Raw genomic sequence first — 43,682 nt, 5'->3', positions numbered from 1 at the left:
ACCGCCCCACCCCCCCCGGCCCCCCCCCCCCCCGCCCCGGCCCGGCCCACCCCCAACCCGGCCCCCGCCCCCGGCCCCCACCCCGTCCCCGCCCCCCGAACAAGGCCCCGTCCCCGCCCCACCCACCCCCACCGAAAGCCCCCCGAATACCCTCCCCAGAGCGGCCCCCACCCCCCAGACCCCCCTCCGGAGGAGACATGCCCCCCCTGGTCCGAGGCGCGCGAGCGACCGGCGTCACCACCCTCACCCTCGACTCCCCGGCCAACCGCAACGCGCTCTCCACCGACCTGGTCACAGAGCTCCGCACGGCCCTGGCCGACGCGGCCACGGACGACGCCGCGCGAGCCGTCGTCCTCACCCACACCGGCAACACCTTCTGCGCCGGCGCGGACCTGAAGTCCCCCTGCGACCCGGCCGACTTCCTCGCCCTGCTCCGCGAGATCGCCGAACTCCCCCAGCCCGTCGTCGCCCGCGTCACCGGCCACGTCCGCGCGGGCGGCCTCGGCCTCCTCGGCGCCTGCGACATCGCCGCCGCCGGCCCCGCGTCCACGTACGCCTTCACCGAGACCCACCTCGGGGTCGTCCCGGCCGTCATCTCCGCCCCCCTGCTGCCGCGCCTGGACCCGCGCGCGGCCTCCCGCTACTTCCTGACCGCCGAAGCCTTCGATGCCGCCGAAGCCGCCCGGATCGGTCTGCTCACCCTCCACGGCGAGGACGTCGACGAGATCCTCGCGCCCGTACTCGAAGGCCTGCGCAAGGCCGGACCGCAGGCGCTGGCGGCGACGAAGCAGCTGCTCGCCGCCCCCGTCCGGGCCGCCCTCGCGCAGGACGGGGCCGCGCTCACCGAGCTGTCCGCCCGCCACTTCGCCTCCGCCGAGGCCCGTGAGGGCATCACCGCCCGCTTCGAGCGCCGGGACCCGTCGTGGCGGCGATGACCACGGCGAACGGCCCCAAGCAGGCCCGCAGCCGGGTCACCCGCCGCCACCTGCTGGAGGCGGCCGTCTCCTGCCTGGCCGAACACGGCTGGGCGGGCTCCACCGTCTCCGTCGTCGCGGAACGGGCCGGGGTCTCGCGGGGCGCCGCCCAGCACCACTTCCCGACCCGCGAGGACCTGTTCACCGCGGCCGTCGAGTACGTGGCCGAGGAACGCTCCACGGCCCTGCGCGAGCTCTTCCAGGCCGGGCCCGCGCCGCGCCCCGTCGTCGTCGAAGCGCTCGTGGACCTGTACACCGGCGTGCTCTTCCGCGCCGCCCTCCAGCTGTGGGTCGCCGCCTCCAACGAGGAGCAGCTGCGTCCCCGGGTCACCGAGCTGGAAGCCCGCGTGGGCCGCGAGACGCACCGCATCGCCGTGGAGCTGCTGGGCGCGGACGAGTCCGTACCGGGCGTACGGGAGACCGTGCAGGGCCTCCTCGACATGGCCCGCGGCCTGGGCCTGGCCAACGTCCTCACGGACGACACCGCCCGCCGGGCCCGCGTCGTCGCCCAGTGGGCCCGGATCCTGGACTCGGCCCTCGGGTGAAGGGCGCCGCGCCCCTGTGAACGCGAAAGGCGCCGCACACCCCGTAGGGGATGCGGCGCCCCGGCGTTCGCGGCGGCCCTGTGCGGTGGCGGCCGGCGAACTCCGATCAGGTCACGGGGATCAGCCGGTCCGGATCAGTTGCCCCGCCCCAGGTCCGTGATGTCGGAGTAGCCCTCGATCACGCTCGGCTTGCGCACGCCCGGCCCGATGTAGCGGGCCGAGGGGCGCACCAGGCGGCCCGTGCGCTTCTGCTCCAGGATGTGCGCCGACCAGCCGGCGGTGCGTGCGCACGTGAACATCGAGGTGAACATGTGCGCCGGGACCTCCGCGAAGTCCAGCATGATCGCGGCCCAGAACTCCACGTTGGTCGCGAGCACCCGGTCGGGGCGCCGCGCGTGCAGCTCCTCCAGCGCGGCCTTCTCCAGCGCGGCCGCCACCTCGTAGCGCGGGGCGTCCAGCTCCTTGGCCGTGCGCCGCAGCACGCGGGCGCGCGGGTCCTCGGCGCGGTAGACGCGGTGGCCGAAGCCCATCAGCCGCTCGCCCTTGTCCAGGGCCTTCTTCACGTAGGCCACGGCGTCGCCCGTGCGCTCGATCTCCTCGATCATGCCGAGGACGCGCGACGGCGCCCCGCCGTGCAGCGGCCCGGACATCGCGCCCACCGCGCCGGACAGCGCGGCCGCCACGTCCGCGCCGGTCGACGCGATCACCCGCGCGGTGAAGGTGGAGGCGTTCATCCCGTGCTCGGCGGCCGAGGTCCAGTAGGCGTCGACGGCCTTGACGTGCTTCGGGTCGGGCTCGCCGCGCCAGCGGATCATGAACCGCTCGACCACGGACTCGGCCTTGTCGATCTCGCTCTGCGGGACCATCGGCCGGCCCTGCCCGCGGGCGGACTGGGCGACGTACGACAGGGCCATCACGGCGGCGCGCGCGAGATCGTCGCGGGCGGTCCGCTCGTCGATGTCGAGCAGCGGTTTCAGGCCCCAGACCGGGGCGAGCATGGCGAGCGCCGACTGCACGTCGACCCGGATGTCACCGGAGTGCACCGGGATCGGGAAGGGCTCGGCGGCCGGCAGGCCCGGGTTGAAGGCACCATCGACCAGCAGACCCCAGACGTTCCCGAAGGAGACGTGGCCCACGAGGTCTTCGATGTCGACGCCCCGGTAGCGCAGAGACCCGCCCTCCTTGTCGGGTTCGGCGATCTCCGTTTCGAACGCGACGACTCCCTCGAGCCCGGGTACGAAGTCGGACATCAGGCGGCTCCTCAGATAGTGCGAACACGCGCGGCTCCCGGCGTGATTCGCGGTCCGGCGCGGTCATCCCCGTTGATGCCCGGCACGGCCGATGGTCACCCTTGTGGGACCGTCGGACCGGCCCCAAGATTTTGTCCGTTCCACAAGGCGCGGGGAAGCGTGACATACGGCACACCCCTCGTGCGTCCGTTGGGGGAGTATGGCCGCGTGACCGATCAGCACCATGACCCAGCCGTCATGCGCAAGCAGTACCGCTCCCACCTCGTGGCGGAGGAGAACCTCGCCGAGGACCCCATGGGCCAGTTCGCCCACTGGTTCAAGGACGCGGCCGAAGCGAACATCTTCGAGCCCAACGCCATGATCGTCTCGACGGCGACGCCCGACGGCCGCCCCAGCTCCCGCACGGTGCTGCTGAAGCAGTTCGACGGGCGGGGGTTCGTCTTCTTCACGAACTACGAGTCCCGCAAAGGCCGCGAGATCGCCGCCAACGCCTTCGTCTCCCTGCTCTTCCCCTGGCACCAGGTCGCCCGCCAGGTCATCGTCACCGGCACCGCCTCCCGCATCGGCCGCGACGAGACGGCGGCGTACTTCCGCTCCCGCCCGCACGGCTCCCAGTTGGGCGCCTGGGCGAGCGAACAGTCGACGGTCATCGCCTCGCGCTCCGAGCTCGACCGCCGCTACGCGGAACTGGAGGCCCGCTACCCGGAGGGCGAACAGGTCCCGGTCCCCCCGCGGTGGGGCGGCATCCGGGTGGTCCCGGACGCGGTGGAGTTCTGGCAGGGCCACGAGAACCGCCTGCACGACCGGCTGAAGTACGTCCTGGAGGCCGGCGTGTGGCGAGTGGAACGCCTCTGCCCCTAGGCCGCCTCTTCCGGATCTTGCCGACTCCGAGCGGCGGGCGGGAGACGCAGACGACCCGCGGAAACGAAAACGACCTGCGGAAATGCAGACGACCCGCGGGCTCGGGTTTCTCTCCTGCAGTGAGAGAAGCCGGCCGGACGTACCGGCGAGCCCGCGGGTCGGGTGACTGCTGTGGATTGGCGCCAGGCGATCCGCCGGGCACCGCACTGGGTGCGTGCGACGACGGGCGCTTAGCCCGCAGTCACCTCACGCGTCCGGAATTCGTACATTTCCGGGATCACCTCCTTTCAGTGTGCTGCCACTGTAAGCACCCCCGCGGACAGCGCTCAAGCGAATTTCCGAGGCGAATTCGCGGGCGTGTCCACGGCCTGATCGGCAGGGGTGCCCCGGTCCTCCGGGGCTGGTCGGCGGGTCACACCTTCCTGACGACGACCGAGTCCGGGAGCAGCCGTTCCAGGCCCCGGGCGGCGAGGTCGACCAGTTCCACCAGCCGGTCCCGGTCGCCGGGTGGCAGCCGACCCGCCACACCTGGGCCGGAACAAAACGGGAGGATTGCGGGAAGTGGGTGTGGGGTGCGTCACGTTCCAGTTCAATTGCGTGACGTGCCGCACACGCGAACACCTGCAGGGGGCCCAGGTGACTGCTTCCGGACGTAGTGAGACCGCCGACGATCTGCTCGCAGCGCTGTTGGACGGGATGGACGCCGCCTTGTGCGCGTTCGACGCCGACGGCGTGATCACCCACTGGAACCGCGAGGCCGAGCGGATCCTGGGCTGGTCCGCGGGGGAGGCCGTGGGGCGCAAGGGGTTCGCGGGGTGGGCCGTACGGGCCGCCGACGCGCAGGACGTGCAGGACAGACTCATGTCCGCCCAGGACGCTCCGGGCCGCCACGTGCACGAGTTCGCGCTGCTGACCAAGGGCGGCGGGCGGGTGCTCGTGCGGACCCAGTCCGCCGGGGTGCCGGGCGCCGACGGCAAACCGGCCGGGGTGTACTGCGCCTTCAGCGAGGTGCACGCGCAGATCGACCTGGAACGGTCCATCGCGCTGAGCGAGGCGCTGATGGAGGACGCCTCCTGGGGCGTCGTGCTCGTCGACGTGGACCTGCGCCCGGCCGTCGTCAACGCGCACGCCGCCCGCGCCTTCGGCTCCGGGCGCACCGCTCTGCTCGGCCGCCCGCTGGGGGAGCTGCTGGCGCAGGGCGTGGAGGAGCTGGAAGGCGCCCTGCAGCACGTGTTGGCCGAGGGCGCCCCGCCGGCGCCCGTGGAGCTGTGGGTCTCCGTGCGCAGCCCCGAGGGCCTGCGGCGGCGGTGCTGGCGCTGCGGGTTCCTGCGCCTCGCCTCGCCGCTCGCGGAGGAACCCGTACCGCTCGGCGTCGCCCTGCTGTTCCAGGACGTCACCGAGGCCCGCCAGGCGCAGCTCGACACGGCGCAGCTGCGGTTCCGCTCCCACCAGCTGTACCGCGCCGGGCGGGCCGCCGCCGAGTGCGAGGACCCGGCGGAGGCGGCGGCCGTACGGCTGGAGTTCGCCCTGGCGGGCTTTGCCGAGCACGCGCTGCTCGACGTACTGGAACCGGGGCGCGCGCGGCTGCGGCGCTGGGCCGCGTCCCCGCCCGGTCTGCCGGGGCTGCCGGAGCCCGGGGCGATCCCCGTGCGGTACGGCGCCGGGCACCCGGCGCTGCAGGCGCTGGACCGGACCGGGTCGGTGCGGACGAGCGCCCCGCCCGGCGCGGCCGCCGGGGAGTGGGCGCGCGCCCGGCGCTGGCCGGAGGGCGCGGCGCACGCGCTGTGCACGGTGCTGCGCAGCCGGGGGCGGAGCCTGGGGACGCTGACGTTCCTGCGCGGCCCTTCGCGGGCCGCCTTCGAGCCGGTGGACGCGGCGTACGCGGAGGAGGTCGCGGCCCGGGTCGCGGCGGACCTGGACCTGGACCTGGCCGGGCCCGCGGGCCCGGGGCCCGGCCCGGGCGGGGCATAGGCCCGCAGACGGCTCAGCGGGGCATAGGCCGCCGACGGCTCAGTGGCGGAAGAAGATCCGGTCGCCGTACTCCTGCATGACGCGGCCGTTCCACTCGTGGCCGCCGTCGACGTTGCCCGAGCGCAGCAGCGGCGGCTCGACCCCGCGGGCGGCGAGCTCGCCCGCCGCGGCGGCCATGACCGCCTGCATGATCGCGCTGGTCACCACGGTGGAGGCGGGGGCGAAGGGGGCCTCGATCCCCTCGAGGGTGAGCTCGGCGTCGCCGACCGCGATCTTGCTGTCGAGCACGACGTCGCAGTGGTCCTTGAGGAAGGTGCCCGATACGTGGCGGGACTTGGTCTCGGTGGCGTAGGCGACCGAGGTCACGCCGATGACCTTGAGGCCGATCGCGCGGGCGTTCATGGCCATCTCGACCGGCAGCGCGTTGCGCCCGGAGAGGGAGATGATCACGAGGACGTCGCCGTCGGAGGCCGGGCTGCTGTCCAGGACCGCTCCGGCGAGGCCGTCGACGCGCTCCAGGGCGCTGCCGAGCGTGGCCGGCATGACGTCGATGCCCGCGGTGCCGGGGACGGCGAGGAAGTTCATCAGGGCGAGTCCGCCGGCCCGGTACACGACGTCCTGGGCGGGGAGCGAGGAGTGGCCGGCGCCGAAGGCGAAGAGCTTGTTCCCGGTGGCGACGGCCTGCGCGATGAGGGCGCCCGCCTCTCCGATGCGGGCGGACTCCTCGTCCCGTACCCGCTCCAACAGGCCGATCGCGGCGTCGAAGAACTGACCGGCCAGCTTGCTCTCGCTCATACGCCGATGGCCTTCCGGGGGGAGTGGGGTGGGGTTGTCGTCCGTGTCCGCCGCTCACCGTGCGGTCTGGACCAAGGACGTGTCAATACGAACGTCAATCCACGGCGCGAAAGGGCCGGCGGCATCCGGAATGCGAGACGCCGGGACGTCTCGAGACAGGTTTCCGCGGTCCGGTACGGGCCTTGCCCTCCGGTACGGGACGGTTCACGGTGCGATGCGTCAGAATTGGGGGCAGGGCCAGCGCACGCAATCCGAGGGGCACGAATGTCCGGACTGATCGATACCACGGAGATGTATCTCCGCACCATCCTCGAGCTGGAAGAGGAAGGCGTGGTCCCCATGCGCGCCCGTATCGCCGAGCGGCTCGACCAGAGCGGCCCGACGGTGAGCCAGACGGTGGCGCGGATGGAGCGGGACGGGCTGGTGGCCGTCGCCAGCGACCGGCACCTGGAACTCACCGATGAGGGACGGCGGCTGGCGACGCGCGTGATGCGCAAGCACCGTCTCGCGGAGTGCCTGCTCGTCGACGTCATCGGCCTGGAGTGGGAGCAGGTGCACGCCGAGGCCTGCCGCTGGGAGCACGTGATGAGCGAGGCGGTGGAGCGGCGGGTGCTGGAGCTGCTGCGTCACCCGACCGAGTCGCCGTACGGCAATCCGATCCCGGGCCTGGAGGAGCTGGGGGAGAAGTCCGAGGCGGATCCGTTCCTGGAGGAGGGGATGGTCAGCCTGTCCGAGCTCGACCCGGGCACCGAGGGCAAGACCGTCGTCATCCGGCGGATCGGCGAGCCGATCCAGACGGACGCGCAGCTGATGTACACGCTGCGGCGGGCCGGCGTGCAGCCCGGCTCGGTGGTGAGCGTGACCGAGTCGCCGGGCGGTGTGCTCGTCGGCAGCGGTGGCGAGGCGGCGGAGCTGGGGGCGGAGGTCGCCTCCCACGTGTTCGTCGCGAAGCGCTGACGGTCACCGGGGGGCATGGGGTGGCGTTCTGAGGGGTACTGCCGGACGGAACGGATGCTGACGCACTCGCGTTCGACCGGGTCGCCTCTGCGGGCGAATCCCGCCGGTGTCGGGCGGCGAAGGGCTTCGCGGATCGGTATGGATGTGGGTGGTCCCGGCGCCTCGCGGCGCCGGGACCAGTCCTCCCCTGTCTGACCTGGAGCCCCGAGCTCTCAAGGTCATCCCCTTCGGACCGTCTTCCCCGAGCGGCCCGCCTCCCTGTTGAAAGGATCTCCATCGGCAGCGGCGGCCAATCCTTGAGGAAGGTCACTCGAAAGAGCGGTGTTGGCGGCGAGAACCCTGTTTTCGAATGGGGGTTCGATACTGTGGCCGGGAGCGAAGGGGGTGCATCTGCGGTGGTACAGCGCTTCGATGTGACAGGGGCCGACGGCGTACGCCTGGCCGCCTGGGAGTTCCGCGCGGCGGCCGCGGAGTCGCCGGGAGAGCCCGCGGCCCTCTTACTCCACGGTCTGATGGGCCGGGCGTTCCACTGGGCCGGCACCGCCCGCTGGCTCGGCGCGAGCCGCCGCGTCGTGGCCCTCGACCAGCGCGGCCACGGCCAGAGCGAGCGCCCGTCGGTCGGCGGCGACTCCGCCTCCTATGCGCGCGAGGCCTTCGTGGCCGATGCCGAAGCCGCCATCGAGCAGCTCGGCCTCGCCCCCGTGGCCCTGATCGGCCACTCCATGGGCGCTCTCACCGCCTGGCAGCTCGCGGCCCGCCGCCCCGACCTCGTGGCGGCCCTGGTGATCTGCGACATGAGGGCGTCCGCGCTCGGGGAGGCCTCGCAGCAGGAGTGGGAGGAATGGTTCCGGCACTGGCCCCTGCCGTTCCCCACGCAGGACGCGGCCCGGCGCTGGTTCGGCGAGGACGATCCGCGCGTGGAGCGGCCCGACCCAGGCCGCGGGGCGTTCTTCGCCGAGGTGATGCACGAGGCGGACGACGGCTGGCGGCCCCAGTTCTCGCGCCGCCAGATGCTGACCGCGCGCGAGACGTGGGTCCACGACGCGCACTGGGAGGAGCTCGCCCAGGTCCGCTGCCCGACCCTGGTCGTCCGCGGCCTGGACGGTGAGCTGGGCCGCGCCGAGGCCCAGGAGATGGTCCGCGTCCTCCCGGCCGGTCAGTACGCCGAGATCCCCGACGCCGGCCACTACCTCCACTACGACCAGCCGACCGCCTGGCGCGAGGCGGTCGAGCCCTTCCTGAGCGGCATCAAGACCTCGGCGTGACGACGGCGCGGGGCCGGGCCGGGGCGGGCGCGGCGCAGCGGCCCCCGGCGCCGGAGGTGACGGCGGGATCCGGCGCCCGGGCCGTGACGGCGGTGCGGTGCGGGGCGGGGCGCCCGGGCCGTGACGGCGGTGCGCGGCCCCCGCGCCCGACGGGTCACGGCCGGGCGGCCAGGAGCGCGAGCTGCTCCGCCGGAGCCAGGGCCTCGCCCGCGCTGGAGGAGCTGGGCTGGGACGGGCCGGTGGACCGTCTGCTGCGGGTCGGGATCTCCGAGTACTGCGGCATCGACGGGGCCACCGTCCACTTCGTCCACGACTCCCTGAGCGCGGGCGCGTCAGCCCTCGACGAGGCGGACGCGGCGCTGCGGAACCGGGCGGCGGTCGCCCCTGGTACGGCCGGGGACGCCGTGACCGGGTGAACCCCACCGGTCACGGCGCCGGCCCCCGCGGCGCGTGTGCGCGTCAGCCCTTGCTGACCGCCAGCAGGATCTCCGGGAGCCTGCGCGCCACCGTCGGGGCCGCCAGGCGCAGACCGGCCCAGGCGGTCAGGGTGCCCCAAGCGGCACCCAGAGGGAGCAGGATCCAGCTGAGCGACTGGTGTTCCGCGCCGTTCAGGTAGACGGTCAGGGCGATCACGGGGGCGCAGATCACCGCCGAGGCGAGCAGCCCGCCGAAGAGGCCCATCCACGCCAGGGCGCCCTGGCCCGGAGCGACGTTCTTGAAGGCCCCGTCCGTCGGGATGGAGTACGGGAAGCGGGCCGAGGCCACGGCGCCCGTGCAGAGCATCGAGCCGAGCAGGGCCAGTGCCAGGCCCGTGGCGGCCGGGAAACCGGGCCAGTCGCCGACCAGGGCGGCCGTCACCGCCGTGACGAGGACGGTGTACGGGACGGTGACGAGCGCGATGGCCAAGGCGCGGGCGCGCAGTTCCCCGTACGCGTCGCGCGTGCCGGAGATGGTTTGCGCGACCATCCAGAACGCCGAGGTGTCCTGCCCGAACTGGTTGTAGGTCTGGACGCCGAGCATCCCCGCGCCGAAGCAGGCCAGGTACACCGACCCGCTGCCCTGCAGGGCGTTGGCGACCGGAATGATCAGGCCGATCGCCAGGGCCGACACCCACGCCGACTTGGTCTTCGGGTCACGGACGACGTAGCGCAGCGTGCGCTGCATGGCCGCGCCCGTCCGGTTGTCGGGGAGTAGGGACCAGCGGCTCCCGCTCGCGGTCTTCTCCGGCTTGGCCGCCGCGATCGTGGAGCCGTCGGGGGTGACCATGAGCTTGGTCAGGCCGCGCTCCCAGTAGGCGAGCAGCAGGAGCAGGGCGGCGACCGTGACGGCCAGTTGGGCCGCCGCGACGGCGTACGCACCCTCGCTGGCGGAGTCCACCATGCCGACGGCCGTCGCGGGCGGCAGCCAGCGGATGACGGCCTCGGCCGGCTCCAGCTTCTCCAGGCCGCCGTTCTGGAACAGCCGCTGGCCGGCGAAGCTCGCCACCTGCGCGCCCACCGCGATCAGCAGGCCGCTGAGCAGCGCGAGGTCGCGCCCCTTGCGGCTGGTCAGGAGCCGTACGTTGGCCGTCGCCACCGCCCGGGCGAGCGCGACGCAGCAGAGCAGCAGGAGCGGCACCGCCAGTACGGCGGCGGCCGCGCCCGCGGCGCCCCGGGCGAGGGCGATGGCCGAGCCGATGGCGAGGCACAGCGTGAACAGCGGTCCGACGCCGACGAGGGAGGAGGCCAGCAGGGCCCGCACGAGCGGCCGCGGGCGCAGCGGCAGCATGACCAGCCGGCTCGGATCGAGCGTCTCGTCGCCCGTGGGGAAGAACAGCGGCATGAAGGTCCAGCCGAGGGCGAGGACCGCCGCGAGCAGGACGACGACCGCGCTCGCGTGGGCGTTGCCCCGCAGCAGGGCGAGGCTGAGGGTGACGAAGAAGGCGACGACGAGGGCGAAGGCGAGGGCGCCGAAGTAGGCGGCCTTGCGCTTCGAGGAGCCCTTGAGGCCGTTGCGGAGGAGGGACAGCTTGAGGCGGACGAAGAGGGGGGTGAGGGACACCGAGGCGGCGGCGGAGGACGGGGGGATTCCCGCCCCGGGGCTCATGACCGGCCCGGACACGGAGCCCGATGCCGATTCCGATGCCGACCTCGCCCCCGACGCGGATCCCGATGCCGATCCAGGTGCGGATCCCGGTCCTGACGCCGGACCCACGGGTGCGGAGGTGTTCATCGGACGCCCACCCCGCCGCCCGTGCCGCCCGCGCCGGTGCCGCCCCCGAGCCAGTCCAGGGACTCGCCCGTGGCCCGGCCCTGTGCCCCGACCAGTTCCAGGAACGCGGCCTGGAGCGAGGGCGCGCCGCCCCGTACATCGGCCAGCGGGCCCGCGGCCCGGATGCGGCCGGCGGCCATGACGGCCACCCAGTCGCACAGCGACTCGACGAGCTCCATGACGTGTGAGGAGAAGACGACCGTGGCGCCGGAGGAGGTGTAACGTTCCAGCACCCCGCGGATGGTCTGCGCGGACACCGGGTCGACACCCTCGAACGGCTCGTCCAGGAACAGCACTTCGGGGTTGTGCAGCAGTGCGGCCGCCAGGCCGATCTTCTTCCGCATGCCCGTCGAGTAGTCGACGATCAGTTTGTTCTGCGAACCGGCCAGGTCCAGGACCTCCAGCAGCTGCGTGGCCCGGCTGTCCGTCTCCGGTCCGGGCAGCCCCCGCAGCCGGCCCATGTAGCCGAGCAGTTCGCGCCCCGAGAGCCGCTCGAAGAGCCGCAGCCCCTCGGGCAGCACGCCGATCCGGGACTTCACCGCGACCGGGTCCGCCCATACGTCGTGTCCGGCGACGATCACCCGGCCCATGTCCGGGCGCAGCAGCCCGGTCACCATCGACAGCGTCGTCGTCTTGCCGGCGCCGTTCGGCCCGACCAGCCCGATGAACTGTCCGGCGGGCAGCGCCAGGTCGATCCCCGCGACGGCCACCTGCTCGCCGAACCGCTTCCACAGACCCTCTACCCGCACGGCGGCCTCGGCGGACGGCGCGGATCGCGCACCGCCATCCGTACCGTCGGCCCCACCCGTCGCAACGCCCTGGTCCGGCATGCGCCTGCCTCTCGTTCCGTTCCCCGTGTCCTGCTTTTCTCACCATAGGAGGAGGGATGGAGGGCGGAGCAGTTACGTATGTCATGTGTTTCCCGGCGGGCGGATCGCGCCCGCCCGCCGGGACCACGGGGCTTCTCCCGTACGGACCTACGGGTTGCGCCGGGCCCGCTCCGCCGCCGCCTCGCGGCCGCACGCGTAGGCGAGCGCGTCGATCAGCTCCTCCACGTCGGGCAGCCAGCGGTTCGCGGCCGTCGGGGGCTGCGCCCACTGCACCGAGCCCCGCCCGCCGATGCGGGTCGGGGGAGCGGCGACGTACTCGCCCTCGCCCCGCGCCGCCAGGTCGAGTTGGGCCGGCTGCCAGCCGATCTTGCGCAGCAGGTCCGGCACCTTCGCCCCGGCGCCCGGCAGTACGAAGAACAGCATCCGGCCGGCGGGGGTGGCGATGACCGGACCGAGGGTGCGCTGCATGCGCTGGAGCCGGGCCAGCGCCAGGAAGCCGGCCGCGTCCGGCAGGTCGAGCGCGTCGAAGGTCCGGCCGGTCGGCAGCAGGATCGAGGCCTTCGGGTGCTTGCCCCAGAGCCGGCGGACCTGCACGGCGCTGCCCGAGGCGTGCGAAGCCCAGTCCTTCACCGTCGCGTGCGCACCGGGTGCCGGGCAGTCCGTGGCCCCGCACGAGCACTGCTCCCGCCCGTCCGCGGACTCCAGCCAGGCGCCGGCGAAGACGTCCCAGTGCCGTTCTTCCGTGTACCGCACGGCATGGTCCAGCAGCGGCTCACTGCGCTGGAGGGGGATGGGCGCGGTCTCCGTGACTCCGATGGTCTTTTCCACGTGCAACACAACTCTTGCGGTCACCGGGGGTTACGGGGGTAAACCAGCCGGGGAGCGGAGCATCGATCCTGCATGCGGGGCGCATCGGTGCATCGCGGGGGGCGCGTGGGAGGTCGGGGCGCCGGAGGTGGGTAGCGACACGACGCAATGGGGAAGATTCCCCGCACATCAGGCGGGAAGTGATCATTCCAACGATCACCCGCGGCCTCTGGGGGTTTTCATGGCAGCCAGGCCTCTCCTCGCCCGCCAGCCGAACGAACGGCTGCAGGCGCTCATCCAGGAAGCCGGGTGTTCCAATGCCGGGCTCGCCCGGCGCGTGAACATGTGCGGGGCCGAGCACGGCCTCGATCTCCGCTACGACAAGACCTCCGTGGCCCGCTGGCTGCGCGGCCAGCAGCCGCGCGGCCGGGCCCCCGGGATCATCGCCGAGGCGCTGGGCCGCAAACTCGGCCGGACCGTCACCATCGACGAGATCGGCATGGCCAACGGCAAGAACCTCGCCTCCGGCGTCGGCCTGCAGTTCTCCCCGACCGTCGTCGGAGCCATCGAGCAGGTCTGCGAGCTGTGGCGCAGCGACGTCGGGCGCCGCGACTTCCTCTCCGGGTCGAGCGTGGCCTCCTCCGCGCTCGTGGAGCCGAGCCGGGACTGGCTGATCACCGGGGCCGACGCGCAGGTCGCCCGCACCGGCGGCTCGCGCGTGGGGATGCCGGACGTGGAGGCGGTGCAGGCCACCACCGAGGCGCTCAAGGACCTCGACCACCGCTTCGGCAGCGGGCACGTGCGGCCGGTGGTCGTGCACTACCTCAACTCGGTGGTCTCCGGGCTGATCGGCGGCTCGTACCGGGAGCCGGTGGGCCGCGCGCTGTTCGCGGCGGTCGCCCGGCTCACGGAACTGGCGGGCTACATGGCGGTGGACACCGGCCAGCCGGGGCTCGCGCAGCGCTACTACATCCAGGCCCTGCGCCTGGCCCAGGCGGCGGGCGACCGCGCGTACGGGGGCTACGTACTGGCGGCGTCCATGAGCCACCTCGCCGCCGAGCTGGGCAACCCGCGGGAGATCGCGCAGCTGGCGCGGGCCGCGCAGGAGGGGACGAGGGGCCAGGTCACCCCGCGGGTGGAGGCGATGTTCTACGCGGCGGAGGCGCGGGGGCACGCGCTGATGGGCGACACCCGGGCCACGGCGGTGCTGTCCTCGCGGGCCGTGACGGCACTGGAGCGGGCGGAACCGGAGTCCGGCGACGACCCGGCGTGGATCCGGCACTTCGACCAGGCGTACCTGGCGGACGAACTGGCGCACTGCCACCGCGACCTGGGTCAGGCGGACGCCGCGGTGAAGCGGGCCGAGGAGGCGCTGCGGGAACTCCCCGAGACGAAGGCGCGGCGCCGTGCGATCGGCATGCTGCTGCTGGCGGCGGCGCGGGTACAGCAACGGGAGGTCGAAGCGGCCTGCCAGACGGCCGCGCGGGCGACGGACATCCTGGCGGGGATCCGCTCGAACCGCGGGGCGCTGTACCTGGAGGACTTCCGCTCCCGCCTGGACCCCTACCGGGAGGAACCGTCGGTCCGCGAGTTCACCGCCCGCCTGGAGCCGGTGCTCTGACCCGCGGCCGGTGCCGCGCCGCCCCTGCCGGGGGGCCGGGTCCGGCCGCCCCGCGCGGTCGGTGCCGGCGGGGCGCGGCGGGGCTCCGCGGGGCCGGACGCGGCCCGGTCGCGGCCCGGGGCCGGGGCCGGGTGCGGAGGCCCGCGTAGGGGAGGCCTGACGGGGGAGGGGGATGACCGGGTAGCGTGGGCCGCCGGTTCCGGAGTTCGGACAGGTCGGAGAGGGAGTCCCGGTGACGGAGAGCGGACAGGGCGGCAGCCCCCAGGCAGGCGCGCCGTGGGGCCCGCCGATGCCGGCGCAGCCGCCCGCGCAGTCTGACGCGCAGCCGGAGCAACCGCAGGGCCGGCCTTCCTACGGGTACCCCGAGCCCGGTGGCCCCGCCTACGGCTACCCGCAGGGCCACGTCGTCGGCCCCGGCTACGAGGGTCCCGGTGACCCGCACGGCTACGGTTACCCGCCGCTCCCCGAAGCGGTGACCCAGTACATCCCGCCGGTCCCGGCGGGCCCCGCTCCGGGGCACGACGAGGCCGCGACGCAGTACATCGCGCCGGTCCCGGCCGCGCCCGCGCCCGGGGAGTACGGCGTACCGGGACACCATGAGGCCGCGACCCAGTACATCGCGCCGGTCCCGGCCGCGCCCGCTCCGGGGCACGACGAGGCCGCGACGCAGTACATCGCGCCGGTCCCCGCCGCCGCCCCGCACGGGGAGCCCGGCCCCCAGTACGGCGCTCCCGGGCACGACGAGGCCGCGACGCAGTACATCGCGCCGGTCCCGGCCGCCCCGGCGGATCCGGCCGCCGGGTTCGACGGGCTCTTCCGGGGTGACACCCAGCAACTGCCGCCCGTGCAGGAGCCGGTGCTCCGGCAGCCGTCGCCGCGTCCCTATCCGCAACAGCAGCAGCAACAGCACGCGCCGCAGCAGCCGCAGTACCCCTACCCGCAGCAACAGCAGGCGCCGCAGCAGCAGTTCCAGCAGCAGCACCCGCACCCGCCGCAGCACTTCCAGCAGGCCCCGCCCGCACCCCGCAAGGTCTCGCCCGCGATCGTCGCCGCCGTCGTCATCGGCCTCGCCGTCGCCGGGCTCGGAGTCGGCGCGCTGCTCAGCGACGGCAAGGCGCAGAACAACGACCCCGGCGCCGTGGGCACCGCCCCTTCCGCAGGCGGCTCCGCGGCGCCCGTCGGCGAGGCGCCGCTGGATCCGGCGCAGCCGCAGGCGGTCCAGCTGGACAAGCTCCTCGCGGACAGCAACGACAGCCGGGCCTCGGTGATCAAGGCCGTGGACGACGTCAAGGGCTGCCGCAACCTCGACCAGGCGGCCAACGACCTGCGCGCCGCGGCCCGCCAGCGCGAGGAGCTGGTCACCCGGCTCCAGGAGCTCAAGGTCGACCAGCTCCCCGACCACGCGAAGCTGACCGCGGCCCTGACCAAGGCCTGGAAGGCGTCCGCGGAGGCCGACAACGGCTACGCGTCGTGGGCGGACGACGTGAAGGCCGACGGCGAGAAGTGCAAGGACGGCAAGGCCAAGTCGACCGACAACGCCTCGGCCGGCAACAAGGCGAGCGGTGACGCCACCAAGGCCAAGGAGTCGGCGGCGGGCCTGTGGAACACGATCGCCGGCAAGTACAACCTCACCAAGCGGGACAAGAGCCAGCTCTGAGCGCCGGCCTCAGCTGGCGCGCGGGGCCAGCTCCAGGGTCTGGGTCATGTCCGTGGACTGCTCGCCCTGCTGGGCGACGAGGCGGCCCTGCTGGACGACCTGGAAGGTGACCTGGCCGTTCACGATGCGGGGGAAGCCGGCGACGGCGCGCATGTCCTGGTAGCGCCAGCTGAGGTCGGGGGTCAGGCCGCCCGTCTTGACCGGTTCGGACTGGTTGAGCTTGCGCGCGAGCGTGCGCGACGTGACCTCCTCGCCGCTCTTGAACCGCTTCAGGGCCTCGCTGAACACCGTGTACGCGATCCACGTGGTCTGGGCGCCGCTGTCGCCGGGGTCGACGCTGTCGTCGCCGAAGGCCTGCTCGGTGATGACCCGGCGCATCGGCTCCCAGAGCGGATCGGCGGCGACCGGGTACCAGCTGGTGACGTACGCGCCCTCGAAGGGGCTCTCCTTGCCGCCGGTGCGGTCCACGAGGGCCTGGCTGACGGAGCCGAGCACGGAGGAGATCTGCGGCTTCCTGTTCTGGGAGGCGGCGGCGCGGCGGAAGGCGTCGAAGAAGGTCTCGGTGCGCGAGCCGAGTACGGCGGCCACGCAGCCCTTCTCCTTGGCGTCCTTCGCGGCCGCCCCGTCCTTCCCCGCGGCCCCGTCCTTCGCCGCGGAGGTGTCGGTCAGTGCCTCGTGCGCCTGCGGGGCGAAGTCCGCGGAGTCCTCGGCGGCCCGGATGTCGCTGGCCTCGCCCGCCTGGTTCGCCATGAGGCCCGCGTTGAGCTGGAGGGGCAGCGAGTCGCCCGCGAGGGTGTCGGGGCGGACGAGGGCGACCTTGCCGCAGGCGCGGCCCAGTTGGCGGCCGGCGCCGGCGAGGAGGACGGGCTGGCCGCCGTTGACCGGGTAGGAGAGCGGGGACTGGAACTCCTCGGAGGAGACCCCGTAGCCGCCGATGAACGGGATGCCCTCGGCTTCCAGCGGGGCCATGAAGGCGCGCCCGTGCTGGCTGTACGAGCCGACGACGGCGACGGCCTTCTCGGCGATCGCCTTGCGGGCGCAGTCGGCGGCGCCGCCGGGCGTGTTGTGCTCGTTGCAGGTCAGGACGCGGAGCTTGTGGCCGTTGATGCCGCCGTTGGAGTTGACCCAGCGCTCGTAGGCCTTGGCCATGCCCGGCATGCCGGGCATGTTGGTCGCCTTGGAGTCCTGCGGCGCGAAGGTCATGACCGTGAGGGTGCCGCCGGTGGCCCCGGAGCCCCCCGGGCCCCCGGGGAGCACCCCGCACCCGGCGAGGAGACAGGCGCCGGTCGCCGCGGCCGCGGCCTTGGTCAGGAGGATGCGGGAAAGGGCCCTTGCGCTTCTCCGGGTGGTCATGTGCATGCACCATTCCGCGCCCGGGTAACCGAAGAGTGAGGTGTACACAACATGCGGTGACGTCGAGGTGAATTGCGGGTGGCGGGCACGCGCGCGGAGGGGCGGGCGCCCGCGTGGGGGAGGGTGGCGGGCACGCGCGGAGCGCGCAAGGGCGCCTCAAGATCGCGCAAGACGGGAACGTACGATCGAAAGCGTGACATTCGCCCAAGGTTCGAAGAACTCTTCCCGCCGCGGCGGCCGCTCCTCCACCATGGGCGGCATGCCCCTCAACGACATGCCGTGGTGGCGCTGGCGCAGCAACGTGCGCTCGGCGCTGCACATGCTCTCCGACCCCGTCTTCCAGGAAGACACCTGGCTGGCCGGCGCCGAAGGGTACGGGGACGTCACCGACGCCGTGTACCGGCTCGTCGAGGACACCTGGCTCGACAGCTGGTCCGCGGAGAAGTACGTCGGGACGATCTTCCGCGACTCGCAGGAGGCGGCCCTGGTCGACCTCGCCGTGCTGCGGGTGCTGCGGATCATGCACCAGATCGGCCCCGACGCCCCCGTCTCCGGCTACCTGGAGCACCACGCCTGGCCCGAGGCCGTACGGGCCGCGCGCGAGGCCCACGTACGGCTGGCGACGGCGGACGGCGACGACCCGGACGCGCGGCCCCGGTCGCTCGAGGTGCTGCGGATCCTCACGCGCGCCGTGTGAGCTGCGCGATGTGAAAGGCTATGCGGTCATGAGCGATGACCCGCAGCAGCGGCCCCAGGCCCCGCAGCAGTACGTACTGACCCTCTCCTGCCCCGACAAGCAGGGCATCGTGCACGCGGTGTCCAGCTACCTCTTCATGACCGGGTGCAACATCGAGGACAGCCAGCAGTTCGGCGACCGCGACACCGGCCTGTTCTTCATGCGGGTCCATTTCGAGGCGGACGAGCCGGTGACGGTGGACAAGCTGCGGGCCAGCTTCGCCGCGATCGGCGACTCCTTCCGGATGGACTGGCAGATCCACCGCTCCGACGAGCGCATGCGGATCGTGCTGATGGTGTCGAAGTTCGGGCACTGCCTCAACGACCTCCTCTTCCGCCACCGGATCGGCGCGCTGCCCGTCGAGATCGCGGCGGTGGTCTCCAACCATCCGGACTTCGAGGAGCTGGTCGGCTCCTACGGGATCCCCTTCGTGCACATCCCGGTGACGAAGGACACGAAGGCGGCGGCAGAGGCGCGGCTGCTGGAGCTGGTGCGCGCCGAGCAGGTCGAGCTCGTCGTCCTCGCCCGCTACATGCAGGTGATCTCCGACACCCTGTGCAAGGAGCTGAACGGGCGGATCATCAACATCCACCACTCGTTCCTGCCGAGCTTCAAGGGCGCGAAGCCCTACCACCAGGCGCACGCGCGGGGCGTGAAGCTGATCGGCGCGACCGCCCACTACGTGACGGCCGACCTCGACGAGGGCCCGATCATCGAGCAGGAGGTCGAGCGGGTGGGCCACGAGGTCACCCCGGACCAGCTGGTGGCGATCGGCCGCGACGTCGAATGCCAGGCGCTGGCGCGCGCGGTGAAGTGGCACAGCGAGCACCGCGTGCTCCTGAACGGAACCCGCACGGTCGTCTTCGCGTAGCCCTCCCGCCGCGTGCCGGGGCAGCACCCCGACACGGCGGAAGCGACTACAGGCGACTGAGCGAGGCCGCCGCGAAGAGGACGTCGCGGATGGCTTCGCGGTCGCCGTTCTGGCCGACCGCCGCGTCCTCCGGGAAGATGTGTCCCGCGGCCAGCTGGCAGAACTCGAAGCCGTCCAGGGCGATCCGGGCCACGGTGTGCTCCGGCGACGGCTTGGCCGCGGGCGAGTCCAGCGCGATGTCCCAGCCGCCTCCGCCCGCGCCCTCGATCTCCAGGTGCAGGGTCCGGCCCGGAGCCCCGGCCGCGACCAGCCCGCGCGGCGGCGCCGCCAGCCCCGCCCGCCGGCGTCCGGCCAGCGCCTGCGGCAGCAGGCGGGCCGCCAGGTCGATCATGCGGTGCAGGTGCGGAGCGGACGGCGGCTCGTACGGGTAGTCCACCGCCTCCGCGATGTCCACGGCGTGCACCCAGCACTCGAAGGCGCGCTCCAGGAAGGCGTCCGAGAGGGGGAGCGCGAAGGGCCCGTAGTCGACGTCCAGTTCGGCCACGCCCCGGCCCGCGAAGGACACCGTGCGCACCAGGGTGTGGCCCTGCTCCCGCCACGGCTCGCGCACCCGCCGCGTGGTCGGGTACGGGGAGTCCTCCCAGAACTGCTCCGTCCGGCCCGTCGGGGTGGCCGTGCGGGCGTCGGGGCCCAGCGGGTCGTCGAGGCCCAGCGCCGCCGCGATCACGCCGTCCACCGCCAGCAGGTGCCCGATGACCCCGGCCACCGTGGTCCGGCGCGTCCGGCGCCGCTCCTCCTCGAACCACTTGAGCCGGACCGGGGTGTGCCACTCCGAATCGCCGAAGCCCCGCAGCAGCGCGTCGAGCCGCGCCGTCTCGGTGTCGTACGGGCTCGCCCACACCGGTACGGGGATGCGTGCCGGGCGCTTGCCGAGGCAGTCCTCCAGCACGCGCGAGCGCAGCAGCGGCTTGAGGTCGAGGCTCTCCTCCGGGTGCAGGAGTCCCACGGCGTCGCGCAGCCGCAGCGCCTCCTCGGCGCAGGGCGCGCACTCGGTGAGGTGGTCCTCGACGGCCAGGGTCTCCTCGGTGGAGCAGGCCGCCAGGGCCCACGCGCCGAGCAGGGACTTCAGGACGGTGTGGGAGGGCGGGGGCGCGGGCGGGGCCGGCGCCTCCTCCACGAGGGCGCAGGTCCCGGGGTCATCGGGGCACTCGGCGGCCTGCGCGAACGGCGTGAACTCGAGGTCGTCGGCCGCCTCGCGCGGGCCCGGTATGCGCGCCGGGCCGCCGCCGCGGGGACGCTCGTGCTCTTCGCCGTCTTCGTCGAAGGGGCTCGTCATCGAGGTGTTCCATATCCCGAGGTGCCGTGTCCGGGCGGGACGTTGTCGTCCCGGGGGACGGCATTGGCCGTCGACAGCAGCTGCAGGCCCAGGCGCAGCCTGCGCCTGGCCTCGTCCTCGCTGATCTGGAGGTCGGCGGCGGCCTGGCGGTAGTCGCGTCGTTTGAAGTAGGCGAGTTCGAGCGCGGCGCGCAGCGGCGCCGGCATCGAGGTGACGATGAAGTCGGCGCGGGCGGCCGCGTTGGCGCTGCGCACCTTCTGCTCGAGCTCCTCGCGGGAGCCGCGCCCCAGCTCGGCCTGGCGCAGCCGGGCGACGGCCTGCCCCTGGGTGATGCGGGCGACCCAGGAGCGCATCGAGCCCTGCTTGGGGTCGTAGGCGTCCGGGTTCTCCCAGATGTAGCCGAACACCTCGCGGGTGATGCGGTCTGCGGCCTTCTCGTCGCCCAGGACCCGGTGGGCGAGGCTGTGCACGAGGGAGGCGAAGCGGTCGTAGAGCTCGCCGAGGGCGGCGGCCTCACCGCGTGCCAGGCGTTGTTGCATGCGGCGGTCCCAGCGCGGTGGTACGTCCTTCGCCATCGTGCCCCCAGCCGGATTCCCGGATTCGCAGCCGTGTGTCGACGACTCGAATGTAGTGGGCACACAGCGGTGTGCGCCCGTTTTGCGAGAACCTGGCCCAGGAAGTGCGCCCTGCGTGATAGGGGCGTAGCGCACCGTGAACCGGGAGGCGTTCCCTGGCACATGGCACAGGCGTACGCGCCCCGCCGCGCTCCTCGTGCGCTGGTTCGATGCGGCCACCTCCTTGACCGCTTCGCTTAACGCGCAGGCCACATAGGCCTTACGCTCCTGCCTTGTCTTGAACTGAACCCCACCGCACACGTGAAGGCGGAACGCCGAATATGGACAGCGCAGAGTACGAGCGCAAGATCGCCTCCCGATTCGCCACCTTCGACCAGGACGGGAACGGCTATATCGACCGGGAGGACTTCAGCGCGGCGGCCAAGGCGGTACTGGCCGAATTCGCCGTGGCGGCCCGCTCCGACCGTGGTCAGGCCGTCTTCGCGGGAGCGGAGGCCTTCTGGCAGGGCATGGCCGGGATCGCGGACGTGGACGGGGACCAGCGGGTGTCCCGTGAGGAGTTCATCACCGGCGCGGCGAAGCGGCTGCGCGACAACCCGCAGCGGTTCGCGGAGATCGCCCGCCCGTTCCTGCGCGCGGTGATCGCGGTGGCGGACGGCGACGGCGAGGGCGGCGGCCCGACCCCGGAGGCGACGGCGCGCGTGCTGCGCGTCCTCGGCACCCCGGAGGAACTGGCCGGCCCGCTGGCCGCGGCCCTGGACGGGGACGGCGACGGCCGCATCACGGAGGACGAGATCCTGGCCGCCTTCGCGGGCTACTGCGGCGTGGCGGCCCCGGACGCGTAGCCTCGGACGGCCGGGCCCCGACGGTAGGCCCGGTCGCGGAGGCCCCGACGTGGAGGCCCCGACGTGGAAGCCCCGGCCGGGCGGGAGCGGGACGGGTGACGGGCGGGCCGGAGCCCCGCCCCCCGGAGGGCTACGCGAACCGTTCGCGGAGCTTGTACTTGAGGACCTTGCGCAGGGCGTCGTTGCGGGGGAGGGCCTCCACCAGTTCCAGTTGTTCGGGGAGCTTGTGGGTCGAGAGTCCCTCGGCGCGCAGGTGCGCCGTCACCTCGGGCAGGGTCAGCGGGGCCGCGCCCGGGGGCTGCTCGACGACCGCGCAGACGCGTTCGCCGCGTTCGGGGTCGGGCAGGCCGATGACCGCCACGTCGGCCACCGCCGGGAGCCGGTGCAGCAGGTCCTCGATCTCCTTGGCCGAGATGTTCTCGCCCTTGCGGATGATGACGTCCTTGCTGCGACCCGTCAGGACCAGGTACCCGTCCGCCGTGAGGTGGCCGAGGTCGCCCGTGACCAGGTAGCCGTCGGCGTCGAAGACCCCCGTGTCCCCGTCCCTGTTCAGGTAGCCCTGGCAGACCGCCTCGCCGCGCAGGCGGACCTCTCCGTCCGTGCCCGGGGGAAGGGCCCGGCCTTCCGGCGTCGTGATGCGGATCGACATGCCGGCCGGGGGGCGGCCCTCGGTGGTGGCCAGGTTGTGCGCCGTGTCGTCCGGGGCGCCCATCGTGATCATCGGGACTTCGGTCATTCCGTAGCCGTGGGTGAGCTGGCAGCCCAGCTCGCGGACGACCGCGTGGTAGATCTCCGGGGGCTTGGGGGCGCCGCCGCCCGCGAGCAGGCGCAGGGTCGGGATGAGCTTGGTGCCCGGGTCCTTGCGCTGCTCCGTGAGGAACATCGAGTAGAAGGCCGTGGAGCCGCCGGCCACGGTGACCCCGTGGCGGCGGTAGCCGTCCAGGGCGGCGGGCATCGCGAACTTCTCGAAGAGGACGGCGGGGAACCCGTAGAGGAGCAGCATCACCGTGTAGTCGGGTCCGGCGATGTGGGCGAAGGGGAAGGCCATCGAGCCGACGTCGGCCGGTGAGAGGTGCAGGGCGTGGGCCAGGCAGGAGCCGCCCGCGATGAGGGAGCGGTCCGTGTGCAGGACGCCCTTGGGGTCCGAGGTGGTGCCCGAGGTCCAGTAGATCCACCGGACGGAGCCGCCCTCGCGCGGGGCCGGCGGGAGCACCGCCGGGTCCCCGGCGGGGAGGGAATCGTAGGCCTCGAAGACGCCGCGCGCGCCGAGGCGCCGTGCCATCGCGGTGTGGTCGAAGCCGCGCCACACGCCGGGGACGGCGAAGAACTCCGCCTTGGACTCGCGCAGGGCGAAGCCGACCTCACGGTCCCGGTAGAAGGGGATGACGGGGGTCTGGACGGCGCCGATGCGGGCGAGGGCGATCGAGAGCAGGACGGTCTCGATGCGGGTGGGGAGTTGCCAGGCGACCACCGTGCCGGGGCGCACGCCCATGTCGTACAGGCCCGCCGCGACCTCTTCGGAGCGGTCCCTCAGCTCCCCGAAGCTGAGCCGGCGGTCGTCGGCTGGGTCGTCGGCCGCCTCGATGAGGACGGGGGCGTGCGGGGTCATGGCGGCCCGGCGCGCGATCAGGTCCCACAGGGTCCGGGACCGGCTGAGTTCGACTGCGGTGCTGTCCGTCATCCCGGACCGACCTCCCCTGGCCGATGAGACCTGACGGATAGTCAGATCAAGCGGAGAGCGTAGGGCGCGGACGCTTGTCGGTCCAGGGGTGGGGGGCTAGCTTGGTTCCAGATTTCTGACGCTCCATCAGATTCGGCATCCGTCGGATCCGACGAACCGGCACACCGGAATCATTCGGCATGCGCGAGGGGACACCATGGAACTGCCTCGGATCATCAGCGTCGACGACCACGTCATCGAGCCCGCCCACCTCTTCGACGTCTGGCTGCCGGCCAAGTACCGCGACCGCGGCCCCAAGGCGCTCACCGCCGGCATCGGCGAACTCGCCTACACCGGCGGCAAGTACGTGATCACCATGGACCCCGACGGCCCGCCCACCGACTGGTGGGTCTACGAGGACCTGAAGTTCCCGTACAAGCGCAACATCGCCGCCGTCGGCTTCGACCGGGACGAGATGACCCTGGAGGGCATCACCCGCGAGGAGATGCGGCGCGGCTGCTGGGATCCCAAAGCGCGCCTGGCCGACATGGACATCAACCACGTCGAGGCCTCCCTGTGCTTCCCGACCTTCCCCCGCTTCTGCGGGCAGACCTTCGCCGAGGCGCACGACAAGGAGGTCGCCCTGGCCTGCGTGCGCGCCTACAACGACTGGATGGTCGAGGAGTGGTGCGGCGACAGCGGCGGCCGGCTCATCCCGCTGTGCATCATCCCCCTCTGGGACATCGACCTGGCCGTCGCGGAGATCCGCCGCAACGCCGCGCGCGGGGTGCGCGCCGTGACCTTCTCCGAGATCCCGACCTACCTCGGTCTGCCGTCCATCCACTCCGGGTACTGGGACCCCTTCTTCGCCGTCTGCCAGGAGACCGGCACCGTCGTCAACATGCACATCGGCTCCAGCTCGCAGATGCCGGCCGCCTCCCCCGACGCGCCGCCCGCCGTGCAGGCCTCCCTCAGCTTCAACAACGCCATGGCCTCGATGATGGACTTCCTCTTCAGCGGCGTCCTGGTGAAGTTCCCTACGCTGAAGCTGGCCTACAGCGAGGGCCAGATGGGCTGGATCCCGTACGCCCTGGAGCGCGCCGACGACGTGTGGCAGGAGCACCGCGCCTGGGGCGGGGTCAAGGACCTGATCCCCGAGCCGCCGTCCACGTACTACTACCGGCAGATGTTCTGCTGCTTCTTCCGCGACAAGCACGGCATCGCCTCGCTCGACGTCGTCGGCCGCGACAACGCCACCTTCGAGACCGACTACCCGCACGTCGACTCGACCTTCCCGCACACCAAGGAAGTCGCCCTCGACCACGTCAAGGGACTGGACGAGGAGACCGTCTACAAGCTGATGCGCGGCAACGCCATCCGCATGCTCGGCCTCGACTTCGACAAGGACCGGCGGACGGGACGGTAGGCGCGGTGGACCTCACCTACACCGAGGAGGAGCAGGAGTTCCGGGCCCGGCTGCGCGCCTGGCTCGCCGAGGTGCTCCCCGACCTGCCGCCCAAGCCCTCGCCCGACGACTGGCCCGGCCGGCGCGCCTACGACGCCGGCTGGCAGCGCAGGCTGTACGACGCCGGGTACGCCGGGCTGCACTGGCCGGCCGACGCGGGCGGCCGCGGGGCCACCCCGACGCAGCACCTGATCTACCTGGAGGAGACCGAGCGCGCCGGAGCCCCGTACGTCGGCGCGAACTTCGTCGGGCTGCTGCACGCCGGCCCGACCATCGCCGCCGAGGGCACCGCCGAGCAGCGGGCGCGCTGGCTGCCGCCCGTACTGCGCGGCGACGAGGTGTGGTGCCAGGGCTTCAGCGAGCCGGACGCCGGCTCCGACCTCGCTTCGCTGCGCACCCGCGCCGTCCGCGACGGCGACGAGTACGTCGTCACCGGCTCGAAGATCTGGACCTCGCACGCGGAGGTCGCCGACTGGTGCGAGCTGCTGGTGCGCACGGAGCCCGTCAGCGAGGCCGTCCCGAAGCACCGGGGGATCTCCTGGCTGGCCATGCCCATGGACGCGCCGGGGGTGACGGTCCGGCCGCTGCGCACGCTCGCCGGCTCCACGGAGTTCGCGGAGATGTTCCTCGACGAGGTGCGGGTGCCGGTCGCCAACCGGGTCGGCGCGGAGAACGACGGCTGGCGCGTCACGATGGTGACCCTGTCCTTCGAGCGCGGCACCGCCTTCGTGGGCGAGGTCGTCGCCTGCCGGCGCACCCTGGGCGAGCTGGCGCGCACCGCGAAGGCGAACGGACGCTGGGACGACCCGGTCCTGCGCCGGCGCCTGGGCCGGCTGTACGGCGAGTTCGGTGCCCTGTGGCGGCTCACGCAGTGGAACGTCAGCGAGTCCGAGCGCTCGGGCGGGGTCCCGGGCATCGGCGGCAGCGTCTTCAAGCTGGCGTACTCGCACGCGCGCCAGGAGCTGTACGACACCGCCGCCGAGGTCCTGGGGGCGCAGTCCCTCTCCTTGGAGGAGGAGTGGACCCTGGACCGGCTCTCCTCGCTCTCGTACACGATCGCGGCGGGCACCTCGCAGATCCAGCAGAACATCGTCGCCGAGCGGATCCTCGGCCTTCCGAAGGGCAGGTGAGCGTTCGGTGGACTTCCAGCCGACGCAGGACCAGCGGGACCTGCGGGCAGGCGTACGGGACCTCCTGGAGGGGCGGTACGGGCGCGAGGAGCTGCGGGCCTCCGTGGACCGCGCGGCGCGCACGGGCCGCTCCGTGGACCGGGAGCTGTGGCGGGAGCTCGGCGCGGCAGGCTTCTTCGCGCTGCGGCTCCCCGAGAAGGAGGGCGGAGTGGGGCTCGGCCTGCCCGAGGCGGCCCTCGTCTTCGAGGAGGCCGGGCGGGCGCTCCTGCCCGGGCCTCTGGTCGCCACCCACTTGGCCGCCGGGACCGTCCCGGGGGCCGCGGAGGGGGAGGCGGTGGTGACGGCCTTCGACCTCGACAAGTGGCTGGTGACCCATCTCGACGAGGCCGACGCGGTGCTCGGGTTCCCGCCCGGGCCGCGGACCGGGCGGCCGGTGCGGTCGGCGGATCCGCTCACGCCGCTGGCGAGGGCGAACTGGCGGCTGCACTTCGAAGCGAGCTACGCCGCCGTGGAGGGCCCCGACCTCCGTGACGAGGGGGCGCTGCTGACGGCGGCGCTCCAGCTCGGCAGCGCGCTGCGCACGGTGGAGCTGGCGGTGCGGTACGCCGGCGAGCGCGAGCAGTTCGGGCAGCCGATCGGGGGGTTCCAGGCGGTCAAGCACCTGTGCGCGCAGATGCTGGTGCGGGCCGAGGTGGCCCGTACGGCGGTCTACGCGGCCGCGGTGACCGCGGACGCCGCGGAGGTGGCCGCGGCCAAGCTGCTGGCCGACGAGGCGGCCGTGCGCAACGCGCGGGACTGCCTCCAGGTGCACGGCGGGATGGGCTTCACCTGGGAGGCGGACGTGCACCTGCACCTGAAGCGGGCGTGGGTCCGGGCGGAGCAGTGGCGCACGGCGGCGGAGGCGCAGGAGGCGCTGGCGGCGGAGCTGCTGTTGGAGGCGCTGGCATCGGGGGGCGCTGCCGGTCGGTGAGTCCGCGTCCGGAGCGGGGGTCGGCCCGACCGTTCACTCGCTCGCTGTGACGGAAGGAACGGGCGGGGGCACGGGAGGGACGGCGCGGGACGCCTGTCCGATTACAGAGAGTTGATATCGGTTTGTGTCCTACGCCCGACTCATTGCGGCCCGGAGACGGGGGGCAGCTCCGGTACGCTCCCGGGAATGCGAGCGGTTGAGCGGCGCGAGCGCCGCACAGTATGCACCATGCCTACTCCTTCACGCTGGAATATGCCCGAAGCGCTTGTTGTGGTGACTGTACGTCAACCATGCTGCTCCCCAAGGGGGTCACGCTCGGTGACCCCGTCCTGTCGCGAGGCGAAGTGTCCGCCGGTTCGGATGGTGTGAGCGGTGCAGGGGCTTCAGGTGCAGCTGGAGGTAGGACCGGACCCCGCCGAGGTCGGGCGGGCCCGGCGGTGGGCCCGTTCACGGCTGGCGGGTTCCGGGATAGGGGAGGACGAGCCGCTCGCCGAGACGCTGATCCTGCTGATCTCCGAGCTGGTCACCAACGCCGTCGTGCACACCGGCTGTCCGGCCGTGCTGCGCATGCTGTTCGGGGAGCCGGGGGTCCGGGTCGAAGTCGCCGACGCGAGCGAGCGGGCGCCGGCCCGGCGGCAGGCCGCCGGGGACGACACGGGCGGCCGCGGCCTGGAACTGGTGGACGGGCTGGCGGACCGGTGGGGCTGGCAGCCCGAGGGCGCGGGCAAACGGATCTGGTGCGAGGTGGACCGGGCGGAGAAGGCGGAGGCGGACCGGCTCCCGCACGGAGCCGAAACGCACGCCCCGGTCCATGCCCCGGTCCAGTGCCCCGGTCTGTGACGCGATCCACGCCCCGATCCATGACCCGATCCATGACCCGATCCACGCCCCGATCCATGACCCGATCCACGCCCCGATCCATGACCCGATCCACGCCCCGATCCACGCCCCGATCCTGAAGGAGATCCGGGAACCGCGCTTGTACCTCTAACGAGGTGTTGACGGTTCGTCAACGAGTGATCACCCTTGTCCTTAGCGATTCGTCGCGAGGGGACGCCAAGGGTCCTGCCTTGACGAGTGCGGGTCGTGGGGTGGCGGCTGCCGTGCCGCGCTCGGGGCGTGCATGCGCGCCGCCGCCACCCGTAGAACCGGAAGTGGCCGGGCCCGGCCCGGTGGATCCGCACGGGCGGGCCGGGCCCGGCCGCTCCAGGCGGCCCCCAGAGGCACTGCCGTCGGGCCCCGTTGGTCGAACGTGGCCAGGGGTCCGCCGCTCGGGGTGGGCGCGGCCCAAATCGTTGGTCAAAGTCCGGTGGGGCGGGACACACTGCCCGGCGGCCCGGTTCGTCCGGAACGGGCACCGGGCGACAGCCCGCCGGCTTCACGGGGTGGGAATGACGGGCATGTCGATGGAGGCGCTGGACGCGGTGCCGTGGGACCGGTTCGAGTCGGCCCTTCCCCAGCACCCGGTCAGCGGGGTGCCGCGCGCGCTGCGGCGGCTCGCGCTGGCGGGAGGCGTCGCACGGGAGGAGGAGTACGACCGGCTGTACTTCTGTCTCGCTCCGCAAAACGGCCGGGTGGTTCCCGCGGCGACCGCCGCGCTGCCGTTCATCGTGCGGCTCGCCGCCGATCCGGGCGTGGTGGAACGGGTGTGGCTCGTCGAGCTGTTGGCGTCCTTGGCCGGGACGGCGGCGACGGCCGGGCCCGGTCTGGTGGACGAGGAGTGGCCCGCGGTGTGGCGACGCCACCGGCGCGCGATCCGGGCGCTGCTCGCGGACGCGGATCCCGAGGTGCGGCGGGCGGCCCTCCCTCTGGCCGACGGTGTCGCCCCCTTGCTGGACCGGTGGCGGGCCGAGGCGGACCCGACGGTGCGGCCGGCGGTGCTGCTCGCGCTGGGCGAGGCCGCCGCCGGGAGTGCCGGGAACGGCGCCGAGGCGGCGGAGGGCGAAAGCGGGTCGGTGGAGCGGGTGCGGGCGGTGCTGGCCGGCGTACTGCGTGACGGCAGCCCCGTCATGAAGGTCGCCGCGGTGTGCTCCTGGGCGCACCTGGACCCGCGGGTGCCGGTCCAGCAGGCCGACCTGCTGGTGGCGATCCTCTCCGACAGCGCCGTGCGGCCGGATTTCGAGGCGGTCTGGTACGTGCCGGGGGGTGAGGGCGGCTACTCCCGCGAGGCCGTGGTCCGTTGGGTGACCGGCCTGTTCGAGCACGTCCCGGAGGCGGCGGTGTCGTTCGTGGTCCGGCTGGCGGGCGCGGCGGGTCGCGCCGGGGACGCCGGGCTGTGCCGGGCCGCGCTGGACGAGGCGTGGCGGCTGCTGGTGCTCCGGCCGTCCGCGGCGCCCGCGCTGCTGCCCGTGGCGGGCGGGCTGCTGGGGGACCCGGACGACGCGGTGCGGCTCAAGGCGGCGCACCTCCTCGCGGTGCTCGGACCGAGGGCGGCCGGGTACGCGGACCGGCTCGCCGGCCTGCTCGACGATCCGGGTGAGGACGCCTTCGACTTCACCGAGGGCACCGTCGGCGACTACGCGCGCTGGGCGCTGACCCGGATCGGCGACCCGCGCGGTCTCCCGGGGCTCGTCGAGCGGCTCTACGAGCCCTATCGGGAGCACTACGGACGCGGCTACGTCATGGGGGACCCTCGCCGTCCCGAGATCCACGAGGTCCTGATACCGCTGCGGGCGCACGCGGACGTCCTGCTGCCCTCCCTGCGGGAGGTGATGCGGCACCATGCCGCGCACGACGACGGTTACGGCCCGATGACGGGTGTCTTCCTCAAGACCCTGGAAGCGTGGGGGCCGGACGCGGCCGCCGCGCTGCCGGAGGTCCTGCCGCTCCTGGACGACGCACGCGGCGCGCACCAGGCCGCAGATGTGCTGGCGGCCATGGGGCCGGCCGCGTCGTCCGCCGTGCCTGCCCTGCGTCGCTCCACGGTCCTCGACCACCCGGCGTACCACTGGAAGGTGGCCTGGGTCGCCTCGCGCACGGGTGGTGACGACGGGTCGTCGCTGCGGATCATCGGCGACGCGGTGCTGAACCGGGAACCCTCCTCCTTCGGACCGGTCCACCTCCTGGCCGACTTCGGCCCGTCGGCCGCGCAGTACGCCGACCACGTCCGGCGCACGATGGAGAACTCCGAAGGCTGGTACCGGATCCAGGCCGCGGCGGCGTTGTGGTCGATCACGGGTGAGACCGAGCCGAGCACGTCGGTCCTGGAGGAGTTCGTCCTGCCGACGGCCGACGGCGACGAGGGTTACGGAGCCTTCGCCGCGGCGCTGCGGGTGCTGGCGCGCATGGGCAGGGTCACCCCGCCGGTGCGCACCGCACTGCGGACGGTGAGGGGTTTCGACCGGCGCCTGTCGCCGTACCGGGACTACCGGGCGTTCCTCCAGGACGAGGAGCTCCGTGCCGTGATCGAGGGCGTGCTGGCCCTTCCGTGAGGAGGGCGGGTTCTCCGCGGCGGCGTCGCGGAGAACCCCGGGCGGGGAGCATGGGAAGACGCGTAGGCGCAGGTGGAGCGGGGTGGGCTGCGGTCAGAGGATGGCGACCGGGGCGACCGGGGTGCCCACCGCGCCCACGAAGGGCTCGGGCATGGCGGAGAGCAGGAAGGCGTAGCGGTTTTCCTCTGCACAGGCTGTGGACAACTTTTCGAGGTTCCAGTTCTGGCCCTGGTGCATGCCCATCTCGACCAGGTCCAGCGCGTGCACCGGCAGCCACAGGTCATCGATCTCCGGCGGGAAGATCTCGAAGGTCAGGGTGTCGTTGGCGACGGCCGCCACGTCGCGCGCGTGGAACCACTCGGGCGTGCGGACGGACAGGCCGGGCGAGGGGAAGCCGTATCCGTGCTTGTCGCCCGCGAGGTAGACCTGGACCTGGCCGGTGCGGACCAGCACGATGTCGCCCGCGCGGACGGTGACGCCCCCGAACTCCTGCGCCTCCTCCAGGTCCTGAGGGCTCACCGCGTGGCCCCCGGGGAGCCGGTCCAGGCCCTTGGCGCGGGCCACGTCCAGCAGGACGCCGCGCGAGACGATGGGCCCGGCCTTGTCGATCCCGCTGAACTCGGCGCGGCCGTGCGCCGTGATCGTGCCGGCCGGGCGGCCGTTGTAGATCTTTCCCGAGTGCGAGACGTGCGTGAGCGCGTCCCAGTGGGTCCCGGCCTGGAGTCCGAAGGTCACCGCGTCGTCGCTGCAGGCCACCGTGCCGGGGCCGAAGATCTCCTGGTTGATCTGCACCATCGTGTGCAGGGGGTTGATCCGGCCGGGGATCATGCCTGCCTGCACCCCGTCCTCTTTGAGCGGTAGCGCGAGCGGGACCCGGCGCCCGGTGCGGATCTCGGCGGCGGCGGCCCGTACGACCTCGTCGGTGACGAGGTTCAGGGTGCCGATCTCGTCGTCGGCTCCCCAGCGGCCCCAGTTGTTGACGCGCTTGGCGATGTCGTGGAACTCGGCGGGCATGCCCATGGATCTCATCAGCTCCTCGTAGCGGAAACGAACTGGGGCTTGTGCTGGCGCATCCGACTGCCCATAGAATCTAACGGTCCGTCAGAAACAGCGGGAAGGGGCCGGGCATGGGGAACTTCTTGGCAGGCAAAGTCGTCGCCGTCACGGGCGCGGGCCGGGGCATCGGCCGGGCCGTGGCGCTCGCCGCGGCCGCCGAGGGCGCCAAGGTCGTCGTCAACGACTACGGCGTCGGCATCGAGGGCGGGGAACCGACGAGCGAGGTCGCCGAATCGGTCGTGAAGGAGATCGTCGCCGCGGGCGGCGAAGCCGTCGCCGTCGCCGACGACATCTCCACCATGGCGGGCGGCCAGCGCATCGTCGACACCGCGCTCGCCCAGTACGGACGCATCGACGGAGTCGTCTGCGTCGCCGGCATCCTGCGCGAGCGGATGCTCTTCAACATGTCCGAGGAGGAATGGGACCCGGTGGTCGCCACCCACCTCAAGGGCACCTTCACCGTCTTCCGCGCCGCCTCGGCCGTCATGCGCCGGCAGGGCTCGGGCACGCTGATCGGCTTCACCAGCGGCAACCACCAGGGCTCCGTGGCCCAGGCCAACTACAGCGCAGCCAAGGGCGGGATCATCTCCCTCGTCCGCTCCGCCGCGCTGGGCCTGGCCAAGTACGGGGTCACGTCCAACGCCGTCGCGCCCGTCGCACGGACCCGGATGTCCGCGGGCGTGCCCATGGAGCTCAAGGAGATCGGCGAGCCCGAGGACGTGGCGGCGCTCGTCACCTACCTGCTCTCCGACAAGGCCGTCGCCGTCGGCGGCGAGAAGATCACCGGGCAGGTCTACACGATCGCCGGCCCGAAGATCGCCGTCTGGGCCCAGCCGCGCGAACTGCGCGCCGGCTACGCCGAGGGCTCCTGGACCCCCGAGAAGATCGCCGACTTCCTGCCCGGGACGGTCGGCACCGACCCGATGCCCATGCTCGCGCAGCTCGAAGCCATGGCCAAGGCGGCGGCCGCCAAGGACCGCCCCAACCAGTAGGGCCGGCCCGATCGGCCGGACACGATCGAAGGGGGCACCGACCATGGACTTCGGCTTCGGCGAGGAGGACGAGGAACTGCGCGGCCGTGCCCGGGCGTGGCTGGCCGGGCACCTCACGGGTCAGTACGAGGCCGCCGTCGGCCTCGGCGGGCCGGGCAGCGAGCACGAGGGGGTCGGGCTCCGCCGCGCCTGGGAGCGCGAGCTGGGGCGCGGCGGCTGGATCGGTCAGGGCTGGGAGCCCACCGACGGCGCGGACGGGGCGTACGGCAACCGGCCGCTCTCCCTCACCGGGCAGGTCGTGTGGGCCGAGGAGTACGCGGCCGCGCGCGCCCCCGCCCGGGTCGGCCACATCGGGGAGAACCTCCTCGCGCCGACCCTGATCGCCTACGGCTCCCCGGAGCAGCGGGCGCGCTTCCTCCCGGGCATCGCCCTCGGAGAGGAGCTGTGGTGCCAGGGGTACTCCGAACCGGGCGCGGGCTCCGACCTCGCGGGAATCCGTACGACCGCCGTACGGGACCCGGGTGACGGGCTGCACCGCGTCACCGGGCAGAAGATCTGGACCTCCCTCGCCCAGGACGCCGACTGGTGCTTCGTCCTGGCCCGCACGGAGCCGGGGTCCAAACGGCACCGAGGGCTGTCGTTCCTCCTGGTGCGGATGGACCAGCCGGGACGGGTCGACGTACGGCCGATCCGGCAGATGTCGGGGACCTCCGAGTTCAACGAGGTGTTCTTCGACGGGGCCGTCGCCGCCGAAGTCGTCGGGGGCGAGGGCAACGGCTGGTCCGTGGCCATGGGACTGCTCGCCCTGGAACGGGGCGTGTCCACGCTCGTCCAGCAGATCGGCTTCGCGGCGGAACTGGAGCGCGTGGTCGGCGCCTACGTCGCAGCGGGCGCGGGCGATCCCGTGCTGCGCGAACGCCTCGTACGGCAGTGGGCCGAGCTGCGCACCATGCGGTGGAACGCGCTGCGGACGCTGGGCTCCGCGGACGGGGACCCGGGCGCGCCGAGCGTCGCCAAGCTGCTGTGGGGCGGCTGGCACCGGCGGCTCGGCGAGCTGGCGGTGGCCGTACGGGGCGCGGCGGCCACCGCCGGGCCGACCGACTGGGCGCGGGAGACCCCGTACGAACTCGGACTCGACGAGGAGCAGCGGCTGTTCCTGTTCACCCGCGCCGACACGATCTACGGCGGCTCGGACGAGATCCAGCGCAACATCATCGCCGAGCGCGTGCTCGGCCTGCCTAAGGAGTCCAGGTGAGAGGCGTCGTGTTCGACGGCAAGCAGGCCCAGGTGGTCGACGACCTGGAGATCCGGGACCCGGGGCCGGGGGAGGTGCTGGTCGCGGTGGCGGCGGCCGGGCTGTGCCACAGCGACCTGTCGGTGATCGACGGGACGATCCCGTTCCCACCGCCGGTGGTACTCGGGCACGAGGGCGCCGGGGTGGTCGAGGCGGTCGGTCCGGGGGTGACGCACGTCGCGGCCGGGGACCACGTCGCGCTGTCCACGCTCGCCAACTGCGGGGCGTGCGCGGACTGCGACCGGGGCCGGCCGACCATGTGCCGCAAGGCGATCGGCATGCCCGGGCAGCCGTTCTCGCGGCGCGGGCAGCCGCTCTTCCAGTTCGCGTCCAACTCCGCCTTCGCGGAGCGCACCATCGTCCGGGCCGTGCAGGCCGTGAAGATCCCCCAGGACATACCGCTGACCTCGGCCGCGCTGATCGGCTGCGGTGTCCTGACGGGTGTGGGCGCCGTACTGAACCGGGCGAAGGTCGACCGGGGCGACACGGTCGTCGTCATCGGCACGGGCGGCATCGGGCTCAACGTCCTGCAGGGCGCGCGCATCGCGGGCGCCACGACCATCGTCGCGGTCGACGCGAACCCGGCCAAGGAGGCGGTGGCCCGGCAGTTCGGCGCCACCCACTTCGTCGACGCCTCGGCGGTCCCCGACGCGCCGGCGGCCGTACGCGACATCCTGCCGACGGGCGCGGACCACGCCTTCGAGTGCGTGGGCAGCGTCAAACTGATCCGCCAGGCGATCGACCTCCTGGACCGGCACGGCCAGGCGGTCCTGCTCGGAGTGCCCGGCTTCAAGGAGGAGGCGGCCTTCCAGGTCTCCTCCCTGTACCTGGACAAGACGATCATGGGCTGCCGGTACGGTTCCTCGCGCCCGCAGCGCGACATCGCCCTCTACGCGGAGCTCTACCGGCAGGGCAGGCTGCTGCTGGACGAGCTGGTGACGGAGGTCTACCCGATCGAGGACTTCGCCAAGGCCGCGGACGACGCCCACCACGGCCGGGTGGCGCGCGGGGTCCTCACGTTCTGAGCCCCACGCACCGGAGGCCGGCCCCGCTCACGTGGAGCGGGGCCGGCCTCGGGCGGTTTGAGGCGAGGTGCGGTGCCGGACGTCGCGGGCCAGGGGGCACTTTGACGGCGGGCCCTAGGCGCAGGCCCCGCGCGTGCCGCGGGCGTCCGGTCAGTCGGCGAAGCGGCCGAAGCGGCCCTTGTGGAAGAGCAGGGGTTCGCCTTCACCGGCCGCGCCCATGGCCTCGACCTTGCCGACGACGATGAGGTGGTCCCCGCCGGTGTGCACGGCGTGGATCCGGCAGTCGATCCAGGCGGGCACCGCGTCCAGCTGCGGTGAGCCGGTGGCGGGGGCGGGGGTGTGGTCGACCCCGGCGAACTTGTCGGCGCCGCTCACGGCGAACGCCCGGCACAGTTCGCCCTGTTCGGCGCCGAGGATGTTCACGCAGAACACCCCGGCGCGCGCGATGCGGGGCCAGGTGGTCGACGTGCGCGCCACCATGAAGGTGACCATCGGAGGGTCGAGGGAGAGCGAGGCGAAGGACTGGCAGGCGAAGCCGGCCGGGCCGTCGTCGTCCTCGCCGGGCGGGGCGGTGACGATCGTGACCCCGCTGGCGAAGTTGCCCAGTACGGCCCGGAACTCGGCGGGGCTGACGGGCGCGCGCTCGTCCTCGCCGACGGCCCGCAAGTCGGGGCGCGGCAGTGCGTCGACGGGCTCGGCCCCGGGCTCCGCCGCGGCGGAGGTGGGGGAGCCGACTGACCTGAGGTATCGGACGACGGTGGCCGCCATCCCTGCGTGTCCCATCACGGGACCGATTGAAGCTGACGGTGCGTCAGATGGGAAGGGGGGTGGGGCGCCCGTATATGTGGACGCGTGCGGTGAGGGGTCGAAGGGTGCTCGCCGTGCCGGACCACGGGGGCGCGCAACGGCACATCGGGGGCCGGCGGCACGCCTGCCTGACCACGGGGGGCGCGGGGCAACGGCACACCGAGGGCCGGGGTGGGGCCCGTACGCCGAAGGGGTGAACCCCGCGACCGGCCGAGCTCCGTGGCCCGCAGGCCCCGTACCGGCTGGGCATCGTGTCGGGGGACCACGTCACGGGCCGCGTCACGGAGCGTCGCGGACCGCCTCGCGCACCACGTCACGGACCACAGGAGGACTCATGCTCGGCACCGATTTCCGCAAGGGATCACCCAACTGGCTCGACCTCGGGAGCCCCGACACCGACGCCGCCGTCTCCTTCTACACCGGAGTCTTCGGCTGGGACTTCGTCTCCCTCGGGCCCGAGGCGGGCGGCTACGGCTTCTTCCAGGTCGACGGCAAGACCGTCGCCGCGCTCGGCCCGCTCACCGAGGAGGGCGCCAAGTCCGCCTGGATGCTGCACTTCCACACCCCCGACATCCAGGCCACCGTGGACGCCGTCAAGGCGGGCGGCGGAGCCGTGCGCATGGACCCGATGGACGTCATGGGGGAGGGCTGGCTGGCGCAGGCCACGGACCCGCAGGGAGCGCAGTTCGCGCTCTGGCAGCCCGGGAAGACCGCCGGGCTCGGGCTGACCTCCGCCGAGAACACGCTGGTCTGGGCGGAACTGCACGTACCGGACCCGGTCGCGGACATCGCCTTCTACTCCGAACTGTTCGGCTGGCGCTCCGCCGACATGGAGGCGCCCGGGATGACCTACCGGGTGCTGAGCACCGCCGACGGCGACCAGGAGCAAGCCTCCTTCGGCGGAGTCGCCCCCTCCGAAGGCGACGGGCCCAAGGGCTGGGTGCCGTACTTCAACGTCGCGGACGTCGACGCCACCGTCGGCGCGGCCAAGGCGGGCGGCGGGTCGGTCCTGATGCCGGCGGCGGACGTCCCGGACGTCGGTCGGATCGCCTTCCTGGCGGACCCGGCAGGAGCGATGTTCGCGCTGCTGAAGCCGGACCCCCGGATGTGACCCCGGGCCCCTGGGGGTGATCCCGGGCCCCTGGGGGTGATCCCGGGCCCCTGGGGGTGACCCCGGGCCCCTGGAGGTGCTCCCGGGCTGCCGGAGGTGCTCCCGGGCCGCCGGTGCGACCCGGGTGTCGGCGCCGCAGGTTCTGGGGGTGTCAGCGCCCCAGGTACTTCGGCGTGCGGCGCTCCACGAAGCTCGCCACGCCCTCGTTCGCGTCGGCGGTGGTCATGTTCAGCTCCTGGGCGGTGGCCTCGGCGGCGAGTGCCGTCGCCCGGTCACTGTCCAATGAGGCGTTGACCAGCTGCTTCGTCATCGCGAGGGCGCGCGTGGGGCCCTGCGCGAGGCGCTCCGCCCACGCCCGGGCGGTCCCCTCCAGCTCCTCGGCCGCAACCACCTTGTTCACCAGACCCAGACGCTCGGCCTCGGCCGCCGGGACGGCGTCGCCGAAGAACATCAGCTCCTTCGCCTTCTGCGGGCCGACCAGACGCGGCAGCAAGTACGCACCGCCGCCGTCCGGAACCAGGCCGCGGCGTACGAACACCTCGATGAAACGGGCCGGTTCGGCGGCGATGACCAGATCGCAGGCGAGCGCGAGGTGCGCGCCGATGCCGGCGGCCGTGCCGTTCACGGCGGCGATCACCGGCTTCTCGCAGTCGAGCACGGCGGTGATCAGGCGCTGCGCGCCGAGCCGGATCATACGGGCCACGTCGCCGGCGATCCTCTCGCCGGCGGCGGGCGCGCCGCGCAGGTCGGCGCCCGCGCAGAAGCCCTTGCCGGTGGCGGTGATGACGACGGCCCGCACGGCCGGATCGGCGGACGCCTCGGCGAGCAGCCCGATGACGCGCTCGCGCTGGTCCCAGGTGACGGCGTTCATCGCCTCCGGGCGGTTGAGGGTGATCCACGAAACGCCGTTGTCGATGCGGTGGAGGACGTCGTCCTCGGGGGTGGGTGTCATTGGCGCTCCCGTTCGGGGTGGGTGGGTAGGTGGGTGGGACCGGACGGGCGACACCCTGGGCCCCCCGCCGCCTCAAACGCCGACGGGGCTGGCTGTGGTGCCGCGATGCCCCTGCCGGGCGGCGGGGCTGGTTGTGGTGCCGCGATGCCCCTGCCGGGCGGCGGGGCTGGTTGTGGTGCCGCGCCGTGCACGCCGCTCGGTGCCGTTGCCGGGGACCAGCCCCCGGACCCCCGCGCCTCAAACGCCGGCGGGGCTGGAATTGCGGGGCGCAGGCGTTCGGGTGTGCGCAGCGCGGGGTTGTGCCCCGGCAGGCAGCCCCGCCGAGCGGGCGGCGCGGCTACATCCCCCGCCGGCGTTTGAGGCGCGGGGCCGGGGCGGAGCCCGGGATCTACGGGTCTGGGCTCCGCCCAGGGAACGGTGGAAGGGCGGGGCGGGGACGGATCCACGCAGCGACACCTGGCTTCGGGCGTGGACCCGGACCCGGAGCCGGACCCGGACCCGGAGCCGGAGTCGGAGTCGGAGCCGGAGCCGGAGCCGGACCCGGAGCCGGAGCCGGAGCCGGACCCGGAGCCGGAGCCGGGGTCCGTAGGGGAGCCGAGGGCTAGCGGCAGATCGCCAGCGCGTCCAGCGCCACCGCCCCCTGTCCGCGCGGCAGCACCATCAGCGGGTTGATGTCCAGCTCGGAGAGCTCGTCGCCCAGTTCCAGCGCCATCCGCTGGACCCGGAGGATGACCTCCACCAGCGCGTCGACGTCGGCGGGCGGAGCCCCCCGTACGCCCTCGAGCAGCGCGTGCCCGCGCAGCTCCGTCAGCATCGCCCGTGCCTGGTCCTCCCCGAAGGGCGGTACCCGGACCGCCGCGTCGTGCAGGATCTCCACCAGCACGCCGCCGAGTCCCACCGTCACCGTCGGACCGAACAGGTCGTCCTGCGTGACCCCGACGACCATCTCGACTCCGCGCTCCACCATCTGGCAGACGAGGATCCCGTCCAACGGGACGTTCTCGTAGCGCGCGATGTCGGTCAACTCCCGGTAGGCGTCCCGGATCTGGCTCGCCGACGTCAGGCCGATCTTCACCAGCCCCAGCTCCGTCTTGTGTCCGAGCTGCGGGCCGGAGGCCTTCATGACCACCGGGTACCCGACCAGCCCCGCCGCCCGTACGGCGGCGGCCGCGCTGGTCACCAACTGCTCCCGGGGCACCCGTATCCCGTAGGCGCGCAGGAGCTGCTTCGCCGAGTGCTCGCTCAGCTGCTGGCCCGGGCGCATGAGCGCCTGCGCCTTGCGGAAGGAGGGCGACGGGGTGCGCGGGGCGTCCTCGAAGGGGGAGCGGTAGGCGGCGGTGAAGCGGTGGTGGCCCAGGTAGGCGCGGACGGCGGTGATGCAGTTGCCGAAGGTGCGGAAGGTCGCGACCCGGGAGGATCCGAGGAGGGTGGTGCGGTAGGCCTCCTCGGTGCCGACCGGGGAGCCCCAGATCACGCAGATCAGCTTGTCGGTCTGCTCGGCCGCGTCCACGAGGTCCTGCGCGAGTTTGTCGCTCATGGGCGGGAAGGGACCGGTGATCGGGCAGATCAGGACGCCCACGGACGGGTCGGCGAGGATCGCGTCGATGATCTTGCGGCCGCGCCAGTCGCCGACCGGATGGCCGCCGTTGTCGACGGGGTTGGAGACGCCCAGGTATTCGGGGATCCACTGGTGGAGCTCGTCCTGCTTGGCCTGGGCGAGGGTGGGCAGGCTGAGCCCCGCCTCCGTCGCCAGGTCGGAGAAGTGGGCTCCGGTGCCGCCGGAGATGGAGTAGACGACGACGCCGTCGGCGAGCGGTTTGCGCGCCCGGGCCAGCAGGGCGGCGGTGTCCTGGAGTTCGTCGAGGCCGTCGACGCGGATGACGCCGAACTGCCGCATCGCGGCGTCGACGACGGTGTCCGCGCCGGTCAGCTTCCCGGTGTGGGAGGCGGCCATGCGGGCACCGGTCTCGGTGCGGCCGACCTTGACGGCGACGACGGGGACCCCGTTGCGGGCGGCCCGGTCGGCGGCGAGGAGGAACTGCCGGCCGTCCTTCAGGCCCTCGACGTAGCAGGCGATGGCCCCGACCTCGGGCTGCTCGGCGAAGTAGGAGATGAAGTCGGAGGTTTCGAGGTCGGCCTCGTTGCCCGTGGGGGCCCAGTGGGAGAGCCGGATGCCGAGTTCTTGGAGGGTGTAGACGGGCCGCCCTTGGTGGCCGGACTGGGTGATCAGCGCGATGGCCGGCCCGTCGAGGTCGTCGCGGAATTCCTCGAAGGCGTTGAGGTTCGTGTTGGGTCCCAGGAGGCGAAGGCCCGATCGCCGGACGGCGGCCCCCAGGCGGGCCTGCGCGGCGGCGCCCTCGTCGCCGGTCTCGGCGAAGCCGGAGGCGAAGGCGACGGCGAACTTCACCTTGGCCTCGGCCAGCTCCTCGATGACGGGGAGCGGGTCGGCGACGAGGAGGACCGCGAGGTCCACCTGTTCGGGCAGGTCGGCCACGGAGGGGTGGCACGGCAGCCCGAAGACGGCGGTGCGGGTGGGGTGGACGGGGTGCAGCCGGGCCCCGACCCGCTCCGCCCAGGCGATGAGCTGCCGGGTGATGCCGGTGTTGGGTCTGCCGTCGGCGTCCGAGGCGCCGATGACGGCAACGGACTCGGGCCGGAAGAACCGGTCCAGGTCGGGAGCGTCGGCGTGCAGGGGCCGACCGCTGACGTCCAGCGCGACCGCGTCCTCGGTGGAGGGAGCCGCCGTGGAGTGGACGGCCGTCCTGGGGGTCTCCCCGCAGGCCTCGACACGTGCGCGGAAGTCGGTGGTGAGGGTGCCGTGAGTAGATCCAAGCATCGTTCCGCCCGCTCCTGCTCGATGAACCTCGATTACTGACGCGTAGTCAGATTACTGAACTGACGTGCCGTCAGGAACAGGGATGCGCAGGAAAGCTGGTGGAGGTGATGTGTGGAACGGTCTCAGATCCCCTCGGGACGGGTCCAGACCACTATTCGGCCGAGGTCGGCGTGGCGTGCGGGAGGTGTGGGGGCGCGGGAGGTGTGGGCCCGAACGGGGTGGGGATCCGTCCGGGCGCGGGGTCTCGCCGGCCGCGCGGCCGCCGCGCGGCCGCCGGGTCGTGCGGCGGTTGCGGGGGCGGCGTACCCCCGCCGTGGCGACGCGTCACCACTCCCGGGGGCGGATCAGCTCCTCCACGTCCGCGTCCGCGAAGCCGTACGCCGAGGCCACGAACCAGAAGTCCTCGGCTATCTCCTCGCGCGCGACGGTCTCGATCCCGCTCCCCGCCGCCTCGAACTCCGCTTCCAGGAGGTTGAACTCCTCCGTCGCCGCGCCGGTCAGCACGTACAGCGCTGCCAGATCGGCGGGCCGCTCGGCCTCGATGCGGGCGCACAGTGCGCGCAGGATCGCGCAGCCCTTGTCGAGGACGTGATCGGGGAAGTACTGGTCCGCGTAGAGCTGCCGAAGGAAGGCGCGGTCCGCCACCTGCTGGTTCGTGATCGACACGATGATCCCCCGTCTTTCTTGATGAGCCGACGTGTCGATGCTGCACCGCCCCACTGACAGTCGCCGCTGCGGCGGGGGTTCGGGGGTTCGGGGGTTCGGGGGGCGATCGGGGGTGATCGGGCGGGCGGTCGTTCTACGTGCGCAGGTCCCGGGCGACGGCTTTGGCGATCTTCTCGGCGTCCAGGGCCAGTTCGCGGAAGTTGCCGCTGATGGGGTTGGTGTAGCCGGTGAAGTAGAGCCCCGGCGCTTCCCGCGGGGTCCGGGCGCCGTGGGCGCGGGGGCGGCCCCGGTCGTCCAGTACGCCGAGACCTCCGACCAGACCTTCGAGGGCGCGGCGGTAGCCGGTGGCCGCGATCACCGCGTCCGGGGTGATCCGGGAGCCGTCGGCGAGGATTACCTCGGCGCCGTCGAAGGATTCGACCGCGGCGACCGGCTCGACGCGCCCGGCGCGGATCGCGTCGATCAGGCCGACGTCCTGGACCGGGATCGAACCCTGCTTGACCCTGCTGTACAGGCCGCTGGTGGGGCGCGGGAGGCCGTACGCCGACAGGTCCGGGACCGAGGCCTTGCCGACGATCGCGCCGAGCCGGTCGACGAGCCCCACGGGGAGCCTGCGGACCAGGATCCCGGTGCGCTGGGCCGGCCAGCCGGCGGTCGAGCGGCGCAGGATGTGCGGGGCGGTGCGCACGGCGAGGCGGACCCGCGCGGCTCCACCGTCGGCGAGGTCGACGGCTATCTCGGCGCCGGTGTTGCCGACGCCGACGACGAGCACGTCCTGGCCGGCGTAGGGGGCCGGGTTGCGGTAGTCGGCGGCGTGCGCGAGGGAGCCCGTGAAGGCGTCCTGGCCGGGCCAGTCGGGAATGACGGGGGTGTGGTTGTAGCCGGTGGCGACCACGACCGCGCCGGCGGCCATGACGCGACCGCCGGTGGCGTGCAGGGTCCAGCCGGTGGTGCTGGCGGCGCTGGTGCCGGCGTCCGTGTCGGCGCCCGTGTCCGCGCCGGCGTCGGTGCCCGTGCCCGTGCTGGTTTCGGGGCCGCTGTCGGATCCGACGGAGTCCGCGCGCTCGATGCGGGTCACCTCGACGCCCGTGACGAGCTCCAGCTCGTGGAACTCGGCGTACTTCTCCAAGTACCGCACGACGTTCTCGCGCGCGACCCAGCGCCCGAAGCGCCGCGGCATGGCGAGGCCCGGGAGGGCGGAGAGGCGGCGCGTGGTGTGCAGGTGGAGCCGGTCGTAGTGGCGGCGCCAGGAGGCGCCCACGGACTCCGACTTCTCCACGACCACCGCTCGGACCCCGCGGGCGCGCAGCGCGGCGGCGACGGCGAGGCCGCCGGGACCGGCGCCGATCACGTAGACGGGGCGGGGCTGGGTGGACAGGTCGGGTGCTGAGGAGACTCCGGGCATGAAGCGTGAGCGTATCGCCGTGCGGCGGCGGTGGGTCTCGGACGAGGAGGGAATCGATTGCGGATCGATCACGGCGGCGCCATGGGGAGGTGCGGATGCCCTGCGCGTGCCGTGCGGTGTTCTTGCCCGGGCCCCGCCCGGGACTTGTGGGATGCGGCGGGATCCGGTGAACTGACGCTACGTCAGATATGGCGTGCTGCCCTCCCTGGACGATCGGCGAAGAGGACTGCTGCTATGAGTACGAGTACTGGTGCGGGCGCGGGTGCGGCTGCGGCTGCGGCTGCCGTGCGCTTCGACCTGCCGGAGATCGACGACTTCACCCGTCCCTACTGGGACGCGGCCGCGCAGGGGCGCCTGCTGCTGCGCCGGTGCGGGGAGTGCGGCAAGGCGCACCACTACCCGCGGGAGTTCTGCCCTGCCTGCTGGGCGGGCGAGGACCGGGTGACGTGGGAGACCGCGACGGGCCGGGCCACGCTGTACACGTGGTCGGTGATCCACCGCAACGACCTCCCGCCGTTCGGCACCCGCGTGCCGTACGCGGCTGCGGTCGTCGACCTGGCGGAGGGCCCCCGGATGATGACCGAGGTCGTCGACTGCGAGGAGGCGGACCTGCGCATCGGCATGGACCTGACGGTGACCTTCCGCGAGGCGGCGGAGGGTATCCGGGTGGCGGTGTTCTCGCCCACGGGGGCGTGAGTGCCGCTCGGCCCAGGGGCAGGGGCGGGCCGCCGGCCCGCCGGGGGATCGGGGCCGGCGGCGGGGCGGAGGGTGTCCCTCCACCCCGGGCACTTCCCGGCCGTGGCTGGGGGAGACGCGCGGCGCGCGGTCGCCGCGGGGCTTGACGGGCACTTCGACGGCAGGGCCTACGGCCAGAGGAGGTGGCGGGTCCAGGGGGCGGTGGGGGTGGTGCGGGTGTACCGGAGGCGGGTGTGGCGGCGTGCGGCGTCGCCCTGGAAGAACTCGACCTCGGTCGCGGCGAGTACGTACCTCGTCCAGGTCGGGGCGGGCGCGTCCGGCTCGGTGCCGGCGCGGTCCCAGGCCGCCGTCGAGGCGCGCACCAGTTCCTCGACGGAGCCCAGCACCTCGCTCTGTCGGCCCGTCAGCGCCGCGGCCAGCGCGCCGCGCGAGCGGACCGCCAGGTCCGCGCGGCTCTCCGCCGCGTCGCATGCCGTGACGCGGCCCCGGAGGCGGATCTGCCGGGCCACGGCCGGCCAGTAGAACCCGAGCGCCGCGTCCGGACGCGCCGCCAGCTGCCGGCCCTTGGCGCTGGTGGAGTGGGAGGCGAAGTGCCAGCCGCGCTCGTCGGCGTCGTGGAGCATCAGGGTGCGTACGTCGGGCCGCCCGTCGGGGTCCACGGTCGCCAGGCTCATCGTGTGCGGTTCC

Annotated in this window: 38 protein-coding genes (1 of these 38 cut by a window edge); 22 read left to right on the top strand and 16 right to left on the bottom strand. The window is 73.3% G+C overall.

Annotation, left to right across the window (positions count from 1 at the left end):
- The first annotated feature begins 197 nt into the window (after nt 1–197).
- Together ACFWBY_RS01740 and ACFWBY_RS01735 are read left to right on the top strand one after the other, a co-directional pair.
- Nucleotides 198–935 (top strand): enoyl-CoA hydratase family protein, encoded by a 738-nt coding sequence (locus tag ACFWBY_RS01740; RefSeq protein ID WP_385330743.1) that lies wholly within the window; start codon nt 198–200, stop codon nt 933–935.
- On the top strand, nt 932–1,519 hold the full coding sequence (locus tag ACFWBY_RS01735; RefSeq protein ID WP_385330746.1) for a TetR/AcrR family transcriptional regulator: 588 nt from the start codon (nt 932–934) through the stop codon (nt 1,517–1,519). The genes ACFWBY_RS01740 and ACFWBY_RS01735 overlap by 4 nt, the downstream gene beginning before the upstream one ends.
- Before the next feature lie 134 nt (nt 1,520–1,653).
- On the opposite strand, the gene ACFWBY_RS01730 is transcribed toward ACFWBY_RS01735, so the two are convergent.
- Nucleotides 1,654–2,769 carry a citrate synthase 2 gene (locus ACFWBY_RS01730; RefSeq protein WP_385330748.1) on the bottom strand — a complete coding sequence of 372 codons (1,116 nt, stop codon included), beginning with the start codon at nt 2,767–2,769 and terminating at the stop codon, nt 1,654–1,656.
- A 237-nt stretch (nt 2,770–3,006) separates the two neighbouring features.
- Here ACFWBY_RS01730 and pdxH point away from each other — a divergent pair, with 237 nt between their 5' ends.
- Both pdxH and ACFWBY_RS01720 read left to right on the top strand, forming a co-directional pair.
- Complete coding sequence (pdxH, locus tag ACFWBY_RS01725; protein WP_385330871.1) at nt 3,007–3,630, top strand: pyridoxamine 5'-phosphate oxidase; 624 nt, start codon at nt 3,007–3,009, stop codon at nt 3,628–3,630.
- Between the two features lie 636 nt (nt 3,631–4,266).
- Nucleotides 4,267–5,601, top strand: coding sequence for a PAS domain-containing protein (locus tag ACFWBY_RS01720; RefSeq protein ID WP_385330751.1), 1,335 nt, complete (start codon nt 4,267–4,269; stop codon nt 5,599–5,601).
- 39 nt (nt 5,602–5,640) lie between these two features.
- Here ACFWBY_RS01720 and ACFWBY_RS01715 read toward each other — a convergent pair whose 3' ends face one another.
- Nucleotides 5,641–6,396: an SIS domain-containing protein gene (locus tag ACFWBY_RS01715; protein ID WP_385330754.1), complete on the bottom strand. Its 756-nt coding sequence runs from the start codon at nt 6,394–6,396 to the stop codon at nt 5,641–5,643.
- Between the two features lie 264 nt (nt 6,397–6,660).
- Between ACFWBY_RS01715 and ACFWBY_RS01710 the strand changes: the two genes are divergently transcribed.
- From ACFWBY_RS01710 to ACFWBY_RS01700, 3 genes are all read left to right on the top strand, one after another.
- Nucleotides 6,661–7,353: a metal-dependent transcriptional regulator gene (locus tag ACFWBY_RS01710; RefSeq protein WP_385330757.1), complete on the top strand. Its 693-nt coding sequence runs from the start codon at nt 6,661–6,663 to the stop codon at nt 7,351–7,353.
- 395 nt (nt 7,354–7,748) lie between these two features.
- Nucleotides 7,749–8,618 (top strand): alpha/beta fold hydrolase, encoded by an 870-nt coding sequence (locus ACFWBY_RS01705; RefSeq protein ID WP_385330759.1) that lies wholly within the window; start codon nt 7,749–7,751, stop codon nt 8,616–8,618.
- Nucleotides 8,615–9,034 carry a hypothetical protein gene (locus ACFWBY_RS01700; RefSeq protein ID WP_385330762.1) on the top strand — a complete coding sequence of 140 codons (420 nt, stop codon included), beginning with the start codon at nt 8,615–8,617 and terminating at the stop codon, nt 9,032–9,034. Before ACFWBY_RS01705 ends, ACFWBY_RS01700 begins: the two co-directional genes overlap by 4 nt.
- 43 nt (nt 9,035–9,077) lie before the next feature.
- Here the strand turns inward: ACFWBY_RS01700 and ACFWBY_RS01695 are convergent, their stop codons facing one another.
- From ACFWBY_RS01695 to ACFWBY_RS01685, 3 genes are all read right to left on the bottom strand, one after another.
- Nucleotides 9,078–10,703: a transporter gene (locus tag ACFWBY_RS01695; RefSeq protein WP_385330873.1), complete on the bottom strand. Its 1,626-nt coding sequence runs from the start codon at nt 10,701–10,703 to the stop codon at nt 9,078–9,080.
- A gap of 122 nt (nt 10,704–10,825) precedes the next feature.
- Nucleotides 10,826–11,698: an ABC transporter ATP-binding protein gene (locus tag ACFWBY_RS01690; RefSeq protein ID WP_385330765.1), complete on the bottom strand. Its 873-nt coding sequence runs from the start codon at nt 11,696–11,698 to the stop codon at nt 10,826–10,828.
- Nucleotides 11,699–11,845: 147 nt separating this feature from the next.
- The gene (locus tag ACFWBY_RS01685) at nt 11,846–12,526 is read right to left on the bottom strand and encodes a bifunctional DNA primase/polymerase (RefSeq protein WP_385330767.1); all 681 of its coding nucleotides are present in this window, start codon (nt 12,524–12,526) and stop codon (nt 11,846–11,848) included.
- Between the two features lie 220 nt (nt 12,527–12,746).
- Between ACFWBY_RS01685 and ACFWBY_RS01680 the strand changes: the two genes are divergently transcribed.
- Together ACFWBY_RS01680 and ACFWBY_RS01675 are read left to right on the top strand one after the other, a co-directional pair.
- The gene (locus ACFWBY_RS01680) at nt 12,747–14,126 is read left to right on the top strand and encodes a transcriptional regulator (RefSeq protein WP_385330770.1); all 1,380 of its coding nucleotides are present in this window, start codon (nt 12,747–12,749) and stop codon (nt 14,124–14,126) included.
- A gap of 232 nt (nt 14,127–14,358) precedes the next feature.
- Nucleotides 14,359–15,783 carry a hypothetical protein gene (locus ACFWBY_RS01675; protein ID WP_385330773.1) on the top strand — a complete coding sequence of 475 codons (1,425 nt, stop codon included), beginning with the start codon at nt 14,359–14,361 and terminating at the stop codon, nt 15,781–15,783.
- A gap of 9 nt (nt 15,784–15,792) precedes the next feature.
- Here ACFWBY_RS01675 and ACFWBY_RS01670 read toward each other — a convergent pair whose 3' ends face one another.
- A complete protein-coding gene (locus ACFWBY_RS01670) occupies nt 15,793–17,136 on the bottom strand; it encodes an ABC transporter substrate-binding protein (protein ID WP_385330776.1) in 1,344 nt (447 codons plus the stop codon).
- 250 nt (nt 17,137–17,386) lie between these two features.
- Here ACFWBY_RS01670 and ACFWBY_RS01665 point away from each other — a divergent pair, with 250 nt between their 5' ends.
- Nucleotides 17,387–17,833 (top strand): hypothetical protein, encoded by a 447-nt coding sequence (locus ACFWBY_RS01665; protein ID WP_385330875.1) that lies wholly within the window; start codon nt 17,387–17,389, stop codon nt 17,831–17,833.
- 28 nt (nt 17,834–17,861) lie between these two features.
- Entirely contained in the window at nt 17,862–18,743 is an 882-nt protein-coding gene (gene purU, locus ACFWBY_RS01660; protein WP_385330779.1) for a formyltetrahydrofolate deformylase, read from the top strand.
- 46 nt (nt 18,744–18,789) lie between these two features.
- Here the strand turns inward: purU and ACFWBY_RS01655 are convergent, their stop codons facing one another.
- Together ACFWBY_RS01655 and ACFWBY_RS01650 are read right to left on the bottom strand one after the other, a co-directional pair.
- Complete coding sequence (locus ACFWBY_RS01655; RefSeq protein WP_385330782.1) at nt 18,790–20,079, bottom strand: maleylpyruvate isomerase N-terminal domain-containing protein; 1,290 nt, start codon at nt 20,077–20,079, stop codon at nt 18,790–18,792.
- The gene (locus ACFWBY_RS01650) at nt 20,076–20,654 is read right to left on the bottom strand and encodes a sigma-70 family RNA polymerase sigma factor (RefSeq protein ID WP_214947791.1); all 579 of its coding nucleotides are present in this window, start codon (nt 20,652–20,654) and stop codon (nt 20,076–20,078) included. The genes ACFWBY_RS01655 and ACFWBY_RS01650 overlap by 4 nt, the downstream gene beginning before the upstream one ends.
- A 320-nt stretch (nt 20,655–20,974) precedes the next feature.
- On the opposite strand from ACFWBY_RS01650, the gene ACFWBY_RS01645 reads away from it, so the two are divergent.
- Complete coding sequence (locus ACFWBY_RS01645; RefSeq protein WP_385330786.1) at nt 20,975–21,499, top strand: EF-hand domain-containing protein; 525 nt, start codon at nt 20,975–20,977, stop codon at nt 21,497–21,499.
- A gap of 130 nt (nt 21,500–21,629) precedes the next feature.
- On the opposite strand, the gene ACFWBY_RS01640 is transcribed toward ACFWBY_RS01645, so the two are convergent.
- The gene (locus ACFWBY_RS01640; protein ID WP_385330789.1) at nt 21,630–23,180 is read right to left on the bottom strand and encodes an AMP-binding protein; all 1,551 of its coding nucleotides are present in this window, start codon (nt 23,178–23,180) and stop codon (nt 21,630–21,632) included.
- 196 nt (nt 23,181–23,376) lie between these two features.
- Here ACFWBY_RS01640 and ACFWBY_RS01635 point away from each other — a divergent pair, with 196 nt between their 5' ends.
- The 5 genes from ACFWBY_RS01635 to ACFWBY_RS01615 all read left to right on the top strand — a co-directional run bounded on the left by ACFWBY_RS01635 (nt 23,377) and on the right by ACFWBY_RS01615 (nt 30,155).
- A complete protein-coding gene (locus tag ACFWBY_RS01635) occupies nt 23,377–24,585 on the top strand; it encodes an amidohydrolase family protein (protein WP_385330792.1) in 1,209 nt (402 codons plus the stop codon).
- A 5-nt stretch (nt 24,586–24,590) separates the two neighbouring features.
- Nucleotides 24,591–25,754, top strand: coding sequence for an acyl-CoA dehydrogenase (locus ACFWBY_RS01630; protein WP_385330795.1), 1,164 nt, complete (start codon nt 24,591–24,593; stop codon nt 25,752–25,754).
- Nucleotides 25,755–25,761: 7 nt separating this feature from the next.
- Complete coding sequence (locus ACFWBY_RS01625) at nt 25,762–26,724, top strand: acyl-CoA dehydrogenase family protein (protein WP_385330798.1); 963 nt, start codon at nt 25,762–25,764, stop codon at nt 26,722–26,724.
- A 372-nt stretch (nt 26,725–27,096) separates the two neighbouring features.
- Nucleotides 27,097–27,564, top strand: a complete 468-nt coding sequence (locus tag ACFWBY_RS01620) for an ATP-binding protein (protein ID WP_385330801.1) — start codon at nt 27,097–27,099, stop codon at nt 27,562–27,564.
- Between the two features lie 551 nt (nt 27,565–28,115).
- On the top strand, nt 28,116–30,155 hold the full coding sequence (locus ACFWBY_RS01615; RefSeq protein ID WP_385330805.1) for a hypothetical protein: 2,040 nt from the start codon (nt 28,116–28,118) through the stop codon (nt 30,153–30,155).
- A 93-nt stretch (nt 30,156–30,248) separates the two neighbouring features.
- Here ACFWBY_RS01615 and ACFWBY_RS01610 read toward each other — a convergent pair whose 3' ends face one another.
- Nucleotides 30,249–31,175, bottom strand: coding sequence for a cyclase family protein (locus ACFWBY_RS01610; protein WP_385330878.1), 927 nt, complete (start codon nt 31,173–31,175; stop codon nt 30,249–30,251).
- 107 nt (nt 31,176–31,282) lie between these two features.
- On the opposite strand from ACFWBY_RS01610, the gene ACFWBY_RS01605 reads away from it, so the two are divergent.
- From ACFWBY_RS01605 to ACFWBY_RS01595, 3 genes are read left to right on the top strand one after another with little or no spacing between them, the layout of a single operon-like run.
- On the top strand, nt 31,283–32,203 hold the full coding sequence (locus tag ACFWBY_RS01605) for an SDR family oxidoreductase (RefSeq protein WP_385330807.1): 921 nt from the start codon (nt 31,283–31,285) through the stop codon (nt 32,201–32,203).
- Nucleotides 32,204–32,246: 43 nt separating this feature from the next.
- Nucleotides 32,247–33,458, top strand: coding sequence for an acyl-CoA dehydrogenase family protein (locus tag ACFWBY_RS01600; RefSeq protein WP_385330810.1), 1,212 nt, complete (start codon nt 32,247–32,249; stop codon nt 33,456–33,458).
- Entirely contained in the window at nt 33,455–34,522 is a 1,068-nt protein-coding gene (locus tag ACFWBY_RS01595) for a Zn-dependent alcohol dehydrogenase (RefSeq protein ID WP_385330813.1), read from the top strand. The genes ACFWBY_RS01600 and ACFWBY_RS01595 overlap by 4 nt, the downstream gene beginning before the upstream one ends.
- Nucleotides 34,523–34,672: 150 nt before the next feature.
- On the opposite strand, the gene ACFWBY_RS01590 is transcribed toward ACFWBY_RS01595, so the two are convergent.
- Nucleotides 34,673–35,290 (bottom strand): flavin reductase family protein, encoded by a 618-nt coding sequence (locus tag ACFWBY_RS01590; protein WP_385330881.1) that lies wholly within the window; start codon nt 35,288–35,290, stop codon nt 34,673–34,675.
- Between the two features lie 373 nt (nt 35,291–35,663).
- Between ACFWBY_RS01590 and ACFWBY_RS01585 the strand changes: the two genes are divergently transcribed.
- Nucleotides 35,664–36,440 (top strand): VOC family protein, encoded by a 777-nt coding sequence (locus tag ACFWBY_RS01585; RefSeq protein WP_385330816.1) that lies wholly within the window; start codon nt 35,664–35,666, stop codon nt 36,438–36,440.
- A gap of 151 nt (nt 36,441–36,591) precedes the next feature.
- Here ACFWBY_RS01585 and ACFWBY_RS01580 read toward each other — a convergent pair whose 3' ends face one another.
- The 4 genes from ACFWBY_RS01580 to ACFWBY_RS01565 all read right to left on the bottom strand — a co-directional run bounded on the left by ACFWBY_RS01580 (nt 36,592) and on the right by ACFWBY_RS01565 (nt 42,299).
- Entirely contained in the window at nt 36,592–37,392 is an 801-nt protein-coding gene (locus ACFWBY_RS01580; protein WP_385330819.1) for an enoyl-CoA hydratase/isomerase family protein, read from the bottom strand.
- Nucleotides 37,393–37,993: 601 nt separating this feature from the next.
- Complete coding sequence (locus ACFWBY_RS01575) at nt 37,994–40,228, bottom strand: acetate--CoA ligase family protein (RefSeq protein ID WP_385330823.1); 2,235 nt, start codon at nt 40,226–40,228, stop codon at nt 37,994–37,996.
- A gap of 324 nt (nt 40,229–40,552) precedes the next feature.
- Complete coding sequence (locus ACFWBY_RS01570; protein WP_385330825.1) at nt 40,553–40,894, bottom strand: DUF5713 family protein; 342 nt, start codon at nt 40,892–40,894, stop codon at nt 40,553–40,555.
- A gap of 133 nt (nt 40,895–41,027) precedes the next feature.
- Entirely contained in the window at nt 41,028–42,299 is a 1,272-nt protein-coding gene (locus ACFWBY_RS01565) for a flavin-containing monooxygenase (RefSeq protein WP_385330828.1), read from the bottom strand.
- 234 nt (nt 42,300–42,533) lie between these two features.
- Here ACFWBY_RS01565 and ACFWBY_RS01560 point away from each other — a divergent pair, with 234 nt between their 5' ends.
- A complete protein-coding gene (locus tag ACFWBY_RS01560; protein WP_385330831.1) occupies nt 42,534–42,995 on the top strand; it encodes a Zn-ribbon domain-containing OB-fold protein in 462 nt (153 codons plus the stop codon).
- Nucleotides 42,996–43,162: 167 nt separating this feature from the next.
- Here the strand turns inward: ACFWBY_RS01560 and ACFWBY_RS01555 are convergent, their stop codons facing one another.
- On the bottom strand, nt 43,163–43,682 hold the 3' portion of the coding sequence (locus tag ACFWBY_RS01555) for a pyridoxal 5'-phosphate synthase (RefSeq protein ID WP_385330834.1). 182 nt of this gene lie beyond the right edge of the window; only the last 520 of its 702 coding nucleotides appear in the window; the start codon falls outside the window, past its right edge; the stop codon is at nt 43,163–43,165.

It is taken from the genome of Streptomyces sp. NPDC060049 (assembly GCF_042736715.1).
GTDB lineage: Bacteria > Actinomycetota > Actinomycetes > Streptomycetales > Streptomycetaceae > Streptomyces.
The sequence above is the reverse complement of the archived record's forward strand: the minus strand, read 5'-3'. Positions and strand labels throughout refer to the sequence as shown.

Excerpts from the sequence above, each read along its gene's own strand:
- ACFWBY_RS01740 (WP_385330743.1), top strand. The coding sequence starts at position 198 with ATGCCCCCCCTGGTCCGAGGCGCGCGAGCGACCGGCGTCACCACCCTC.
- ACFWBY_RS01735 (WP_385330746.1), top strand. The coding sequence starts at position 932 with ATGACCACGGCGAACGGCCCCAAGCAGGCCCGCAGCCGGGTCACCCGC.
- ACFWBY_RS01730 (WP_385330748.1), bottom strand. The coding sequence starts at position 2,769 with ATGTCCGACTTCGTACCCGGGCTCGAGGGAGTCGTCGCGTTCGAAACG.
- pdxH (WP_385330871.1), top strand. The coding sequence starts at position 3,007 with ATGCGCAAGCAGTACCGCTCCCACCTCGTGGCGGAGGAGAACCTCGCC.
- ACFWBY_RS01715 (WP_385330754.1), bottom strand. The coding sequence starts at position 6,396 with ATGAGCGAGAGCAAGCTGGCCGGTCAGTTCTTCGACGCCGCGATCGGC.
- ACFWBY_RS01710 (WP_385330757.1), top strand. The coding sequence starts at position 6,661 with ATGTCCGGACTGATCGATACCACGGAGATGTATCTCCGCACCATCCTC.
- ACFWBY_RS01695 (WP_385330873.1), bottom strand. The coding sequence starts at position 10,703 with ATGAGCCCCGGGGCGGGAATCCCCCCGTCCTCCGCCGCCGCCTCGGTG.
- ACFWBY_RS01690 (WP_385330765.1), bottom strand. The coding sequence starts at position 11,698 with ATGCCGGACCAGGGCGTTGCGACGGGTGGGGCCGACGGTACGGATGGC.
- ACFWBY_RS01680 (WP_385330770.1), top strand. The coding sequence starts at position 12,747 with ATGGCAGCCAGGCCTCTCCTCGCCCGCCAGCCGAACGAACGGCTGCAG.
- ACFWBY_RS01670 (WP_385330776.1), bottom strand. The coding sequence starts at position 17,136 with ATGACCACCCGGAGAAGCGCAAGGGCCCTTTCCCGCATCCTCCTGACC.
- ACFWBY_RS01665 (WP_385330875.1), top strand. The coding sequence starts at position 17,387 with ATGGGCGGCATGCCCCTCAACGACATGCCGTGGTGGCGCTGGCGCAGC.
- purU (WP_385330779.1), top strand. The coding sequence starts at position 17,862 with ATGAGCGATGACCCGCAGCAGCGGCCCCAGGCCCCGCAGCAGTACGTA.
- ACFWBY_RS01655 (WP_385330782.1), bottom strand. The coding sequence starts at position 20,079 with ATGACGAGCCCCTTCGACGAAGACGGCGAAGAGCACGAGCGTCCCCGC.
- ACFWBY_RS01650 (WP_214947791.1), bottom strand. The coding sequence starts at position 20,654 with ATGGCGAAGGACGTACCACCGCGCTGGGACCGCCGCATGCAACAACGC.
- ACFWBY_RS01645 (WP_385330786.1), top strand. The coding sequence starts at position 20,975 with ATGGACAGCGCAGAGTACGAGCGCAAGATCGCCTCCCGATTCGCCACC.
- ACFWBY_RS01640 (WP_385330789.1), bottom strand. The coding sequence starts at position 23,180 with ATGACGGACAGCACCGCAGTCGAACTCAGCCGGTCCCGGACCCTGTGG.
- ACFWBY_RS01635 (WP_385330792.1), top strand. The coding sequence starts at position 23,377 with ATGGAACTGCCTCGGATCATCAGCGTCGACGACCACGTCATCGAGCCC.
- ACFWBY_RS01615 (WP_385330805.1), top strand. The coding sequence starts at position 28,116 with ATGACGGGCATGTCGATGGAGGCGCTGGACGCGGTGCCGTGGGACCGG.
- ACFWBY_RS01610 (WP_385330878.1), bottom strand. The coding sequence starts at position 31,175 with ATGGGCATGCCCGCCGAGTTCCACGACATCGCCAAGCGCGTCAACAAC.
- ACFWBY_RS01605 (WP_385330807.1), top strand. The coding sequence starts at position 31,283 with ATGGGGAACTTCTTGGCAGGCAAAGTCGTCGCCGTCACGGGCGCGGGC.
- ACFWBY_RS01600 (WP_385330810.1), top strand. The coding sequence starts at position 32,247 with ATGGACTTCGGCTTCGGCGAGGAGGACGAGGAACTGCGCGGCCGTGCC.
- ACFWBY_RS01590 (WP_385330881.1), bottom strand. The coding sequence starts at position 35,290 with ATGGCGGCCACCGTCGTCCGATACCTCAGGTCAGTCGGCTCCCCCACC.
- ACFWBY_RS01585 (WP_385330816.1), top strand. The coding sequence starts at position 35,664 with ATGCTCGGCACCGATTTCCGCAAGGGATCACCCAACTGGCTCGACCTC.
- ACFWBY_RS01580 (WP_385330819.1), bottom strand. The coding sequence starts at position 37,392 with ATGACACCCACCCCCGAGGACGACGTCCTCCACCGCATCGACAACGGC.
- ACFWBY_RS01575 (WP_385330823.1), bottom strand. The coding sequence starts at position 40,228 with ATGCTTGGATCTACTCACGGCACCCTCACCACCGACTTCCGCGCACGT.
- ACFWBY_RS01565 (WP_385330828.1), bottom strand. The coding sequence starts at position 42,299 with ATGCCCGGAGTCTCCTCAGCACCCGACCTGTCCACCCAGCCCCGCCCC.
- ACFWBY_RS01560 (WP_385330831.1), top strand. The coding sequence starts at position 42,534 with ATGAGTACGAGTACTGGTGCGGGCGCGGGTGCGGCTGCGGCTGCGGCT.